The organism is Glacieibacterium frigidum (assembly GCF_007097155.1).
Lineage (GTDB): Bacteria > Pseudomonadota > Alphaproteobacteria > Sphingomonadales > Sphingomonadaceae > Glacieibacterium > Glacieibacterium frigidum.
The window spans coordinates 1008520-1063696 of the sequence record NZ_VJWA01000002.1; the positions used below are offsets into that span (position 1 = coordinate 1008520).

Sequence of the window (55177 nt, forward strand, 5' to 3'; positions counted from 1 at the left end):
GGGTCTTCGCCGCATCCTGGTACGCCTACCGCGACCAGCAATTGCTGATCGACCCGACCGTCCCGGCGCTCGCGGTGCTGAGCGCGTACATGTTCGTCACCGCCTTCACCTTCTACCGCGAGGAGAGCGCGCGGCGCTACATCCACCAGGCGTTCGACCGCTACCTCAGCCCCGAACTCGTCGAGCGCATCGCGCGCGATCCGGGCCAGCTCCAGCTGGGCGGCGAGGAGCGCGACATGACGGTGATGTTCTGCGACGTCCGCAGCTTCAGCCGCATCTCCGAGAGCCTGGGGCCGCAGGAGATCATCAAGTTCCTGATCGAATTCCTGACCCCCATGACCGACATATTGCTCGCGAAGAAGGCGACGATCGACAAATATATCGGCGACGCGGTGCTGGCGTTCTGGAACGCCCCGCTCGACGATCCCGACCATGCCACCAACGCGGCGCGCGGCGCGCTGGCGATGGTCGACGAGCTGGCGCGGCTGAACGCGCTCGACCCGCGTCCGCCGGGCAGCCTGTGGCCGGGCGGCGTCAAGATCGGCATCGGGCTCAACACCGGGCGCTGCTGCGTCGGCAACATGGGGTCGGCACAGCGGCTCAGCTATTCGATCATCGGCGACACCGTGAACCTCGCGAGCCGGATCGAGGGGCTGACCAAATATTACGGCGTCGCGGTCGCGGTCGGCGCCGAGCTCGCCAGCCGCCTCGACGGCTTTGCATTGCTCGAACTCGATGCCGTCCGCGTCGTCGGCCGCGACGCGCCCGAGCGGATCTACGCGCTGCTCGGCACCCCCGAGGCGCCGCCGCCGGGCTTCGCGGCGTTGCGCGAGCGGCACGCCGCGATGCTGGCGGCCTACCGGGCGCAGGACTGGGACGCCGCCCAGGCCGTGCTCGACGAAGCCGTGCTCGCGGCGGCCGGCCTCGAAAAACTGCAGGGCATCTATGCCGAACGCATCGCCGCCTATCGTGTCGCGCCGCCGGGGGCGGACTGGGACGGCGTGTACCAGGCGACCGAAAAATGAACCGCTAATGCAATGAACGGCTTGCTTGCCTGCGTCGTTTTGGCCACCCTGCCCGTATCTTCGGATGGTAGCGGGAAAGGGGGCCGCCTGCCGATGGGCCAGCCACGTCTTTCGCGATGCTGATCGCGCAGATCACCGATATTCACCTGGGTTTCCAGCCCGGTGACCCGAACGAGTTGAACCGCAAGCGGCTCGACAGCGTGCTCGCCGCGCTGACCGCCGACGGCCGCCGCCCCGACCTGTGCATCGCCACCGGCGACCTGACCGAACACGGCACGATCCCGTCGTACCGGACGCTGAAGACGGTGTTCGACGCGCTTCCCTTCCCGGTCTGGCCGATCCTGGGCAACCACGACGTGCGCGAGAATTTCAACAGCGTGTTTTCCAGCCTGCCGCGCACGCAGGACGGTTTCGTCCATTATGCCTTCGATGCCGGGCCGCTGCGCTTCGTCATGCTCGACACGCTCGAGGAGGGTCTGCATGGCGGCAGCTTCGACGCGGGCCGCGCCGCGTGGCTCGACGCGACGCTGGCCGCGTCCGACCGCCCGACGATCATCGCGCTCCACCACCCGCCGCTCGAAAGCGGCAATGCCTGGATGACCGAGGACCCGCGCGCCGACTGGATCGAGGCGTTGCACGGCGTCGTCGCGCGCCATCGCCATGTCGTGCGCCTGCTCAGCGGGCATCTGCATCGCGGCATGACGACGGGGTTTGCGGGCACCACCTTGTGCGTCTGCCCGGCGACCGCGCCGCAGGTCGCGCTCGACTTCCGCGACCTCGACACGACACGCCCCGACGGCCGCGACATGATCGTCGCCGAAAGCCCGGGCTTCGCGCTCCACTACTGGAACGGCCGCGACCTCGTCACCCAGTTCGGCTCGGGCGGCGACCACCCCGTCCTCGCGCGCTTCAACGCGAGGATGCAGGGCGAAGTGGCGAAGATCGTGGGCGAGCGCGAACCCGCCTGAGCCTCACCGCCGCAGCGGCGACCAGTCCTTCATGTCGACGCTGTCGGCGACCTTCCACGGCACCCCGCGCGCGTCGAGGAACAGGCGCTCCATCTCGGCGCGGGTGAAGGGGCGCGAGCCGAGGCGGCCGAAGACCGCCATCTGGTGGCCGCTCTCGTCGACGCCGCGGTCGCGGTCGAGGCCCTTCGACAGCGCCAGCGCGGGAGACGCGGTGCGCGCCCAGGCGATGAGTTCGGGCACCGGCGGCGGCGAGAAGCCGTAGAAATTGGGCTGCGACGACGGCGAGGTCAGCTGCAGCACCTTCATCCCGTTCCGCCCGTCGGCGACGTACGCGAACAGCGAGGCGTTGGTGCTGCCGACGATGACGTCCTCGGCATCGTTCAGCTTCCCGTCGAAGGTGTAGGCGCCGTACGACCTGGGCTTGAGCGGGTTCTTGACGTCGGCGATGACCAGCCCCTCGGCCTTCGCCGCGATGTAGGCGAAGGTGCGCGCGACATAGACGCGGCGCGCGTCCTTGATCGGCAGCACGGTGCCGACGACGACGGGGGACCCGAGGCGCGTGATGTCGAGCGTCTCCAGCCCGCGCGCGGTGGTGACGAAGGCGTAGCGGAACTGCACCGCGATGCCGCGCGGATCGGCCATCGGCACGTTCGCCGCCAGACGGGGCCTGGTCGGCACGTTGAGGTCGACGACCACGACGCCGCGCGGCGTCGCGATATAGGCGAAGTGCCCGGCGAGCGTCACGAAGCGCGCGCCGGTCAGCACGCCGCCCTCGTTCCACGTCACCGCGCGCTTGAAGAAATTGTTGCGCGGCTCGCGGTCGGTCAGCGTGTCGATGTCGACGAGGATCAGCCCGTCGACCGCGTCGGTGATCACCGCGTAGCGATAGATCGGGTGGAAGGGCTGTTCCTGGTTCGACGGCGTGTCGGGGTTCGCCTTCTCGCCCGCCAGCATGTCCTCGTTGCGCTTGACGCTGATCGACTGGTTGGTCGGCAGCGCCATGCAGGTCGCGTCGGGCGTGTCGATGTGGGTGCGGTGGCCGAGGCGCGAGAACGGCGAGGCGACGATCTTCTCGCTGATCCCCTTGTTGCCGATATTGGCGACGTCGTACGCGGTGAAGCCGCCCTTGCCTTCGGCGACGTAGAGATATTCGCCGCGCAGCTGCAGGCATTTGACCGCACCGCCGGTGCGCTGCGTGACGTTGCGGATTTCCTCCATCGCGCGCGTCTCGCCGCGGTACTTTGACTTCGAATCGACGATCAGGCCGCGGTTCCAGTCGATCAGCTCCCGGCCGTTCCGCTCGACATGCGCCTTCCAATAGTCCGGATAGGCGTAGCGCTGCAGGTAAGAGCCGAACACCGCCTGCGGCTCGTCCCACTCGGTGACGCGCACCGCCTCGAGGCCCGCGCCCAGCCCGACGAAGGCGTGCATCCCGACGAAATTGACGAAGTTGGTGCCGTTGAGGACGAGCTGCGCCATGATCGCATTATTGTCGTCGGCGTCCGACAGGTGGCAGTCGCTGCACGTCTTGGTCTCGGTCGTCCGCACGGTGTGCGGGAAATGCGCGCCGAACGCCTGGCTCGAATAGCCCGAGGCCGAGATCGGCGGCTGCTGGACGTAGATCCGCTCGCGATTGATGTTGGTCGACGACAGGATCAGCGCCGAGCTGCTGCGGATCGGCGCGACGATATTGCCCTTCGTCGTCTGGTGCTTGCCGAGCTGGAACATGTCGTCGCGCGCCACCTGCGGGTTGTAGGTCGCGTAGTTGCGCGTCTCCTCGCCGTCGTACTTGTGGCTCGTCGTCTTCCAGTTCGCCTCGATCGGCAGGTGGCAGCCGCCGCAGCTGGTGGTCCAAGACAGATGGCAGGAATAGCAGGCGATCTCCTCGTCCTTGTGCGCGAGGTCGCCGACGCCGGGGCCGAAGTTCAGCTTTCCGTCGGGGCCAGGCCGGCCCATCAGCTTGGCGCGTGCCGCCTTGGGGTTGAAGTCGGGGTGGCCGCGCGTGACCGAGTCTTTGGTCAGGTGGATGCGCCACTCCTGCGTGCCGTCGACCGAGCGCTGGAGCAGCGCGCGCCGCCCGTCCTGCTCGACCCATTCGAAGCGCCGCCGCCCGTCGGGGTTGCGGATCAGCGTCAGGTCGTTGCCCTCTGGCGAGGCCGCGAGATTCGAAGTGCGCAGCGTCGGATAGGTCTTGGCGGTGCCGTGGCAGTCCTTGCAACCGATCTCGACCGCGTTCGCGACCTCGCCGTGGATCAGGCCGTTGCCGTGGCCGTCCTGCGCGAAGTGGCAGTCGACGCACTGCATACCCTTCTCGGCATGGATGTCCATCATATGGACGGTCTTGCCGGGGTTGGTGCCGGGGGGCACGAACTGCCCCTCGCCCTTGCGCCGCCACTTCTCGGGGTCGTCGTTGGCGACGATTGCGCCGTCCTGGTCGAGCAAATTGCCGTCGCGGTCGCGCTTCAGCACGGCGCGGAAATTCCAGCCGTGGCCGTGGTAGTCGGCGAACTGCGTGTCCTTGAGGCTGGGGTTGCGGTCGTTGACGGTGCGCAGGAAGTCGATGTCGGCCCATTTGCCGCGCGGTGCCGCACCCTCGGGATTGCGGTCGAGGACCTCGCGCTGTTCCTTCGCGGTCGGGTATTTCTGCTTCTCCGGCCACATGGCGGGAGCGTCGCTTTCGTAATCCCACATCGTGTAGCCGAGGTAGGAGTTCACGAACATGTTGGGCTGGTGCATGTGGCAGTTCATGCACTGCGCGGTCGGGATGGCGCGCGTGAACATGTGCTTGATCGGGTGGCCGGGCTCGTCCTTGGGGATCGTCGGGTCGCTGCTGAAGCTCTTGCCGTCGCGGCCGAAGGTCGACCAGGGACCCGAATGGCGCGGCTCGCGGTCGTTGGCGTAGACGACGTGGCAGGCCGCGCAGCCCGAGGTGCGATAGTCGCCGGGCTGGTCGTTGGTGCCCATGAACCAAGTGAACGGGTCGTTGAGGCGCGTCTTGTGGATGTTGATGACCGGCACCGAGATGCGCAGGCCCGTCCCGGGACCGCGGTTCGACTGGCGGATGTCGGGGCGGCCGGGCTCCTCGAGCCGCTGCAGCGCGCCGTTGGCGTTGGGCAGGCCGATCTCGGGGAACTGGGTGACGATGTTGCGGCCGCCGCGTTCGAAGACGCGGAAGATGTCGCCCGGCGCCAGCACCTGCCACTTGGGCAGCGGGTACAAAGTGCCGATCGCGCCGCGCTTCTTCTCGTCCTCGGTCAGCAGCCCGGGCTCGATGCCCGCCGACTGCAGCCGCGCGGGCTCGCCTTCGCGCGTGTACGCCTCGCCGATCGCGTAATTCTTGAAGGGCAGGATGCCGTTGTTGTAGCTCGCCCCGCCGAAGAACATCGCGCCGGTCGACATCAGTGAGCGTTCGGCGGCGACGATCGTGTCCATGTGGCAGGCGCCGCAGCTTTCACGCACCACCCGGTAGTCCGACGGATTGACGAAGCGGATGAACTCGGGCGCTTCCTTGTTGAGCAGGGTGTAGCTCTGCTTCGGGTTCGCCGTGTGCGGGAAGTGCCACGCGCCCGGGTAGCGCGGCAGGACGTGCGCCTTGTCGCGCGCCGCGACGTACGCGGAGTCCTTCTTGCCGAGCCCCTTCGCGGCGACGACGGTCGCATCGCCGCCGTGGCAGTCGGTGCAGCCGAGCACGACCGCGCCCGACTTGTGCATCGTCCATTCGTCGGTCGCGGTGTGGCACGACATGCAGCCCCGCGTCTTGCCCGCGGCTTGTTCTGCCGTCTGCGAGCGCGGCGCGTCGGGAGCGCGGACCCAGTTGCGCTCGACGGGCTTCTCGCCCTCCGACGCGATCGCGCCGCCGGCCAGCGCCGCGAGGATGAGGGCGACCCGCCAGCGCATCAGTAGCTCAGGATCGCGTTGAACAGGACGCTGTAGAAGCGCTTGTTGCCGTTCGACGTCGCGAACAGGTCGCGGAAACCCGCGCCGGGGTCAAAGATCGCGCCCGACAGGCGGAACACCAGGTTCTGCGTGAACTTCGGGCGGTAGATCGCCGCCGCCGAGACATCGAGGCCGACATCGTGCGGGATCGACCCCTCGACGCGCAGCGCCTGGAGGATCTCGGTGGTGTCGAACCAGATGTTGTTGACGTTCGCCGACAGGCGCAGCTCGGGCAGCACGTCGAAGTCGGCGCCGATGCCCGCCAGAATGGTACCGGGGTTATTGAAGTTCGACTGGCCCTCTTCCTTCGACGAGCGCAGGTTGTTGAGGACGCCGTTGCGGCTGTTGACCGATACCGCGCGGCCGCCGCCGGCGAAGGGGATCGTCTGGCGGATCCAGTAGCTGGTGTCGGCGCCGGCGAACTGCGGGTTCTCGAAGATCGCGTCGAAGCCGTGCTCGGTATCGTCGTAGGGGTCCTTGTCGCCGCTCGCGTAAAGTCCGGACAACTTGACCCGCACCCAGTCGAAATCGAGGCTCGCCTCGGCAGCCGCGAACAGCGCGCGGACCTTGGCTTCGCGGTTGGTGAAGATCGAATTGCGGTCGGTGCCGAGCGCGCCGTAGACGCTCGCGGTCAGATTGACCCGCCCGATCCGCCCGTCGGCGTTATAGCCGAGATAGACGATGTCATAGTCGCGCGGCCGGATGTTGCCGATCAGCGCGGGGCGCGCCGGAAAGCCGTTGTCGTCGAGGTGCGTCTCGTCGGCCTCTCGGTTGCGGTTGTAGACCGCGGTGATCTGGCTGGTCAGGCCGGGGACGGGCAGGTCCTGGCGGTACAGGTTGGCGATCAGCACGTAGTCGTCGCGCGGCCGCTGGGTGACGTCGTTCAGTCCCGAATTCGTGTCCTTCTCGATCCGCACGAAGGCCGCGAGATTATACTGCCAGCGGTTGTTGTCGCGGTCGCCGAACAGGCGGATGCCGAGCTGGTTGTCTTGGAACAGGAAGCCGCGGAAATCGGTCGAAAAGGGCTGGATGCCGACGCGGATCGAGTCGAAGTCGTAGCGGTCGCTGACGTTGCGCAGGTGATAGTCGAAGAACAGCTCCTGCACGCCGATGAACGCGTCGGTGCGGTCGGAGCCGCGCGACGGCTCGACGAACAGCACGCGCTTTTCAGGCACGTTGACGTAGTTGGCGTTGAAGGCGAGCGCGACGCGCACCTCGTAATCGGGCGGCTTGAACGCCGTCGAGCCCTTGAACAGCGACGCGCCCAGAATGAAGGTCTGGCTCGCGACGATGCTGTAGTCGCGCCCGAACGTGTCGATGCTGCCTGGCTTTTCGGTGGTCTGGACGCCGACGGGGATGGGGAAGCTGCGCGGTTCGAACACCGTGTCGCTGACCGCGTTGAGGCTGAGGAACAGGTCCTCGTGGCCGGGCAGCGGCACGTCGCCCTTCAGCTTGTTCTGGTTGTACGGGTCGAACCAGCGCGGCTTCACGAGGCCGAGCGATTCCGCCAGCCGCCAGCGGTCGGGGACGGGGATGTGATCCTGCGGGAACGCCTCGGGCGGCGGCGCGCGGACCGCGCCCTCGTTGCGCTGCTCGATACGCGGCGGCAGCGGCGGGTCGCGCTCGCGCCCGGGGATGCGGCGGGGGTCTTCGGGCTCGGCCTGCGCGACCGCGAGGGCGGGGGCGAGCACCACCAGATTTGCGGCGGGGACGGCAGCCGCCATGCTCAGGGCGAGCAGCGCGCTCATTTGCCCTGGCAGACATTCTGGTCGGCGGTGTCGACGAACGGCGCGAACGGGCAATTGACGTAGCGCAGGCGCGTGTTCGACGGCGGCGTCGCGATAACGATCTGGTCGCTGCGGATCGCCGCGGGCGGGTTGCCGAGCGCCCCGCCGAGGCGCGACCCGGCGTTGAACAGCCCCAGGAAGCCGATCATGTCATCCTGGTCGATGCCGTCGCCCGACACGCCGATCGCACCGATCAGCACGTTGCCGCGATAGATCGGCTCACCGCCCGGGAAGATCTGCAGGCCGTTCGCCAGCCGGTTGGGGCCGGGCAGGAAGGTGCAGGCCTGCGGCGTGTCGCTCGCCGACAAGGCCAGCGCGAGGTTCTGCGCGATCAGCGCCGACTGCAGCCCGGTCGAGAAGGGCGAGAAATTGGCGATGGGGCGCGACAATGGCCCCGGCCCGCGCGCCACCTCGCCGTCGGGGAAATAGGGCCGCGCGAGGTTGCCGATGGCGCGGTCGGTCACGGCGAATTGTCCGGACAAGAGGCCAGGCACGAGAGCGTTGATGCGCGTCACGTAATCGCGGACGTTGGCGTCGGGGCCGCCCGCCGCGGTGGTGACGCCCGCGAGGTCCGCCCCGGCGCGTGCGCCTGAGAAGAACGCCACCGAGCGCGCCTTTTGCAGGCTGACGTCGGTACCGAAGATCGGCGCATCGGGGGCGCGCACGATGCCGAGCGCCTGCCCGCGCGTGTCGACGATCGAAATGCTGACCTGTGCGCGGCTGTCGAGCGGCCGGCGGATCTGCGCGCGGGCGCGCGTCATGATCTTGAACGCCTCTTCGAGCAACGCGCGCGTTTCGGCCGCGGTCAGCGGCTGCGCGACCTCGGCGGCGTCGGAGCCCCCGCGCGGCGCGTAGCGGTTGCCGCCCGCTCCGTTCGTCAGGATGAAGGCGTCGGGGTTGTCGAATTCTGCCGCAGTCGCCTTGCGCAGCCCCGAGGCCTCGCTGCCGTAGGGCGTTCCCGCCTGGATCGCGGCCGAGTTGTAGTAGCCCGGAATGGCGGTCAGGCTGCCGCGCGTGCCGTTGACGGTCGCGAAGCCGGGCGCGCTGGCGGGCGTCGAACGGAGGCTTTCGGTATCGCGGTCGGTGAAGCGCAGGGTGGTGCCGTCGACGGTGATACGCTCGGCGCGGATTTCGGTCGGGGCCGCGAACCCCGTGCTGCCGGCGACCGCGACGAGCTCCTCGTCATCGGTATCGACGTCCTGGATCTCGGGGTCGAAGCCGTAATCGCCGTCGCTCATCACGCCGATGCCGCCGACGAGCACGCCGTTCTTGTAGAGCGGCAGCCCGCCGGGGTCGGCCGCGAGTCCCAGCGGCGAGCGCTTGGGCCCGATCAGGCCCTGGGCGGCGCGCGCCGACAGGTCGGAGCAAGGCAGCTGGCTGAACTGCACGCCGAACAACGGGCCGCTCTCGAGGCCGCGCGCAGCGGCCGACGGCGGGAAATGCTCCTGGACGATCTGACTCGCGGTGCGCGTCGAGAAGGCATTGCCCCCCGAGCTGAGATACGCGCCGGTGATTGCCTTCGCGAGGGCGGCGAGCTGCGCCGGCACGCTGACCCCCTGCAGGTCGGTGTTGCCGCTGGTGCCCGGCCGCAGCGTCGCGGTGGCGCGCGCGCCGGTCATCGTGAAGATCGCGAGCGGATTGCCGACGCGGTCGACGACCGCGATCACCGCGGGCGCGCTGCGCGCGCTCGCCTCCGCCACGGCCTGCGCGACGATGCGCTCGACCTCCGCGACGGTCAGCGCCTCCTGCGCGGGGACGGGGTAGACACCGGTCGGGGTCGGGGTCGGCGTGGGGCCGGGGGTCGGTGCGGGGACGCCGCCGCTGTCGCTGCCGCCCGTCGAGCCGCCCCCGCAGGCCGCGAGGGTCAGCGACAATGCAGTCAGTGCGGCAATGGCCCTCATCGCCCAACTCCACCGACACGCGCCATCGCGGCGCGGAAATCATTTGCCCGGTACGCATTCGCGTCGCGCACCGCGGCATAGGCGCGGTCGATGTCGGGGCGTGCGGCGCGCGCCTGCGCCTGCCCGACCTGCCCGTCGGCGACCATCGCGGCGAGCAAAGTCTCCGCCGCCATCACCGCCTGGACACCACCCTGATAGTCGGTCGCCGCCGCCGCCGCGGCTCCGCTGGTCACGTCGCGCAGCATCGCCAGCGTCTGGGCCCGCGAGAAGCTGCTCGCCGCGAAGCGCGCCGCCAGCGCGCGGGCCGTCGCCGCCAGCGCGGCGGTCGCCTTAAGTGCGCCCGCCCGGTCCTGACCGAGCGCCGCGTGGAAGGCCTTCGCCTGCACGTCCAGCCGCGCAGCGAGCGCCGGATCGACCGCGCGTGCGGCGGCGCCCAGCATGATCAGGTTCTCGTCATTGAACACGACATTGCCGAGCATGAACGGCCGCGCCGGGTTGTTGCGGATCGCCAGCTTGGCGGCCGGATCGTCGCTGAAAGTGCGGTGGCACGACCGGCAGTCGAAGAAATAGAATTCGGGGAACGACCCCGCCATGCCCCGCCCCTGGAACAGGGTCAGCGCGCGCTCGAGCGCCAGCGCCTGCCCGACCGCCCAGGTCTTGACGCCCCCGGCGCGGCCCTTGCGCTGGACGTAATCGGCATCCTCGTCGTGGTGGCGCTGCAGCGCGGTGAACAGGTCGAGCTCGAACGCGACGCGCGGGTGGCCCGCCGCCATGACGCGGTGGGTGACGAACTGCCCGGGCTTGCTGGAGCCGAAGTGGCAGTCGAGGCAGACCCCGGCACGAGTCCGCACGTCGTTGACCGGCGTCATCCCGGCGCGGACGTTGTCGGCGTGGCTGACCCCGACGCGGATGTGGCTCGCAACCCAGCGCGTCGAGCCGCCGTGGCAGACCTCGCACCCGACCCCGTCGTCCATGCGGAAGCGCGCGCCCCGATGCGGGGTCGCGTCACCGTGGCACGACACGCACTCCGCCGCCGTCTCGGGCGCGCCGATGTTGAGACGCGCGGCGATCGCCTTGGCGCGCGGCTGCAGCAGGACGCGCCACGCGCGCGAGTGGACGCCGGCGATGCTGGTCTCGTCCTGCCAGGTCAGCAGCTCGTTCTGGCGGACGGTCTTGCCGGTGGCGAGCTGGCGGCCGTGGCAGGTCGAGCCGCTGCACGTCGCGACGCCCTCGTGCCGATCGACGGCCGCCGCCGAACCGCTCAACGCGAGGGCGGCGGCGATCAGCCCGATGAAACCTCGTCCCGCCATCGCCCCCGACGCCCGCTCAACTCACGGGGGAGCCTAGCAAAGCCGGACGCGATATGAAACCGTCAACGGGCCGCGTTCGCCGCCTCGTCATGTGCGACCAGAACGGCATAGGCCGCCTGCACCGTCTGGAAGCGCTGCGCCGCGCCCGCGTCGTTGGGGCGTACGTCGGGGTGGTTCGCCTTGGCGAGCCGGCGATATGCGGCCTTGACCGCGACCATGTCGGCATCGTCGTCGAGCTCGAGCGCGGTCAGCGCGTCGCGCTCGGCGCGGCTGCGGCGGCCATCGCCGGGGCCGGCCCAGGCCCAGTGCGAGGCGCGCTTGAACTGCGTCTCACCCTCGGCATCGGCCTCGCGCGCCTTCGCCTCCTCGGCGGTCAGCCCCTCGAAATAATTCCACTGGGCGTTGTATTCAGCGGCGTGCGTCTCGCAGAAATACCAGCGTTCGGGGCGGTTGGGCGCCTTGGGCGCGGGCCGGTCGCCGGGGTTGGTGCAGCCGTCGCGGTCGCACAGGCGCACCGTCGCCGCCGCACTGCCCGACCCATAGTCGCGCCAGCGCGGGAAGCCCCAGTCGTTCGAACGGCGTGCCTTGGTCATCGGATCAACATAGGGGCCGCCTCAGCGTCCGAACAGCTTGCCGGCGAAACCCATGATTTCGTCCAGGGGATTGCCGTCGCCGTCGCGGTCGAGCAGCCCCGCCAGCGTCCCCGCCGCGCCCTGCGGCCCGCTCGCCTTGCCCGCGAGTGTACCGGCCGCAAGCGTCGTCACCATCGGCAGCAGCTGCGCGAGGATGCCGGCATCGAGCCCCGTCGCCTGTGCCGCGTGCGCAGTGACCGCGGGCGCGTTCGACCCGAAGATCTGCCCGACAAGTTCCGACCCCGCACCGACCCCGGCGTCCGACGCGGGCGTAACATCGGCGGCGGGTGCGGCAGCGGCGTCGATCGCCGCCGGGTCGGCCTTGGCGATGCCGCCGGCGACTGCGGGCATCAGCGCGGCCATCGCGGCCTGCGCCTGTTCGGGCGAGATGCCGACACGCGCCGCCATGGCGGACACCGCCTGCGCGCCGCCAAAGCGGTCGATGAGATCGAGAAGCTGCTGCGCCATGACCGTCTCCCTGTTCCAATTCGGACGCGCTACGCTAGCATGGCATAGTGACGCTTCTCACCACCCGCCGCTTCGCGCCGCTGTTCGTCACGCAGTTCCTCAATGCGTTCAACGACAATCTGTTCAAGACCGCGATGCTGTTTCTCGTCACCTACCGGCTGCTTGCCGACGATCCGGCGGGCGCGGCGGGGCTGGTCAGCATCGCCGCGGGCATGCTGATGCTGCCCTTCCTGCTGTTCTCAGGCATCGCGGGCACGCTGGCGGACGCCATCGACAAGGCGAAGATCGCCCGCGTCGTCAAGCTGTGCGAGATCGGCATCATGGCGCTGGGCGCCTTCGCGCTGCACGGCAATTCGATCCCGCTGCTGCTCGCCGTCATCTTTCTTCTGGGGGTACATTCGACCTTCTTCAGCCCGATCAAATACGCGATCCTGCCGCAGCATCTCGATGGGCGCGAGGTACTGACCGGCACCGGGCTGATCGAGGGCGGCACCTTCGTCGCAATCCTCACCGGTCAGGTGCTCGGCGGGCTGATTGCGCCCGATCTCGCGGCGATCGGCATCCTGGTCGTCGCGGTCATCGGCTGGCTCAGCGCGCGCGGCATTCCCCCGGCGCCGCCCGCGGCCGACGCCGGGCCCGTCGACTGGAACCCCTGGACGTCGACGCTGACCATCCTGCGCGGCACCTACGTCAACCCCGCGGTGCGCGACGCGACGATCGCGATCTCATGGTTCTGGGGGTTCGGCACGGTCTACACGACGCAGTTCATCCCGCTCGTCAAAGGCGGCCTCAACGCCAGCGCCGATGTCGCGACGAGCTTCCTCGCGATCTTCTCCGTCGGCGTCGCGGCGGGGAGCATCGGGGTGGCGCGGCTGCTCAAGGGCCAGATTTCGGCACGCGCCGCCCCATGGGCGCTAATCGTGCTGGCGCTGGCGGGTGTGGAGCTGCTGTTCGCCCTGCGCGCCCTGCCCGTTCCAGCCGCCCCGCTCGGCTGGTCGGCGTTCTTCGCAGAACCCCAGGCGTGGCGCATCGTCGTCGACCTGTTCGTGCTCGCGGCGGCGGGCGGTGTCTTCTCGGTGCCGCTCTACGCGATCATGGCGACCGCGAGCGGCGCACACGTTCGCGCCGGGGCGATCGCGGCGAATGCCTTCATCAGCGCCTTCTTCATCGTCGGTGCCGCACTCGCCGCGGGGGCGGCCGCGAGCGGCGGCGTACCGATCCCGGTCATCCTCGTCGTCACCGGGTTCAGCGGCGTCCTGGTACTGCCGCAGCTTCTCCGGCTGGCCGCGGCAAAATGGACACGACCCGCCGCGTTGGGCTAGAGGGCCGCTCCCCCCGCACTGCCCCTTCGGAATTTGCTTTGACCAAAACCGCGCTTATCACCGGCGTCACCGGCCAGGACGGGGCGTACCTGTCGGAGTTGCTGCTCGCCAAGGGCTACATCGTCCACGGCGTCAAGCGTCGCGCCAGCAGCTTCAACACCACCCGGATCGATCATCTGTACCGCGACCCGCACGAGGGCGCGACGAACTTCTTCCTGCACCACGGCGACCTGACCGACAGCACCGGGCTGATCCGCCTGGTCCAGGAAACCCAGCCCGACGAGATCTACAACCTCGCGGCGCAGAGCCATGTCGCGGTCAGCTTCGAGACCCCCGAATATACCGCGAACGCCGATGGCATCGGCACGCTACGCCTGCTCGAGGCGATCCGCATCCTGGGCCGCGAGAAGCTGACGCGCTTCTACCAGGCCTCCACCTCGGAGCTGTACGGCCTGATCCAGGAGCCGCGCCAGTCGGAGACGACGCCCTTCTACCCGCGCAGCCCCTACGCCGCGGCCAAGCTCTATGCCTACTGGATCACGGTCAACTACCGCGAGGCCTATGGCATCCACGCGACCAACGGCATCCTGTTCAACCACGAGTCGCCGCTGCGCGGCGAGACCTTCGTGACGCGCAAGATCACCCGCGCCGTCGCGGCGATCGAGAAGGGTACGCAGGCCATGCTGTACCTCGGCAATCTCGATGCACAGCGCGACTGGGGCCATGCGCGCGACTATGTCGAGGGCATGTGGCGGATCGTCCAGCACGATACGCCCGAGGACTGGGTGCTCGCCACAGGCGTGACGACCAGCGTCCGCCGCTTCGTCGAGCTGGCGTTCGCCGAGGTCGGCACGACGCTGACGTGGAGCGGCGAAGGCGTCGACGAGCAGGGGCATTGCGCCGCGACGGGCAAGCGGCTGGTCGCGATCGACCCGCGCTACTTCCGCCCGACCGAAGTCGACCTGCTGCTCGGCGACGCGACCAAGGCGCGGACGCGGCTGGGCTGGCAGGCGACGACGACGATGGAGCAGCTGGTCGCCGAGATGGTCGCCGCCGACCGCGCGGCGCTGGCGTGAGCCTCGAGCTGAAGGGCAAGCGCGTCTGGGTCGCGGGGCACCGCGGCATGGTCGGCAGTGCGCTGGTGCGGCGGCTGGAAAATGAGGATGTCCATGTCCTGACCGCTCCGCGCGCCGCGCTCGACCTGACGCGCCAGGCGGACGTCGAGTCGTGGGTGACCGAAGCGCGGCCCGACATCGTCGTGCTGGCCGCCGCCCGGGTGGGGGGCATCGCGGCCAATGCGGCGCGGCCGCTGGACTTCCTGCTCGACAATCTGGTCATCGAAACCAATGTGCTGGCGGCGTCGGACAAGGCCGGAGTCGACCGGCTGCTGTTCCTCGGCAGCTCGTGCATCTACCCCAAATTCGCCCCCCAGCCGATCCGCGAGGATGCGCTGCTGACCGGCCCGCTCGAGCCGACCAACGAATGGTATGCGGTCGCCAAGATCGCCGGCATCAAGCTGGCGCAGGCCTACCGCGCGCAGAAGGGCCGCGATTACATCAGCGCGATGCCGACCAACCTCTACGGTCCCGGCGACAATTACGACCTCGAGTCGAGCCACGTCATCCCGGCGCTGATCCGCAAGGCCGTCGAGGCCCGCGACTCCGGTGCCGCGACGATGACCGTCTGGGGCAGCGGCACGCCGCGTCGCGAGTTCATGCACGTCGACGACCTCGCCGATGCCCTCGTCTTCCTGCTCAAGGGCTATTCGGAGCACGAGCATATCAACGTCGGCGTCGGCGACGACGTGACGATCGCCGAACTGGCGCAGACCGTCTGCGACGTCGTCGGCTTCAAGGGGCAGGTAGTCTTCGACACCTCGCGCCCCGACGGCACGCCGCGCAAGCTTATGGACTCGTCGCGCCTCACCGCGCTCGGCTGGTCGCCGCGCATCGGGCTGCGCGAAGGGCTGGCGGACGCGCTCAAGGCGTTCGAGGCCGCCGCTTGAAGATCAGCGTCGTCACCGTTGCGTACAACGCGGCGGCGACCATCGGCGACACGCTGCGCTCGGTCGCGGCCCAGACCGGCGACGTCGAGCATATCGTCATCGACGGCGGTTCGTCGGACGGCACCGCGGCGGTCGTCCGCGAGCACGCCCGCCCCGGCACGATCTTCGTCAGCGAGCCCGACGACGGGTTGTACGACGCGATGAACAAAGGCCGCGCGCGCGCCACCGGCGACGTGATCGGCTTCCTGAACGCCGACGACTTCTTCTGCCGCACCGACGCTTGCGCGCTGATCGCCGCCGCTGCAGGCAACGCCGACGCGGTCTCTGGCGGCGTCGCCATCGTCCGCGCCGCCGATCCGAAGACGCTGGTCCGCGCCTACCCCGCGCAACCGTTCGCGCCGTGGATGCTGCGCTTCGGCCATATGCCGCCGCACCCCGGCTTCTACACGACCCGCGCCGCCTTCGACCGCGTCGGGCCGTTCGACCCGTCGATCCGCAGCGGCGCCGACTTCGACTGGATGCTCCGCGTCTTCACCCGCGCCCGCCTGCGCGTCGCGTCCATCCCCGAAACGCTGGTCACGATGCGCGACGGCGGCGTGTCGAACGACGGCTTCGGCAGCCGGCGCGCGATCAACACCGAGGCGCTGGCCTCGCTGCGCCGCCATGGCATCGCCAGCGCGGCACCGGTGATCTGGTCGAAATACGCGGTCAAAGCGATACAATATGTGGTGCCCGCGGGCCACTGGCCGGCGCCGGAGGACGTGCGCTTCGAGGGCTGACGCCGATCGCCGGTGCGACGCACGGCAGAATTCACGCGATGCAGGTGGCGCACGCCGCGCATTGGCGATATCCGGCGCGGGATGGGCGCGATCATCATCTTCGCCATCCTGCTGTTCGCGGTCGGGCTGGCGGCGACGCGGCCTCGCGCGGCGGTGCTGACCTGCGTATTTCTGGCACCATGGTACGGGCTGGTCGCCGATTTCGGCGTCCAGGTTTACGCGTACCAGCTTTTTCTGCTTGCGCTGCTCGGCGTGACCATCGTTCGGTCGCTGCAGCCAGGGTGGCAACCCCGCAGCGTTGCCTTGAGCGTCTGGTTGGGTACGTTCCTGCTCTACGGTATCTGCTGGTCGATCATAAAAATGGGTTTCCTGCCGGATGCCGATGTGGCGGGCGGCGCGCTGCGCAATTCGACGACGCGGTCGATCATCCAGATCGGCATGCTCCTGTTCAGCGTCTCGCCGGTTGCCCTGCTGTCATGGCTCGCGCTGCGCGGCGACGATCTGGCCGCGTGCGGGCGCATCTATGTCGTCAGCGGTGTTGTGCTGGCGGTCATCGGTTGGATCCAGCTCGCGATATGGTACGCGACCGGCAGCAATCCGATCCAGATCTCGGCGATCAGCACGCTGCTGGGCGGCGCCGAACAGTATAACCGCGCAGGCGCGTTCGGTTTCGCGCAACTCGCTATCTACCGGATGAACTCGCTGGCCGGTGAACCGCGGCAGCTCGGGACCGCGCTCGTGCTGGCAATGCTCGTCATCCAGGCGTACGCGCTGACGGCGGTGCGTCCGCGGACGTTGCGCCTGCTTGGGGTGTGGCTGTTCCTGCTCGTGTCGGCTGCGGCAACCTATTCGACGTCGGCGGTGGCGCTGTGGATCGTCGGCAGCCTGGTGCAGCTGCCGGCTGCCTGGCTTTTGCGCGTGCCCGTGCGCCGTTCGGTCGGGTCGATGGGCGGCGCGGCACTGCTCGTCTTCATTGGTGTCGGGCTGGCTGTCGCGGCGGGCGAGGCGCGCGGCATCCCGATCATCGACCTGCTCGCGGAGCGGACCATCGAGCGTATCGATTCAGACGGCGCAGTCGAGGATTTCGACCTCGCGATCCTCAGCTACCTGACCGAGCATCCCGCCGATGCAATCACTGGACTCGGCATCGGCGATGCGCATCTTTATGCCGCCCCGTATCTCGAGCCGCTGTTTCTCATTTATGCCGAGGGCACGGTCTTTGCCGCCAAGACAGGGTATCTGCGGCTGATCTCCGAGGTCGGCTTTATCGGCTTCGCGCTGTTCCTGGCGTGGTATGGCCGCCTGAACTTCGCAGTGGCGCACGCGGTACGCCGTGATCCGGGACTTGCCGCGCTGATCCCGATGTCCGCGACCTTCCTGACCGTGTATCTGGCCAACAGCGCTATCGGCAACGAGTTCTGGATGGTCGCTGGCATCCTGACCGCGGCCGCGGCGGCGCGCGTCCCGGCGCGGGCGGGCCGCACCCCGGTACCCGCAGGCGCGCCCGCCTGAACGGCTGGATCGTCCTCGACAAGCCGCTCGGCCTGAGCAGCGCGCAGGGTGTCGCGGCGATCAAGCGGTTGCTGCGGACGGCCGGGCTGAAGGTCCCCAGGATCGGGCATGGCGGGACGCTCGATCCGCTCGCGACGGGGGTGCTGCCGATCGCGCTGGGCGAGGCGACCAAGCTTGCGGGGCGGATGCTCGACGCGACCAAGGGTTATGCATTCACGGTTGCGTGGGGGTCGGCGACGACGACCGAGGATGCCGAAGGGGCGGTGACCGCGACGTCCGGCGTGCGCCCGGGCGAGGCCGCGATCCGCGCGGTGCTGCCGCGCTTCACCGGGCCGATCGTCCAGACGCCGCCCGCCTATTCCGCGCTCAAGGTCGACGGCGAGCGGGCCTACAAGCGCGCGCGGGCCGGCGAGACTGTGGTGCTCGCCGAGCGTCACCTGACCATCCACGCGCTCGACCTGGTCGAGGCGGGCCCGGTCTCGGCGACGTTCGAGGTGACGTGCTCAAAGGGCACCTATGTGCGCAGCCTGGGCCGCGACCTCGCGCTGGCGCTCGGCACCGTCGGACATCTGTCGATGCTGCGCCGCACGCGGGCGGGGCCGTTCACGCTGGTGGACGCGATATCGCTGGACAAACTGAACGAAAGCGCCGATGGGGCCGCGCTTGAACAGGCTTTACTGCCGCTGACCGCGGGGCTGGACGACATCCCGGCTTTCGCAGTCTCGCCCGAAGAGGCAGCCGCGCTCCGCAAGGGGCAGGCGCTCCCCGGGCACCCCGCTCTCCACGGGCTGTATCTGGCGACCGACGGACCTGTTCCGGTCGCCTTGGTGGATTTATCGTCCACCGCGATACGGGTCGTGCGCGGGTTTAACCTTTAGTTCTAGGAGATTCCCGATGTCGATCACCGCCGGCCGCAAGGCCGAAGTCATCGCCGACAATGCCCGCGCCGCAGGCGACACCGGTTCGCCCGAAGTCCAGGTCTCGATCCTGACCGAGCGCATCGCCAACCTGACCGAGCATTTCAAGACCCACGCCAAGGACAACCACTCGCGCCGCGGGTTGCTCGTCCTGGTCAACAAGCGCCGCTCGCTGCTCGACTATCTGAAGAGCCGCGACGCCACGCGCTACACCGATCTCATCACGAAGCTCGGGCTTCGCAAGTAGGCCAACGGCCCCCTCACCGGGGCCGTTCGCTTTTCTGGACGCCACGCGAATGGTCGCTTGGCGTCCCAATTCCCGCAGGCCGCACACGGCGATAGGGCCGGGTGCATATGAAAGACGAAACGATGTTCACGATCCACAAGCAGGAAATCGAATTCGGCGGTCGCACGCTGACGCTCGAGACCGGGCGCGTCGCGCGTCAGGCTGACGGCGCGGTGCTCGCCACCTACGGCGAGACCGTCGTGCTGTGCGCCGTCACCGCCGCCAAGAACGTCAAGGAAGGCCAGGATTTCTTCCCGCTGACCGTCCACTACCAGGAGAAGTTCTCCGCCGCCGGCCGCATCCCGGGCGGCTTCTTCAAGCGCGAGCGCGGTGCCACCGAGCACGAGACGCTGACCAGCCGCCTGATCGACCGTCCGATCCGCCCGCTGTTCCCGGAAGGCTTCTACAACGAGGTCCTGATCATCGCGCAGGTGCTCAGCTACGACGGTGAGAACGAGGCCGACATCGTCGCCCTGATCGCCGCGTCGGCCGCGCTGACCCTGTCGGGCGTGCCGTTCATGGGCCCGCTGGCCGCTGCGCGCGTCGGCTATGTCGACGGCCAGTACCTGCTCAACCCGACAAAGGACCAGATCAAGGCGGGCGAGCTCGAACTGATCGCCGCCGGCACCCGCGACGCCATCCTGATGGTCGAGTCGGAAGCCAAGGAGCTGAGCGAAGAGGTCATGCTCGGCGCGGTGATGTTCGCGCACAACGCGTGCAAGCCCGTCGTCGACGGCATCATCCGCCTCGCCGAAGCCGCCGCCAAGGAGCCCTGGGACCTCCACATCGAGGACAGCTCGTCGACGCTCGGCAAGATCAAGGACGCGATCGGCGACCAGGTGGCCGACGCCTACAAGATTATCGCCAAGGCCGACCGCCAGTCGGCACTCGGCAAGGCGCGCAACACGATCAAGGAACTGTTCGCCGGCTCCGCCCCCGCCGAGGCGCTGAAGGCGTCGAAGTTGGTCAAGAAGGTCGAGGGCGCGATCGTCCGCGGCGCGATCCTGAAGGACGGCATCCGCATCGACGGCCGCGACACCAAGACCGTCCGCCCGATCGAGGCGATGGTCGGCTTCCTGCCGCGCACCCACGGCTCGGCGCTGTTCACACGCGGCGAGACGCAGGCGATCGTTTCGACGACGCTCGGCACCTCGGACGCCGAGCAGATGATCGATGGCCTCGACGGCCTGCGCTACGAGCGCTTCATGCTGCACTACAACTTTCCGCCCTACTCGGTCGGTGAAGTCGGCCGCTTCGGTGCGCCGAGCCGCCGAGACATCGGTCACGGCAAGCTGGCGTGGCGCGCGGTCAACCCGCTGCTCCCCACCAAGGAAGCCTTCCCGTACACAATCCGCGTCCTGTCGGACATCACCGAGTCGAACGGCTCGTCGTCGATGGCGACCGTCTGCGGTGCCTCGCTGGCGCTGATGGACGCGGGCGTGCCGCTGCTCCGCCCCGTCGCGGGCATCGCGATGGGCTTGATCCTCGAAGGCAAGGACTTTGCGGTCCTGTCGGACATCCTGGGTGACGAGGATCACCTCGGCGACATGGACTTCAAGGTCGCCGGGACCACCGAGGGCGTCACCGCGCTCCAGATGGACATCAAGGTCGCCGGGATCACCGAGGAGATCATGAAGGTCGCCCTCGATCAGGCGAAGACTGGCCGCGAGCACATCCTGAACGAGATGGCGAAGGCGCTCGACACCACCCGCACTGAAATGTCGGCCCACGCGCCGCGCATCGAGACGCTGCAGATCGACAAGTCGAAGATCCGCGACGTCATCGGCACGGGCGGCAAGATCATCCGCGAGATCGTCGCCACCACGGGCGCCAAGGTCAACATCGAGGACGACGGCACGGTCAAGATCGCGTCGAGCGACCCCGCGCAGATCGAGGCCGCGAAGAAGTGGATCCTCGGCATCACGCAGGAAGCCGAAGTCGGCAAGATCTACGACGGCAAAGTCGTCTCGATGGTCGATTTCGGTGCGTTCGTGAACTTCATGGGCGCCAAGGACGGGCTGGTTCACATCAGCGAGATCAAGAACGAGCGCGTTTCCAACGTCAAGGAAGTCCTGACCGAGGGCCAGGCCGTCAAGGTCAAGGTCCTCGCCATGGACGAGCGCGGCAAGGTTCGCCTGTCGATGCGCCTGGTCGACCAGGAGACCGGCGAGGAGATCGCCGACACCCGCCCGCCGCGTGAAGGCGGCGAGGAGCGCGGTCCGCGCCGCGAAGGCGGCCCGCGTCGCGATGGCGGCGACCGTGGTGACCGCGGCGGCCGTGGCGGCGGCGGCGGTGACCGTGGCCCGCGCCGCGATGACCGTTCCCGCGAAGACCGCGGCCCCCGTCCCGAGCGCGCCGCAGCGCCCGAGGCCGAGCCGACCTTCGCGCCGACCTTCCTGACCGGCGACCGCGACTAAGCGCTCGCTGCCACACTGACGAACGAGGGCCGCCCGGCAACGGGCGGCCCTTTTCGTCTGGGGCGAAGATGGCTATATCGATGGCCATCTGAGAGGATTCGCCATGGCCAGCTACAGCGTCGCCGAAGCCAAGGACCGACTGCCGAGCCTGCTCAACGCCGCGCAGAACGGAGAAGAGGTCGTGATCACGCGTCGCGGCAAGCCGATTGCCAATCTTACGGCCGTGGCAGCGCCGCCGCTAAAGATCGCCGATCCGGCGGTGATGGACCGCATTCTCGCAAGCCTCCCCGACATTCCGTACAGCGATGTCGATTCGGTGACCGTGCTGCGGCAGGTCAGGTATCGCGACCTTTGATCTATCTCGACGCGAGCGCGGCTGTCTCGCAATTTGTCGTTGACGCGAACACGGCCGAAGCGCGCGCTTTCATACGCCGTCCGGGCCTGTCGTTCGGCGTCAGCGATCTCTGTGTTGCGGAATTTACCGCCGCTATCGCTCAGCATGTCCGTGCGCAGCGATACAACGCAGATGTCGCACGCGCGCTTATCAGCGCATTCGAGACATGGAGTGCCGCGAGCGCCGATCCGCTGGCACTGCTACCGACAGATGTTTCGGCGACTATATCCGTCCTGCGCCGCTTCGACATTCGTTTGCGAACGCCTGATGCGCTGCACCTAACTATCTGCCAGCGCGTCGGTGCCCAACTGCTGAGCTTCGACAAGGATCAGATTGCGGCAGCGCTCGAGCTTGGCATCCCGCTCGCGCAGTAGCTTAGTAGAACCAACCCGCTTTGATGACTTGATTTCGTTTCGTTACCGACCCAATATTTCGTTGTGGGGCCGGTTGAGGACATCGTCATGCAGCGGGGGCTGGTCGTCTGCGTCGTCGGGACGCGGCCGGAGGCAGTCAAGCTGGCCCCCATCGTTCTCGCGCTCAAGGACCATCCACGGCTGGCGCCACTGCTGGTGTCGACAGGCCAGCATCGCGAACTCGTCGGCGAGGCGCTGGCCGACTTCGCGCTGGCACCCGACATCGATCTCGAGCTCATGAGGGTGGCGCAACGGCCTGTCGACCTGCTCGCCGCCGCACTGCCGCGCCTCGCCGACCTGTACGCGGCGCGCCGTCCGGCGGCGGTCGTTGTCCAGGGCGACACGATCAGCGCCCTTGCCGCCGCCCAGGCCGCGGCGCTGACCGGCACGCCCCTCGTCCATGTCGAGGCGGGCTTGCGCAGCGGCGACGTGACGGCTCCCTTTCCGGAGGAGCATAATCGCCGCCTGATCGCGCAGCTCGCCGACCGGCATTTCGCACCGACGTCCTCGGCGCGCGATGCGCTCCTGCGCGAAGGAATTGCGGCCGACACCATCGAAGTCACCGGCAACACCGGCATCGACGCACTGCGGATCATCGAGCACTCCCTCGACACGGCGGGGGATAAAACGCGCAGCATGCTGCCACGCCTCGACGCCGCACGCCCGCTGCTCGTCGTCACCGCCCACCGCCGCGAGAACCACGGCGCACCGCTCGTCCGGATCGCCGCCGCGCTGGCCGAGCTTGCGGTAAACGACGGGGTCGAGATCGTCCTGCCCGTCCATCCGCACCCGGCCGTCGAGGCGGCCTTCGCGCCGCTTGCGAGCGTGCCGTACATCCACCTCGTGCCGCCGCTGTCCTACCCGGCGTTCATCGGCCTGCTGCGCCGCGCGACCGCCGTGCTGACCGATTCGGGCGGGGTGCAGGAGGAGGCGCCGGCGCTCGGTGTGCCCGCGCTCGTGCTGCGCGACGTCACCGAGCGCGACGAAGGGCTGGCGACCGGCAACGCCCGGCTCGTCGGTACCGAGACCGCGACGATCGTCGCCGCGACGCGCGCACTGCTCGACGACCGCATCCTGCTGGCACGCATGTCCGAACCCGCGCTGCCCTATGGAGCGGGGCACGCGGCGCCGCGCATCGTCGCGTCGCTCGACCGGCTATTCGGACGGGTTCAGGCGCGCGCCGAGCTGTTCGAATACGCCTGAGAAGTTCGGGAAGCTCGTCGCCACCGGCGCGGCGTCGTCGACCGTCACCGCCGCGCGAACGTGCAGGCCGAGCACGGCGAAACTCATCGCGATCCGGTGGTCGAGCACCGCGGCCACGGTCGCCCCGCCTGCCGCCGCCTCCCCGCCCGAGCCCTCGACGATCAATCCGTCGGGAAGCTCCTCGACCGCCACGCCGCACGCCCGCAGCCCCGTCGCCATCGCCGCGATGCGGTCCGATTCCTTGACGCGCAACTCCTCGATGCCACGCATCGTCGTTCGCCCGTTCGCGAACGACGATGCGACGAACAGCACCGGATATTCGTCGATCATCGACGCAGCCCATTCCGACGGCACGTCGATGCCGGTCAGGGCTGCGTGGCGCACGGTCAGGTCGGCGACCGGCTCGCCGCCGACCTCGCGCTCGCCCGATCGCACGATGTCGGCCCCCATCGCAGTCAGCGCGCGTAGCAGCCCGTCGCGGGTCGGATTGACGCCGACGCCGAGGATCGTCACCGCGCTGCCCGGTACGATCGTCGCCGCGACGATGACGAAGGCCGCCGACGAGATGTCGCCGGGCACCGTCAGCACCTGCGGGCGCAGCTCGGCCTCGCCGGTCACCGCGATGACGCGGCCGTCGGGCGTATCCTCGCTGGTCAGGGTCGCGCCGAAGCCGCGCAGCATGCGCTCGCCATGGTCGCGCGTCGGCACCGCCTCGACGACGCTGGTGATCCCGGGCGTGTTGAGCCCCGCGAGCAGCACCGCCGACTTGACCTGCGCCGAGGCGACGGGGAGCACGTAGCGGATCGGCACCGCGGGACACGCGCCGGTCATTGTCAGCGGCAGCCGGTCGCCGGGCGACGTGGTGAACTGCGCGCCCATCGTCTCGAGCGGCACCGTCACGCGCGCCATCGGGCGGCGCGACAGCGAGGCGTCGCCGGTGAAGGTCGCGACGAGCGGATGCGAGGCGAGCAGGCCCATCAGAAGACGCGTCGAGGTGCCCGAATTGCCCATGTCGAGCGCGGTCTGCGGCTGCAGCAGCCCGCCGACGCCGACCCCGTGGATGTGCCAGACGCCGCCCCGCCGCTCGACCGCCACGCCCATCGCACGCATCGCCGCGGCGGTGGCCAGCACGTCCTCGCCCTCGAGCAGGCCCGTCACCACCGTCTCGCCGACCGCCAGCCCGCCGAGCATCAGCGCGCGGTGCGAGATCGACTTGTCGCCGGGCACGGTGACGCTGCCCGACAAAGGGCCATCAGTGGTCAGGCTGAGCGTTGGCATGAAGCCTGCGCTTTGACAGCCGGGGGTGCCTGTGGCAATGCCCCGCCCCTTGAGCCCCGGTCCAACCGGCGCGAGGAGTCATGCGACAGTGATCAAAGAAGAATGGGGCGCCAAGCGCGCCTGCCCGAAGTGCAACACGCGTTTCTACGACCTGGGCAACGCCGAGCCGGTGACCTGCATCGCCTGCGGCAATGCCTGGATCCCCGAGCCGATCCTGAAGTCGAAGCAGACGCAGCTGTTCGAGCCCGCCAAGGCCGTCGTCAAGACCGATGCCGAGGGCGATACCGACGACGATCTCGACATCGACGCCGCCGAGGATGCCGAGGTGCCTGGCGACGACCTGGGCGATGACGACGAGGACCTGAACACCGTCGTCGCCGGCTCCGATGAGGAGGAGCGTTGACGCGAAGGCGTCGGAGAAGCGTTGACGCGCGCGCGCGGTTGACCTAACAGCCGCGCTCCCGGCCAGCACCGGGATACGATCGAGCGAGAGATTGGGGCGTTAGCTCAGCTGGGAGAGCGCTACGATGGCATTGTAGAGGTCAACGGTTCGATCCCGTTACGCTCCACCATCTCTCGCCGAGTTACTGGCCCAGCAGCGGTCACCCCAGGTTGCCCAGCCCACGATCTTTGTTGTAGCGAGCGCCCGGCAACCAGAAATTGGACATGACAATGCCGACCGCGGCGTGCGGACATCTGGCGTGAAGGCGGTCATCCTCGCCGGCGGCCTTGGGACCCGGATCTCGGAGGAGACCCATCTCCGCCCCAAGCCGATGATCGAGATCGGCGGCAAGCCCATCCTGTGGCACATCATGAAGATGTACAGCGTCCATGGCGTCAGCGATTTCGTGATCTGCTGCGGCTACAAGGGCTATGTCATCAAGGAATATTTCCAGAATTATTTCCTGCATATGTCCGACGTGACGTTCGACATGGCGAGCGGCGGCATGACGGTCCACCAGCGCAACGCCGAGCCCTGGAAGGTAACGCTGGTCGATACGGGCGACGAGACGATGACCGGCGGGCGGCTGCGCCGCGTCGCGAGCCATGTCGCTGACGAGGACGCGTTCTGCTTCACCTACGGTGACGGCGTCGCCGACATCGACATCGGGGCCGAGATCGAATTTCACCGGGGTCACGGCGCGCTGGCGACGGTCGCAGCGGTGCAGCCGCCGGGCCGCTACGGCGCGCTCGACATCGTCGGCACGACGGTCAACGGCTTCGTCGAGAAGCCCGCGGGCGACGGCGGCACGATCAACGGCGGCTTCTTTGTCGTGAACCCCAAGGTCATCGACCGGATCGACGGCGACGCGACGAGCTGGGAGTCGGGTCCGCTAGAGGGACTGGCGCGCGACGGCCAGCTGCGCGCCTTCGTCCATCGCGGCTTCTGGCAGCCGATGGATACGCTGCGCGACAAGAACCACCTCGAGGAGCTGTGGGCGTCCGGCCGCGCACCGTGGAAGAAATGGGCCTGAACCCCGCTTTCTGGTCGCGCCAGCGTGTCCTGCTGACCGGCCATACCGGGTTCAAGGGATCGTGGGCGGCGCTGTGGCTGGAGCGGCTGGGGGCCGAGGTGTACGGCCTCGCACTGGCCCCCGATCAGACTCCCGACCTCTATTCACAAATCGGCCCGATTGCGCGGCATCGCTCGACGATCGCCGACATTGCCGACGCGCAATCGGTCCGCCGCGCAATCGATGCCGCCGCGCCGACGCTGGTGCTGCACATGGCGGCGCAGCCGCTCGTCCGCCGTTCCTATGCCGAGCCGCGGCTGACCTTTGCGACCAATGTCATGGGCACGGTCGAACTGCTCGATGCGCTGGCCGGGCGCGCGGGCCTTGCGGCGGTGCTGATCGTCACCACCGACAAAGTCTATCGCAACGACGGCAGGGGCCGCGCATTCGTCGAGAGCGATGCGCTGGGCGGCCACGACCCCTACTCGGCGTCGAAGGCGGCCGCCGAGCTCGTCACCGCTGCGTACGCCGCGAGCACGCTGGCCGGTGTGCCGGTTGCTAGTGCGCGCGCCGGGAATGTCATCGGCGGCGGCGATTGGTCGACCGACCGGCTGGTGCCCGACGCATGGCGTGCCGCACATGCGGGAACGCGGCTGGCACTTCGCTATCCGCGCGCGACGCGGCCGTGGCAGCACGTCCTCGATTCCCTTGCCGGCTATTTCGCCTATCTGGAGCGGCTTGCGACCAAGCCTGCGGAGCTGCCGCGCGCGCTCAACTTCGGGCCCGTTGAAACCGGTGTCAGCGTCGCCGAACTCGTCAATGTCCTCGGCGCGGCGGGGCTGGGGGGCGGCTGGGAGCAGGACCCCGGCGACCATCCACAGGAAGCGCCCATGCTCGCGCTCGATCCCTCGGCGGCAGCCGCCGCGCTCGGCTGGCGCACCCGGCTGAGCCCGCAGGAAACCGCGCGCTGGACCGCCGAGTGGTACCGCGGCTACGACTCCGGCGACGCGCCGCGTGCGCTGTGCGATGCCCAGATCACTGCCTATGAGGCTCTATGACAATGCCTGCCTGCCTCGGTTGCGGTGCGCCGCTGACGCGCACCTGGGTCGACCTCGGGGTCCAGCCGCTCGCCAATTCGAACATCGTTCCCGGGGCCGACGCCGGGCCGGAGAAGACCTATCCGTTGCACGCGCGTGTCTGCGACGTGTGCCTGCTGGTGCAGGTCGAATCGGTGGTGCCGCCCGACGAGATCTTCAATGACGACTATGCCTATTTCAGCTCCTTCTCCGACAGCTGGCTGGCGCATTGCCGGGCCTATAGCGAGGCGATGACCGAGCGCCTGCGGCTCGGTCCCGACAGCCGCGTCGTCGAGATCGCTAGCAACGACGGCTATCTGCTGCAGTATTTTGCCGCCGCCGGTATCCCCGTGCTGGGCGTCGAGCCCAGCGCCAACACCGCGCGTGCCGCGATCGCCAAGGGCATTCCGACCGACATTTCCTTCTTCGGCCGCGCCACCGCCGAGCGCCTGGTCGGCGAGGGCCACGCCGCCGACCTGATCGCCGCCAAGAACGTGCTGGCGCACGTCCCCGACATCAACGACTTCGTCGCCGGGGTCGCGATGCTGCTCAAGCCCGAAGGCGTTTTCACGGTCGAGTTCCCGCACCTGCTGCGCACCATCGAGGGCGTGCAGTTCGACACCATCTACCACGAGCACTTCACCTACCTGTCGCTGCTTGCGGTCGAGACGGTGTTCGCACGCGCGGACTTGCGCGTCTTCGAGGTCGAGGAGCATGCCACCCACGGCGGATCGCTGCGCGTCTTCGCCTGCCGCGCCGGCGCCACCCATGCCGAAGGCCCCGGCGTCGCGCGTGTCCGTGCGGCGGAAGTCGCGGCGCAGCTCGACCGTCCCGAAGGCTATGCGGGTTTCGACGAACGCTGCCGCGCCGTTCGCGCCGGGCTGCTGGCCTTCTTGGAGACGGCACGCGCCGAAGGGCGCAGCGTCGCGGGCTACGGGGCCGCGGCGAAGGGCAACACGCTGCTCAATTATTGCGGCGCGGATGCGACGACGCTCGACTTCATCGCCGACCGCAGCCCGGCCAAGCAGGGCCGGCTCGCACCCGGCAGCCATATCCCGATCGTCGCGCCGGAGGCGATCTTCGAGCGCCGGCCCGACTATGTGCTGATCCTGCCGTGGAACCTGCGTCGCGAGGTGACCGGGCAGCTGGCAGCGATACGCGATTGGGGCGGGCGCTTCGTGACGGCGATCCCGGCGCTCGCGGTCGACTGATGCGCTTCGTCGCGACCGCCGTCGAAGGCGTCTTCGTCGTCGAACGCGAGGTCCATGCCGACGCGCGCGGCAGCTTCGAACGGACCTTCTGCGACGCGGAGTTCGCGGACGCAGGCCTGGACTTCCGCGCCATGCAGCTCAACCTGTCGCGTAACCCCCACGCCGGCACGCTGCGCGGCATGCATTACCACCCCGCGCCGCATGCCGAGGCCAAGCTGGTGCAGTGCGTGCGCGGCCGGATTCTCGACGTCGCGATCGACCTGCGGCGGGGGTCGCCGACCTACCTCGAGCATGCCGCGGTCGAGCTCGACGCGCGGGGCTCGCAGTCGTTATTCATCCCCGAGGGCTGCGCGCACGGCTTCCTGACGCTCGAGGACGACAGCGACGTGCTGTACCACATGGGCTCGGCCTTTGTTGCGGGTGTGGGAGCGGGCGTGCGCTGGGACGATCCCGCCTTCGGCATCGCCTGGCCCGCAGCGCCGCGCCTGATCTCCGACCGCGACGCCGCCTATCCCGACTTCGCACCGTGAAGCGCGTTCTCGTCACCGGCGGCGGCGGCTTCATCGGGCGCGAGACGCTCGGCCCCCTGCGCGCGCTGGGGTTCGAGGTCGACGCGCCGGGCCGCGCCGAACTCGACTTGCTGAACGGCGACCCCGCTGCCTGGTTCGCGGCACATCCCGCCTCGCATCTGCTCCACCTGGCGTGGGACGCGACACCGGGGAAATTCTGGACCGCGCCGTCGAACCTCGACTGGGTCGCCGCATCGCTGCGCCTCGTGCGGGCCTTTGCGGTGTCGGGCGGCACGCGCGCCGTCGTCGCGGGCAGCTGCGCCGAATACGACTGGGGCCATGCGACGCTCGACGAGACGCGCACGCCGCTGCGTCCCGCGACGCTGTACGGCACTGCCAAGGCGAACCTGTTCGAGCTGCTCGACAAGGCTGCGCCCGGTCTCGACCTGTCGTTCGCCTGGGGCCGGGTGTTCTTCCCCTACGGCCCCGACGAGGCAGCGGGGCGGCTGCTGCCCGACGTGATCGACGGCATCGCTCAGGGACGTCGCGTCGCGGTCAGCGACGGCACCCAGTCGCGCGACTTCATGCATGTCGAGGATGTCGGCGCAGCCTTCGCCACGCTGCTGGCGGGCGACGTTACAGGCGCAGTCAATATCGCCAGCGGCACCACGACCCCGGTACGCGAGGTTATCCTGACGGCAGCTGCCCATGCCGGCGACGCGAGCCTGCTCGACTGGGGGGCGCGGGCGCGTCAGGCGAGCGAGCCGCAATACATGGCAGCCGCGACCGCCCGGCTGCATGCCACCGGCTTCGTGCCACGTTGGCCGTTGGCCGACGGGCTCGCCGACACCGTCGCCCGGCGGCTGGCGCGATAGTAGGCCGATCCGGCGACCAGCGGTTGCCGACACGCGGCGCTTCGCCTAACGCCTCGCACCATGAAAATCGAAATCGATACCGACGCTCACAGCCTGACCGTCGATGGTGCCGCGCACGACCTGTTTTCCAAGGAAGCCTTCGACGTCGTCGCCGACCTGTGGGTCAAGACCGGCTGGGTCCGCAAATACAGCTATGGCTTCTCCTGGCTCGGCCGCCCGATCATCCAGCTGCCCGACGACATGCTGCGCATCCAGGAGGCGATCTGGCAGGTCCAGCCCGACGTCATCGTCGAGACCGGCATCGCGCACGGCGGTTCGCTGATCTTCTATGCCAGCCTGATGGAGATGATCGGCAAGGGCCGCGTCATCGGCCTCGACATCGACATCCGCGCGCACAACCGCGCGGCGATCGAGGCGCACCCGATGGTCAAGCGCATCACGATGATCGAGGGCAGCTCGACCGCGCCCGAGACCGTCGCGGCGGTCAGGCAGCACATCGGCCCGAACGATACGGTGATGCTGATCCTCGATTCGAACCACAGCCGCGACCACGTCGCCGACGAACTCGCCGCTTATGCCGACCTCGTCACGCCGGGATCGTATATCCTGTCGCAGGACGGGGTGATGAAGCTGGTTGCGGGCTCCCCCCGCGCCCCCGCCGAATGGGCGACCGACAATCCGATCACCGCCGTCGAGGCGTTCCTCGCCGGCCGCGACGATTTCGAGCTGTCGCACCCGCCGCGCCCGTTCGACGAGACGCTCGACACCCCCGAGTGCTCGCACCACCCGGTCGGCTGGCTGCGCCGCAAGGGCTAGGCGCGGCGGCTGAGCAGACGGCGGGCATTGAGCAGATTGGCGTAGGCCGAGCGGGCCGCCGGATAGGGCGAGTTCGGCATCGACGCCGCGCACATCAGCATGATGTCGCGGAACAGGCGGCGGCGCAGCGGCGGTGGCAGCATTTTCATCATCGCCCGCGCCAGGCGCAGGTTGGGCAGGACACGCCCGATCGGGTTGGGCTCAAGCCTGAGAACCCAGTCGCGGTAGCGCTCGATCGGCGTCGCGTCGCGGTGCATCAACACCTCGGGTACCTCGATATGCGTTCCTGCCATCAGGCCGGGGATCAGCGTCAGCCAGTCGAAGGCGGGCATCGGCGTCAGCGCGGCGAACCCCTGCTGGAACAGCGCGGTGCGGTGGATGCCGTAGAAGCGCGAGCCGTCCCCCGGGCGACGCAGATACTGGCGCAGGCGGGTCTCAGCATCGCCGTCCAACGTGTTCGTGCCGTTCGACACGGTCTGGGTGCCGTCCGCCGCGATCATGGCGATGCGTGAGCAGGCGAGGCTCGCCGACGGTGCCGCGATCAAGGCAGCGAGGACGGTCTCCACGAACCGCGGCGCCCACCAGTCGTCGGCGGGGGCAAACATGAAGAAGGGCGTGTCGGCCGTCTCGATCAGCAGCCGGAAATTGTCGATCGCCGACACCAGCGCCGGTCGCCGCACGATGGTGATGCGCGGGTCGCGGTCGGCAAACTCCCGGGCGATCAGCGGCGTGTCGTCGGTCGAGGCATTGTCGCCGATGACCAGCCGGAAATCGCCGCGCGTCTGGGTGGTGAGCGCGGTCAGCGCGGCGCGCAGCGTGGTACCGCCATTGTACACCGGCAGTCCGATCGTCAGCAGCGGCGCGTTTGAGGTCATGAGGCCTTCGGGGTCGACGGTCGGATGCCAGCTCCCTAAAGCCAGCGCGAGGCCGCCGCAATCGGGGCCCCTGTCGGGACACTGCCAGCGATGAATCCACAGCCTGTTGCTCCCGCACGCCGCGCCGCGCTGCTGCGCATGACGCCGTGGGGCGAGCAGCGGCATGGCGGTGCGCTGCGCAGCGAGCAGATCGCCGCGCTGGTCACGCACGCGCTGCCCGACGCCCTGCATGTCGCGGCACCCTATCCGCGCAGCCTGCCACCCCGGCGCAAGGCGGCGATGGCGCTGCGCGGCAGTCTCGCGGCGCTGGCCAGCCCGACCGCACCGCTCGAAGCCGTGTTCGGAGCCTGGCTGGAGCGCGCGCTAGCGCCCGCCGGGCTGCGCCGGGGCGACCTGCTGATCTACGATGCCGATCCACGCTACGGCCCGGCGCTGATGCGGCTCGCGGCGCGGCGCGGCTTCCGGACCGTGGTGCTGCCGCACAATATCGAGGCGCTGATCCCCAAGACCTGGCCGATCGCCGTCGAACCGCGCGCCACTGCCGAGGTGCTGACGACCGAAGTCGCGTGGATGGCGCGCGCGGACGCGGTGTGGACGATCGGCGTCTTCGACCGCGACCTGCTTGCGTTGTTCGGCATCGCCGCCGTCCAGCTGCCCTACACGCCCCCGCCAGCGCGGCGGGCGGAGCTGCTGGAGGTCCGCGCCGCGCGCATGCCGGCGCCCGGGGCGCCGCTGCTGATCGTCGGCACGGTGCATAATCCGCCGACGCGGGCGGGCATGATCGAGCAGATCGCGCTGGCGCAGGCTCTCGACCTGCCCGTCATCGTCGCGGGCTTCGGGACCGAGGTGCTGCGCGGCGAAACCGGCGGCGGCGCCACGATTTTGGGGGGCCAGTCGTGGCCCGAGCTGGCCGCCCTGATGGCGTCGGCACACGCGCTTTGGGTGCACCAGACGCCGATGTCGGGCGCGCTGACCCGCATTCCGGAGGCGCTGATCGCAGGGCTGCCGGTGCTGGCCAACGCCTGGGCGGCGCACGGCCATGGGCCGCTGACGGGGATACAGGTCTATGCCGAGGCGAGCGAGCTGCCCGCGCTGATCGCCGGCCTGCCCGCCACCGTGCCGCCGCCCGACAACGCGGCGGCGGACGCGGCGTTCATTTCGGCGCTGCGCCAGGCGGCAGGCGTGACGGACTGAGGCGTCGCCGCCGCGCGACCTCGGCAAAGGCTGCGAACAGGCGTTGGCGCAACGCACTCGCCGCCAGGACCGCAGCAACCAGCGCGAGGCCTGCGACGACGGGCAGAAAGACGAGCCACGCCAGCCGGTCGAGCACCAGCTGGTCAGCGAGCCAGCTCCCCGCCCCGAATACCAGCGCGGCGGCAGCGAGCGGCAGCGCGACGTCGGCGAGGTACCAGCGCGCCTGCTCGCCCCGCAGCAGGCGGCGATGCATGATCGGGATTGTCGTCACGACATAGCCGGCGTTGAGCACTGCCCAGATCACCGCCGCCGCGACCGGCCCGTAGCGCGGTACTCCCCAGAGCAGCGCCGGGACCAGAAGCACCACCGCGACGACGTTCGTGTACAGCGCCAGGCTGGTCCAGCCGGCGGCGAGCTGAAGATGGTGCGGCACCTGCATCAGCGCGTTGAGGAAGGTACCGACGGCGAGCGCCGCAAGGATCGGCGCGGTATGGACGACGAGCTTGGCATCGCCCGACCAGGCGAGAATGACACCATCGGCAAAAAAGATCAGCGTCAGCGCGGCGGGCCCGAGCAGCACCGTCATGACCTGCGACGCGGTGTGGTAATTGCTCGCCAGCCGGGCGTCGTCACCACCCGCGACGAGCCGGACGAGCGCCGGGTAGACCGCCTGCAGGACTGGTCCGATGATGATCAGGATGCCGCCCGTGACGGTCGAGGCGATCATGTAGTAGCCGAAATCGGCCAGGCTTAGCAGCCGCGACAGCAGCAGCTTGTCGACCTGGGTCAGCAGCACCGCCAGGATCGTCGTTGCGAAGATGCCGCCGGCGAAACCGCGCACCGTGCGCAGCGCGTCGAGCGAGAAGCGCGGCCGCCGCGCCGCGCGCGGCAGCCCGAAATGCAGCTTGGCGGCGTAGGCGAGCAGGGTGACGAGCGAGATGACGCCCTGCCAGATGAAGAAGGCATCGATCGTCGGCAGCTGCGTCAGCAACGCCACCGCGCCACCGCTGCGCAGCAGGGCAAGCGTGACGCCCGCGACGTTGAGCCAGACCTGCTGCTGCAGGCCGATGATGGCGCTGCGGTAGATGCCCTCGCAAAAACGCAGGGCGATGACGACGCCGACAAGGGCCAGCGCCCGCGCCACTTCGCCGACCCCCAGTGCGCCGGGGTCGAGCCAGTCGCGCGCGATCCAGTCCGACGCCAGGTACAGCGCGACCGCGATGATGGCGGCAAGGCCGAAGACGAGGATCTCGAGGCTGCGCAGCAGGTCGCGGATGAACTGGATCGACGCACGGCCGGCGGTATAGCGCGCCATTTCCCGCCCGAGCGTCGGCGTCATGCCGAGGTCGAGCAGCGTCATCCAGACCTGCAGCGTCGCGAACAGGCCGACGAGGCCGTAAGCCTCGATCCCCAGATAGCGGATGTAGATGGGTACCACGGCCAGCGAGACGACCGCCGCGACGCCCTGCCCGATATAGTTCGCGACGATGTTGCGGCGCGTCGACACCGATGTCAGGCGTTGAGGTCGGCGGAGACCATCTCGCGGCGGCGCCGCGTGCCGAGCAGCACCGCAAGCACCACGCCCAGGACCAGCCCGATCAGCGGGCCGCCGACGAGCAGCGGAAGCTGCCGCGGTTTCGTCGGGTTCAGCGACGCCGTCGGCACGCCGAAGGCTTCGGCAGCGAAGGGCGCACGGCTGTTCGCCAGCATGGCGGCGCGCTCCTCGTCGTTCAGCGCGGCGAACAGTGCGGCGCGCTGCTCGGCAAAGGTCACGCCGCGCAGCTTGTCGGACAGATAGGCAATATTGCTGCGCGACCGCTCCTGCTGCTTCTCTCGCAGATGGGCGTCGGTCACAGCATCGAGGCGCGACAGGAAGCGCATGCCGAACTTAGGATCGGGCGTGTCGAGGGCGAGAACCACCAGCGGGCTCTTGGTGCTCTGCAGGACAGCGACCTCGCTCGCGACGAACAGCTGCAGCCGAGCCGCGTCGGGCCGCTGCCATGCCGGCAGCGGCAGGCCGAGCAGCGACCAGACGGCGTCCTTCGCACCGCCCGGGGGCCTTTCCCAGCTGCGGCGCGCCGTATTCCATTCCGAGGCGAACAGGGTGCGCATCAGCACCGGGTCGCGGGCCAGACGCTCGGCGACCTCACGCGACTTGAGCCCTTCGAGATACAGGCGGAACGCCGATGGCGGTGCCGAATCCGCGCCCAGCCCGGCGAGCTGCGCCAGGCTGCTGAGCCCGCCGCCCGACTGGCCGCGCCCCGACAGCGACTCGGCCGGACTGACGCGCAGCTCGACGGTGTAGGTATACTGCGCGGTGCGCAGGTAGACGATCGCCGCGATGAAGCCGACGAGGGTGAAGGCCAGCACAAGCCACCAGCGGCGGCGCACCTTGTCCCACACGGCGCCCAGCCAGTTCGCGCCCTGGTCGCCATCGGCGGAGCTATCGTAAGTCGCGTCGGTCATTCAGTCGCCTGTTGGCCCCCATGATCGCCCGCCGCATCGCATACCCTGACGCACGCGTCCACGTTCAGCCGCGAAAGCGCGCCAGCAGGGGGCGCTCGACGAGGCGATGGAAGACGTAGCCGGTGACCAGCGTCGCGGCGATGACGACGACGAAAGCGATGCCCGGCGGGACGCGCCCGATCAGCCCGGTCGCCACCGCCAGCTTCCCGAACAGTGACAGCAGCGGATAATGCGTCAGATAGATCGAATAGGACGCCGCGCCGAGCGCCATCAACAGGCGCGGCACCACGACCGGGCGGCGCCGTTCGAGCGACACCAGCCCGGCGACGGCGACTGCCGCCGCAGCACCCGCGGCGAGTTCGCGCCACACCTCGGGAATGACACGCGCGGTGGAGGTATCGACGGCGATACCGGCGAAGACGAGCATAGCCGCCGGCCCGACCCACGCCGACAGGACGCGGCGCGACGCCCACCACGCCGCGACGCCGAAGCCAAACACCAGATTGACCGATGCACTCAGATAGGCAGCGGTCGGGAGCGGCCAGAAAGCGGCGACGACAATCAGCGCGAGCCACGCCAGCGTGACCGCCTGCCCCAACCGGACATTGACGACCCAAGCCGCGAACACCGCGTAGAAGACGATCTCGTGATACAGCGTCCACGCCACTGCGACTGCGGTCGCCCGGTTGTCGGGCCCGACCAGCGCGATCGACGATGCCAGCACGTCCGGCGTGACGCGCGCGCCGACACCCGCCAGCCCGAGCAGCACGATGCCGGCCAGCACGATCCAGTAGACCGGATAGATGCGGACCAGCCGCCGCTTGACGTAGCGTCCCAAGCTCGCCGGCACGCCGACATCGCGGGCATGCACCTCGGCGATGATGAAGCCGCTGAGCGCGAAGAAGAAGAAGACTCCGGCATCGCCCCAGGCGAAGGCGGACCCGAAGGGCGACACCTGCCAGTATTTGGGCGACGCGAACAGCAACGAGGCGTGGAACAGCACGACCGCCAGCGCCGCGAGGCCGCGCCCCGCCTCGATCGTCGCGAACTGGCGCGGCCTTGGCGGCGTCAAATCCGGTGTCCGTATTCGTCGGCGACGACCTGCGCGAGCGACGCGCCGCGCGCCCGCATTAACCCACGGATCTCGGCGATCTTGGCGTCAACCAGGAAGCGGTACCAGCCGCCCTGCAGCGCGTGGAAAACCAGCCCCGGCCAGCCATCAAGGAAGCCGAGGCGAAGGACATAGCGATAGATGAAATAGGCGAGCGCGCGGCTGCCGAGCGGCAGGCGGTGGTAAACCTTGTGCTTGATCCAGCGCTTCACGCCCGCTTGGCCGCCGACTTCGGCATCGACCGGCGCCCGCAGCAGTTCGTCGATCGCCTCGCGCGTCGCATAGCCGTTGTGCTTGGCGGTCCACCAGCCAAGGTTGTTGAGGTTGACGTCGGCAAGGTCGCCGCCGCTGAGATGCGCGATCGGACCATCGACGGTGATATGCTCGTCCATCCAGCGGCTCTCGCAGCGACCGCGCCCCGAGCGCCAGAGGCGCAGCTGGCGCACCGGATAGACGCCGCCCCAGCGAATCGCGCGACCGAGGAAATCGATGCGCCGGTCGACGGTCGCGCCAGCCGCGTCGCCGGGCGCGCCGAGGAAGGTGCGCAATGCCGCGGCAAGTCCGGGCTCGATGATCTCGTCGGCGTCGAGGCGCAGGGTCCAGTCAGTGTCGATGCCGGCGTTGTCGAGCGCCCAGTTGAACTGCGTCGCGTAATTGATCCAGGGATTGACCAGCACCTCGGCACCGTTGGCGGCAGCGATCGCCACGGTATCGTCGGTCGAGTCGCTATCGACGACGACGATGCGTGTCGCGAGGCCCTGCACGCTGGCGATGGCGCGGGCGATGTGCCGCGCTTCGTTGAACGTCAGGATGACGACGGTCAGGCCGGGGCTCACAGGCCGCGCATCCGGATGAAACGCGGCGGCGATCCCGCGACGATCTCGCCCGCGCCGACGTCGCGGGTCACGGTCGAGCGCGCGCCGACCACCGCCTCGTCGCCGATCGTCACGCCGGGACCGACGAAGACGTCGGCCGCCACCCAGGCACGCGCGCCGATGGTAATCGGCGCCGCGACCAGCGGCATGTGCCCGCCGTCGAGCCGACCGGTGTCGTGGCCGGCGCTGCACAGGAAGCTGTACTGGCTGACCGTTGCGAACGCGCCAAGCGTAATGCGCGCGACGCAGTAGCAGTAGACATCGTCGGCAAGCGCGCTGCCAGGTCCCATCGTCAGCTGCCATGGTGCCCAGATCCGCGCGCGCGGATAGGGATGCGCGCCCGGGCCGATCGTGGCACCGAAACAGCGCAGCAGGAAGCGCCGCCAGCCATGCAGCGGCCGCGGACTGGGGCGGTAGAGCAGCGCGTAGAGGACGGCCCACAGGGCGCGCCCGGCCTTGTTGCGCGCCGACAGAATCACTGGCGCGGGCCTAGGCATCGACGAAGTCCGGGCGGGTCCCGCCGTGCAGCGTCCATTCGTAGAATGCCGCCGTCTGCGCAGCGATTGCCGGCCAGCCGAAGGCAGCAGCAACCCACGCCCGGCCGCGCGCACCCATGTCGGCGCGCGCCGCGGCGGGCAGCGCCAGCGCCTCCCGCAGCGTCGCGGTCAGCGCGTCGGTATCGGGCGTCGGCCACCAGCCGCAACCGCGCACCGGCAGTTCCGACCATGGCGTCCCGACAGTCGCGACGACGGGCACGCCGTGCGCCAGCGCCTCAGCGACGACGATGCCGAAATTCTCTGAAAACGACGGCAGCACGAACAGGTCGGCGGCCGCGAAAGCCGCTGCCTTGTCGGCGTCGGCGATCGGTCCCGATAGCACGACCCGCGCCGCCAGCCCGAGCCGTGCGACCCGCGCCGCGATGACGGCGGCATGGCCGCCCTCGTCGGGTCCGGCGATGCGCAGCGTCCAGTCGTCGAAGGCCCGATCGGCGGCGATCCGCGCCCAGGCATCGACGAGGCCGGCAAGGTTCTTCTTGGGGTGGAGCCGCGACATGAACAGCAGGGTGCGCGCGGTGCGCGGCGGTGCCTCGACCAGCGTCACCGGCATGTCGACGCCGTTGGCGATGACCGCGATGGGCGTGCGGGGGAACAGCGCGCGGATCGCCACCCGCTCCTGCTCGGCAGTGGCGAGCAGCCCCGCACTGCGCACCAGGAGGCGGTGCTGGTACAGCAGCCAGGCGACGCGCTTGCGGTTGCGATGCCACGCCATCGCCCAGGGTTCGAGCATGCCGTGCGGGCTGACGACGTAGCGCAGGCCGAGCCGCCGCGCGGCGCCGCACGCCGCCATGTTCGCCGGCGACCAGATGCCGTTGTCGTGGAGCAGCGCGGGCTCACCCGGCCGGCCGCCGAGCGCGGCGCGCACCGCGGGCGTAAAATCATAGCCGGTCAGGCCGAAGCGTCGCCGCCCGGCGACCTTACACGTCGTGACGAGCGCCGCGTCGGGCAGGATCAGCGCATCGTCGGAGGCGCTGGTCCCGGCGGCCAGGGTGACCGCGACCCCCTCGCGCGACAGTGCCTCGCTGAGCGACGTCACCGTGCGCGCCGGCCCGCCGCTGCGCTCGGCGAGACTGCCGATGGTCTGGACGACGTGCATGGTCAGCGTCGGACCAGACGTGCGCGAACGCCCTCGAAAGTCGCCTCCGGGTTTTGCACCTGCCGCAGCAGCCGGTGCAGCGGGCGCAACACCGCATCGTGCGCCGCCGGCGGACGGCCCAGCGCCTTTTCGGCGATGCGCGCGAGATCGCGCCGTGTCGCCTCGGCCAGTCGCCCGCTGCCGGTGATCGTCTCGGCATAGAGGCGGAAGGCGCCGAGCTGGTCGGGCACGTTGACGATACGGCTGCCCGACAACGCCAGGTCAACGAGCAGCTCGGCGTCCCAGCAGGTACGGTTCGCGGTATTGAAGCCGCCAGCGCGTTCGAAGGCCTTGGCGGTAAAGAAGTTCGCCTGCTGGACAAAGGTCATCGCGCCATGCGCGAACGCCGCCAGGCTGAACCGGCTGGTGTAGATCGGCCGCGTCACGCGCCCGTCGCCGTCGAGCATCACGCCGTTGCCGCAGATCACGTCGGTCGCGGGATCGGCGAAATGGGCGGCGACCTTCGCCAGCGCGCCGGGCAGCAGGCGGTCGTCGGCGTTGATGAAGCCGAAGATTTCGCCGGTGGCGCGCGCGAAACCGCGGTTGAGGCCGTCGGCGGGGCCGGCGTCGGGCTCGAAGACCGCGGTCAACCGGTCGCCGAAACTCTCGACGATGGCGCGGCTGCCGTCGGTCGAGCCGGGATCGACGACGATATAGTCGAGGTTATCGTAGCCCTGGTCGAGCACCGAGGCGATCGCCTCGCCGAGGTAGCGTGCCTGGTTGAACGATATCGTGACGATGCTGATGCGTGGGCCGGACATTGCGGCGCGCCATGCCATAGCCTCGGCCAAGCGTCCATCGCGGGGCTTATGCCGCGACAAGCCCTTCGCAGAGCGTACGGACGAGGTCGCGGCCGTGCGTGAAGGCGCGCCAGCCGGGAACGCGCGATACCGTCGGCGCCGTGGCGGGCGGGGCGGATGCGCGGGCGGCGGCGCCCAGGCCGAGATACTCGGCGACGTGCGCGGCGAACTCGGCTTCCGTCATCGGCACACCCGTCGCGATCGCATGGTCGGCGGGCGTGCGCGCGGCGAGCATCAGCGCCAGCGCGTCGACATATTCGGGCGCCCAGCCCCAGTCATGCACGCGGTCCAGCGCGGCGAGGCGGGTTTCGGCCCGCTCCGCGACGACCTGTGCGATCAGCCGTGCCGCGACCGTGTTCGGCGACAGGCGCGACGCATGCTCGGACAGATGCGCGGTCACCGCGAAGGCGCCGCCGGCACGTGCCTCGGCGACCAGCGCCGCAACAGCCGCCTTGGCCGCCGCGAAGTCGGGGTCGAACGCCGGGTCCTCGCCTGCGCCTGCAACGAGCAGCCGCGCGCCGCCCTGTGCCGCCAGCAGCGCGCGCGTCCGGTCGAGCAGGGGCTGCACGTCGACCGCCTCCCTCGGCGCGGGGCCGCGCAGATCATAGATCGTGGCGGGCTGCGTCGCGGCGATCGTCGCGGCGATGTCGTCGTCGGCGTGGACCGCTACCTCGGTGCCGACCTGCAGTTCGGCCAAGCGCCACGACACCCCGCCGCCGCGCGTCGTGCCCGCGACGGTCTGGCCGCGCGCCACCAGCAGCCGCGCCAGATAGGCGCCGTCCTGCCCGCCGATGCCGAGGATCAGCGCGTCCGTCATCGTGTCCTGAGCCTTGGCAAGGGGGGCTGCATCTGCAACGCGGGTACGGGCACGGCGCTCAAGCGTCAACGCTCAGGCCCTCAACAGGAGGATGATCCGATGACCGTCGAATGGCGCGGCAAGTATCTGGAAGTGCACCGCGACGGCACGTGGGAATATGCGGCGCGGACGCGCGGCATCGGCGCCGCGGTGATCCTGGCACTGACCGAGGCGCGCGAGATCGTGCTGGTCGAGCAGTTCCGCGTGCCGCTGGGCAGGCCAACCATCGAGCTGCCCGCCGGCCTGATCGGCGACGACACCGAAGGCGAGGCGGCGGCTGTATCGGCGGCACGCGAACTGCACGAGGAGACGGGCTTCGTCGCGGCGCGCTTCGACGACCTGGGTGACTATGCGACCTCGCCGGGGATGACGTCGGAGACATTTCGCCTGTTCCGCGCGCACGGGCTGACCCGCGACGGCGCGGGCGGCGGCGTCGACGGCGAGGACATCGCGGTGCACGTCGTGCCGGTGAAGGATCTCGGCGCCTGGCTCGACGCGCGCCGCGCCGAGGGGCGGATGATCGATTCGCGGCTGCTGGTCGCGCTCGCCCTCGTCTGATCGCTGTCACCGTCGCGTAATTTGCGCTAGGGGACCGGCCAATCGCGGAGGGGCGAGGGCACGAACGAAACCATGGGCTGGACACTCGACGATATCGACTGGAGAGCGTTCGATGCCGCGCGCGTCGATCCCGACCTGCTGGCTCTGGTCAAGGCGGCCGCCCTCGTCGAGGCCAATGCCGACGATTATGTCGCCTATCTGCGTGGGGTTTTCGCGGGCGACGCGGCCTTCCTGGCGCAGGTCGAACGCTGGGGCATCGAGGAGGCGCGACACGGCGCGGCGCTGGGTCGCTGGGCGATGCACGCCGACCCGGACTGGGACTTCGACCGCGCGCTGAACGACTTCCGCGCCGGCTATCACATCGACACCCAGGCGACCGCGTCGATCCGCGGCTGCCTCGGCGGCGAGCTGCTGGCGCGCCAGGTCGTCGAGACGGGCACCTCCAGCTTCTACACCGCACTCCGCGACGCGAGCACCGAGCCCGTGCTGCGCGGCATCGCCCAGCGCATCGCGGCGGACGAGTTCGCGCACTACCGCCTGTTCGCGCGCGCTGCTGCCACCCGTGCGCGGCTGCCGCTGAGGACTCGCCTGCGCGTCGCCGCGACGCGCTTTGCCGAGGCCGGCGACGACGAGCTGGGCTGGGCGTGGTTCGCCGCCAACGTCCTGTCGCGCGACCCGCGCGCCACTTACGCACCCGGCATCCACACGCGTGCCTATGCGGCGCGCGCGCTGCGCCTGTACCGCCGCACGCACATCGACAGCGGCGTCGCGATGCTGCTGCGCGCGGTCAGCCTGGCGCCGGGCGGGATGCTGCACCGTGCGGTGTCGGGCATGCTCTGGGCGGTCGTGCGGACGCGCGTCGCCTTCGCGAACTAGCGCCGCCGCAGGATCACGTACCACGCGCCGCCGCCGCCGTGGCGCGGGTGGGCGGGGCGGAGCGCCGCGATCCACGGACGCAGGTCGCCGTGCTCGAGCCAGCCGCGCAACGCCGCGCGGATCACGCCGCGGGGCCGGTCGCTGTCGTCATCCTCTCGCGCGCCCTTGCCGGTGATGACCAGCAGCACGCGCGCGCCCGAAATCGCCGCATCCTCGATGCACCGCTTGAGCAGCGCGTGCGCGCGGTCGCGGGTATAGCCGTGGAGGTCGACCGTCATGTCGGGGCGCAGTCGCCCCTTCATGATCGTCCGGTCCCAGCCGCCGTCGAGGGTCGCCGCAGCGGGCGACACGCGGTCGGCGGCCTTGGCGCGCTTGGGCGGCGGCGGCAGGCTGGGCGGCTTTTCGGCGATACGCGGCGGCAAAGGCGCGAGCGGCGGGCGGGTGTTGCCCTTCAGCGGCCGGATGCTCGCGGCGACGTGCGACCACAGGGCCGTCTCGTCCGCCCCGAGCCGCCGCGTCACAGCCCCAGCCGCGCCGCGCTGGCGGGCGGCAGCAGCAGGATCGCCGTGCCCGTCGCCGACATGCCGCCGGCGATGCGGCGCGCATCGGCGCCCGCTCCCCAGAACACGTCGAGCCGGTTGGCGCCCTTGATCGCGCCGCCGGTATCCTGCGCGACCATGACGCGGGTGAACGGCGCCTCGCCCTTCGACGACAGCCACAGCGGCGCGCCGAGCGGCACGAAGCGCGGATCGGCGGCGACGCTGACCTGCGGGGTCAATGCTATGCCGATCGCGCCGGGGGGCCCCAGCGCCGGATCGCCGGGCGGCAGCTCGCGGAAGAAGATCTTCGACCGGTTCTCGTGCATCAGCGCGACGCCCTTGTCGGGGCTGCGCTTCATCCAGCCGATGATGCCGTCCATCGTCGCCTGCCCGGGGCCGAGCAGCCCGCGGTCGCGGAGCAGTTTGCCGATTCCGGTGTAGTCGCGGCCGTTCTGCCCGTCGTAGCCGACGCGCATCACCGTGCCGTCGGGCAGGCGCAGCCGCCCGGAGCCCTGGATTTCGAGGAAGAACGCCTCGTACGGATCGGCCGCCCAAGCGAGTTCGAGCCCGCGCCCGTTGAGCGCGCCGGCGTCGATCGCGGCGCGGTCGTAATAGGGGACGAAGCCTTGGCCCGCGACGCGGCCGCGGATCTTCTTGCCGGTAAGGGCACTGCCGAACGCGCCCAAGTCGACCTCGATCAGGTCGGGCGGCCGGCGATAGAGCGGCGTGCCACCGGCCAGCGACGTGCGCGAACCCGCCAGCTCAGGCTCGTAATAGCCGGTGTTGAGGCCCGTCCCCGGCCCGACCTGCACGGGCACGAGGGTAGCGAAGAACGCCTTCGCATCGGTCGCTGTCGCCGCGGCGGCGCAGGGTCCCGCCCAGTCGCCGGCCTCGGTCAGTCCGCTGAGATCGGTCCGCTTGACCAATACGCCGCACGAGCGCCGGAACGCCGCCAGCGCCGCGGTCGCGTCGCCCAAATCGGGCATCGCGACGCGAACGGCGCCGAGGCTGCGCGCGGTTTCGGGAGCGGGGTTCGCGGCGGCCGTGGTCGCTGCCGCAGTAGTGGCGGGCGGTGGCGGCGGCGCGGACGGAGACGTCGCGACGCGCGGCGTCGACGAGCAGGCCGCCAGGATCAGCAGCGCAGCGACGCTCCCTCCCCGCAGGGAGGGGGTAAGCCTCACGGAAACGCCGCGTCGTCGGTGGCGATCAGCAGCCAGTTCGGATCGGTCGACCCGGCGAGATGGCTGAACGTCCAGACATCGCTGGTCGGCACCGCGTCGCTCTCCGACCCGGACAGGAGGGCGCCGTCGGCATCGCGCGTCACGGCGACGATGTCGGCGTCGAACTGCACGGTGATCTCGGCCATCTGGCCGATCATCTGGGCATTGACGATGCGCGCGCGGTTGATGCGCACGAGCTTGTTGTCGAGCCGCTGGCCGTCGCGCGCGGTGACCGCACCGGCGAACTGCGCGTGCACCTCGTCGGACATCAGGCCGCTGAGCGCCGCCATGTCGCCCTGCCAGAAATTCTCCAGGATCATGCCGTACGCTGCCTTGGCACCGCCGACGAAGCGCGACGGGTCGAAGCCTGGGTCGGCATCGGCGATCGCCTCGAGCGCGGGGACGAGCTTCGCATCGGTGTCGGCGGGCAGTTCGAGCGCACCGCGGGCGCGCGTCTCACCGCTGCGCGCGGCGGGCGGGACCAGCTCGGCCAGTGGCCCGCGCGGACGCTCGCCGACCGGGCGTTCGTTGCCCGTGCGGCGGCCCAGCACGCTGACCAGCCGCAGGCCGATAAAGCCGGCGAGCATCGCCAGCAAAATGATTTCAATCCACGATCCGCCGTCGGACATATCAACACCCTTGTGCACCACTGGTGCGCGAACGCCCGACGATAGCAATTCGACGCGCGGCGGTCCATGCCCGCGCCAGACTTGCGACACCGCGCACCCCCTGCTAGCCGTCCGGCCCGAAATCCCCCCGAGTCATCCGAGAGACGCGCACCATGTCCGACGACAACATCGACAGCGGCGAACTCGCCCCCAACGGCTTCGACGAGGCCACCGCCCAGGCGCCGCAGGTCGGCATCCTGACCCAGTTTACCAAGGACCTGAGCTTCGAGAATCCGGGCGCGCCGCAGTCGCTACAGGCCGAGGGCGCCCCGCGCATCGAGATCAACGTCAACGTCAACGCTCGCCGCGCCGGCGAGGACGTCTACGAGGTCGAGCTGAAGATCGACGCCCGCGCGATGAACGAAGAGAACGTCGCCTTCGTCGTCGAGCTGCTCTACGCCGGGCTGTTCGCGCTGCGGAACATCCCCGAGGAGGCGCTCGAGCCCTTCCTGGTCGTCGAGGCCCCGCGCATCCTGTTCCCGTTTGCCCGCCGCATCATCGCCGACGCCACCCGCGACGGCGGCTTCCCGCCGCTGCTGCTCGAGCCGATCGACTTCGGGTCGCTGTACATGGCGCAGCAGAATGCGGCGCGGAACGGTGCTGCGGGGCAGGTTGGCAACGCATAGTCGCAGCGCGGCCGAGCGCAGGGAGGCAGACGCGCAGCGCTTGCCGAGTAGCGCGCGGACTCGCGCAAGACCGGACGGCGGGGCGGTGCCAAAAGGCACCGAGCCCGACCGACGGCGCGGCTTTGCCGCGACGCCCACTTCCTACGCGCAGCGTCGCGGCAAAGCCGCGCCGTCGGTCGGGTCGAGCGGACGAATTCCGCTCACCCGCCGGCCGTGCTTGCGCGTGTCCGCGCGCTACTCGACGAACGCGAAGACGCGTTCCTCTCCCTGCGCTCGGCCGCGCCGCGCATGAACCTCGTCCGCGCCACCGGCACGATCGGCGGGCTGACGCTGATCAGCCGCGTTCTCGGCTTCGTCCGCGACGTGCTGTTCGCGCGCTACGCGGGCGCCGGCCTCGCGTCCGACGCCTTCCTGATCGCCTTCCGCCTGCCCAACCTGTTCCGCGCGCTGTTTGCCGAGGGGGCGTTCAGCGCGGCGTTCGTGCCGATGTTCGCGCGGACCATCGGCGAGAGCGGCGGCGACCTGTCGGCGGGCAAGCGCTTTGCCGAGGAAGCGCTGAGCGTTCTGCTGCCCGTGCTGATCGTCTTCACTGGCATCATGGTGATCGCCGCGGGCCCGGTCGTCTGGGCGCTGACCGGCGGGTTCGACGATGCGAGCCCTGGCAAGTTCGAGCTCGCGGTCGAGCTGACGCGCATCACCTTTCCCTATCTGCTGCTGATCTCGCTGGTCTCGCTGCTCGGCGGCATCCTCAATTCGATGCAGCGCTTCTGGGTCAACGCGGCGGCGCCCATCCTGCTCAACCTGTCGCTGATCGGCGGGCTGGTGCTGTTCCACTCGACGACCGAGATCGGCACGGCGCGCGTCCAGGCGGCGGCGGTGACGGTGGCGGGCATCGCGCAGTTCGTCTGGCTGCTATGGGCGTGCCTGCGCGCCGACGTGAAGCTGCGCCTGCGCGCGCCCCGCCTGACGCCGCAGGTCAAGCGCCTGCTCAGCGTCATCGGCCCCGCCGCGCTGGGTGCGGGCGCGGTGCAGTTCAACCTGCTGATCTCGACCGCGCTCGCGGCGCGCTTCCTGCCCGAGGGCGCGGTGTCGTACCTCTACTACGCCGACCGGCTGAACCAGCTGCCGCTCGGCATCGTCGGTATCGGCATCGGCACCGCGCTGCTGCCGACGCTGGCGCGCCAATTGGGCGCCAAGGACGACGGGCAGGCGATGCACACGCAGAACCGCGCGATCGAGCTTGTCCTGCTGCTGACCCTGCCAGCGGCATGCGCGCTGGTCGTCAGCGCCTATCCGATCATCGTTGCGCTGCTCCAGTACGGGCGTTTCAGCGCGGCCGACTCGGTCGCCACCGCGCAGGCGCTCGCCGCCTTCTCGCTCGGGCTGCCGGCGTACGTGCTGATCAAGGTACTGACGCCGGGCTTTCACGCACGCTCCGACACGCGGACGCCGGTGCGGATCGCGGTGGCGTCGATGCTGGTCAACCTCGCGGGCAATTTGACCCTGATCTGGTGGCTCGGCGTCGTCGGTATCGCGTTGTCGACCGCGCTCGCGGCGTGGGTCAACGCGATCGCGCTGTGGTGGGTGCTGCGCAGGAACGGGCACTTCACCATCGATGCGCGGCTGCGGCGCAGCGTGCCGCGCCTGATCGCGGCGAGCCTTGCGATGGCCGCCGTGCTGTACGGTATGAACCTTCTGACCGCCGATGCACTCGACGACGGCTTGCCGGTGCGCGTCGGTGCGCTGACCTTGCTGGTCGGCACCGGCTTCGTCGCCTATGTCGCGGGTGTCGCGCTGTTCCGCGCGGTCTCGCTTTCCGACGTGCGGTCGCAGCTGACGCGCCGCCGCTGACAGGACGAACTATGCCCCGCGTACTCTCCGGCATCCAGCCGACCGGCAACCTCCACCTCGGCAACTATCTCGGCGCGATCGCCAACTGGGCGGCGATGCAGGACAGCCACGAGTGCCTGTTCTGCGTCGTCGACCTGCACGCCATCACCCTGTTCCAGGACCCGGCCAGCCTGCGCTCGGCGACGCGCGACATGACTGCGGCGCTGCTCGCCTCGGGAATCGATCCGGCGCGGTCGGTGCTGTTCAACCAGAGCGCGGTGCCGCAGCACGCCGAGCTCGGCTGGGTGCTGGGCTGCGTCGCGCGCGTCGGCTGGCTCAACCGCATGACGCAGTTCAAGGACAAGGCGGGCAAGGATCGCGAGGGCTCGTCGGTCGGCCTGTACGTCTATCCGGTGCTCCAGGCCGCCGACATACTGGTCTACAAGGCGACGCACGTGCCGGTCGGCGACGACCAGAAGCAGCATCTCGAACTGGCGCGCGACATCGCGGTCAAGTTCAACACGGACTATGGCGTCGAGCTGTTCCCGCTGCCCGAACCCGTGATCGGGCTGGGCGGCGGCGCGACGCGGATCATGTCGCTGCGAGACGGCACCGCCAAGATGTCGAAGTCGGACCCGTCGGCGAACAGCCGCATCGACCTGACCGACGACGCCGAGACGATCGCCGCCAAGATCCGCAAGGCGAAGAGCGACGCCGACGCCCTGCCGTCCGAGGTCGCGGGCCTCGCCGACCGGCCCGAAGCGCGCAACCTGGTGGGCATTTACGCCGCCCTCGCCAAGACGAGTCCGGACGCGGTGCTGCGCCAGTTCGGCGGCCAGGGCTTCGGCGTGTTCAAGCCCGCACTCGCCGATCTGACCGTCGCGACGCTCGCGCCGATTACTGCCGCCTATCGTGAACGGCGCGCCGACGAGGCCGCACTCGACTCGGTGCTGGCGGAAGGTGCTGCAAAGGCGCGCGCCATTGCCGCGCCGGTGCTGGCGGAAGTTTATGAAACGATTGGATTTCTGACACGTTGTTGAGGTTCAGTCGCGGTTAACGCGTCATACGGTAGCGAAGTCTTCGCTTCGTCTTGCTTCAGGATAACGCCATGCGCATCGTCGCTCTCACATTATTGCTCGCCACTGCGGCCTGCACGACGCCGTTCGAGGCGCGCGTCAACCGCTTCTCGGCACTGCCTGCGCCGCAGGGCCAGACCTTCGCGATCCAGGCGCGCGACCAGGCCAAGGCCGGCAGCCTCGAATTCGCAACCTACGCCAATCTCGTCGGCCAGCGGCTGACCGCGCAGGGCTATTCGGCCGCGGCGACGCCCGGTGCCGCCAGCCTGATCGTGCAACTCGACTATGCCGTCAGCCCGCCGCGCGAGAAGATCGAGACGCGCCAGGGTCTGGGCTATTACGGCGGCTTCGGCGGCTATCGCGGCGGGTTCGGCGGCTGGGGCGGCTACGGCGGCTTCGGCGCGCGCGGCCGCTTCGGCGGCTTCTACGGCGGCGGCTTCTACGGCCCGGGCTTCTGGGACCCGTTCTGGGGCCCAACCGAGGTCTACAGCACCACGCAGTACAACAGCTTCGTCGCGCTGCGCATCGACCGCACCGCCGACAAGGAGAGCGTCTTCGAAGGCCGTGCCGAGACGGTCAGCCGTTCGGGCGACCTCACGCGCCTCGTGCCGCCGCTGGTCGACGCGCTGTTCACCGGCTTCCCGGGCAATTCGGGCGAGACGATCCGCGTCCGCCTGCCCGAGCAGCGCCAGAAGGTCATGACCTACGCGCCGGGCTGACGCTTGCACGCCCTCACGAAGGGCGTAGCATGACCCGGTGCCTGCACCGACCTATCTCGTCGTCGTCGACGACACCCCGGAGAGCCGTGTAGCCCTGCGCTACGCGGCTCTTCGCGCGTCGCATGTCGGCGCACAGCTGACGCTGCTCCACGTCCTGTCGCCGACCGAGTTCATGGCCTTCGGCGGCGTCCAGGCGGCGATGGAGGCCGAAGCCGACGCTGCGGCGCAGGCGTTGCTCGCCGAGGTCGCGGTGCAGTGCGAGACCTGGGCGGGCAGCCGCCCCAGCACGATCGTGCGGCGCGGCGAGGCGCGCGAGGCGGTGCTTGCCGAGATTGCCGGCGACACCTCGATCCGCGCGCTGGTGCTCGGCGCAGCGGTCAAGGGCGCGCCGGGACCGCTCGTCACCTTCTTCGCGGGCGAGCGCGCCGGCACTTTGCCGTGCATCGTGATGATCGTCCCCGGCGGCCTCGACGAAGACCGGCTGATCGACCTGACTTGATTCGCTGTCCCGCGCGGGCCACATGCCTCGGCGACGGAGACAGTAGATGTTTATCGAGACCGAACGCACGCCGAACCCGGCGACGCTCAAGTTCCTGCCCGGGCGGAGCGTCATGCCGGACGGCACCGCCGACTTCGCCAGTCCCGAGGATGCCGAGGCCTCGCCGCTCGCGGCCGCGCTGTTCGCACTGGGCGACGTCACCCGCGTGTTCTTCGGCGGCGATTTCGTCGCGGTGACCAAGGCCGAGGGCTCGGCCGACTGGTCGAGCCTCAAGGTCGACGTGCTCGGCCTGCTGGTCGACCATTTCAGCAGCGGCGCGCCGCTGTTCACCGGTGCCGAGACCGCCGCGACGATGGCGGTCACCGACGACCCCGAGGACGCCGACATCGTCGCGCAGATTCACGAACTGCTTGACGAGCGCGTCAGGCCGCAGGTTGCGAACGACGGCGGCGACATCGTTTATCGCGGTTTCCAGAAGGGCATCGTCTACCTGCAGATGCAGGGCGCCTGCGCCGGCTGCCCGTCGTCGTCGGCGACGCTGAAGCAGGGCATCGAATCGCTGCTCAAATATTACGTGCCCGAAGTCGTCGAAGTCCGCGCCGTCTGATGACGGCGCCGCTCGACGCCGCCGCGACCGCCGCGCTCTTCGGCGACGCGCACACGGCCTATGGCTGGACCGACCGGCCGGTCGAGGCGGCGCTGATCCAAACGCTCTACGACCTCGTCAAGGTCGGGCCGACGTCGGCCAATTCCTCGCCCGCGCGCTTCGCCTTCTGCACCAGTCCCGAGGCGCGCGAGCGGCTGGCGGCGTGCGTGTCGGCGAACAACGCCCCGCGCGTCCGCGCCGCGCCGGTCACGGTCGTCATCGGCATGGACATGGCATTCTACGACCGGTTGCCCGAACTATTTCCCTATGCCGACGCGCGCAGCTGGTTCGCGCACGACCCCGTCGTCGCCGATGCCACCGCGCTGCGCAATTCGTCGCTGCAGGGCGGTTATCTGATCCTCGCGGCGCGCGCTCTCGGCCTCGACGCCGGGCCAATGTCGGGGTTCGACAAGGACGCGGTCGATGCGGCGTTCTGGGCCGGCACGACGGTCGCGACCAACTTCATCTGTTCGCTGGGTTACGCGGACCATGCGTTCGACAATCCGCGGCCGCCCAAGTTGAGCTTTGAGGACGCCGCGCAGATCCTGTGACCCTGGCTTTGGTGATCGATACGGCGCTCGCCGCGCAGTCGCTGGCGCTGCTGGACGGTGCGACCGTCGTCGCAGCGCGGCACGGCGTCATCGGGCGCGGCCATGCGGAGGCGCTGATGCCGGCGCTGGCCGCGCTGCTCGACGAGGCGGGCGCGACGCCCGACCGCATCCTGGTCGACGTCGGCCCCGGCAGCTTCACCGGCCTGCGGATTGGAATCGCGGCGGCGCGCGCACTGGGCCTGGCGTGGGACGTGCCGGTGACGGGCTATGCCAGCCTTACGCTGATCGCTGCGCCGGTGTTCGCCGCACACCCCGACACGCGGCTCGCCGTGGTCGCGGAGGCCGGGCGCGGACTATTGTACGTGCAGCTTATGGACCGCGATCTGGTCGCCGAGGGCGAGCCGCTGGCGCTCGATGCCGCGGGCGTCGCAGCGTGGCTGCCAGCCGGTGTGGCGCTTGCCGGGCCGGGGGCGGCGCGGGTGCCCGGAGCGCGGGTCCTCGCCGACGCGTGGCCCGATGCGCGCGATGCGCATCTGCTGGTCGGGGCGGCCGCGCTGCCGCCGGTGCCGCTCTACATCAGTGCGCCCGACGCGGTGGCGGCATGACCCCGCTCGCGGTCGGGGCCGCCGACATCGACGCGATGCTGGCGGTGATGGCCGACGCCTTCGATCCGCGCTTCGGCGAGGCGTGGAGCGCGGTGCAGCTCGGCGGCTCGCTGGCGCAGATCGACACCTGGGCGCGACTGGTGCGCGAGACCGCCGCCGACGGGCGCGGCGCCCCGCTGGGGTTCAGCCTGTGCCGCCGCATCGTCGACGAGTCCGAACTGCTGCTTGTCGCGGTGGTACCTGCCGCCCGGCGGCGCGGCATCGGTGGTGCCTTACTGGAGACCGCGCAACGCGACGCCAGACTGCGCGGCAGCCGGACGATGTTCCTGGAAATGCGCGACGGCAATGCTGCGGCATCGCAGCTTTATCGGGCACAAGGGTTCGTCGAGATCGGGCGCCGTCGCGACTATTACCGCGGTATTGACGGCAATCGTCACGACGCCGTGACCATGCGGCGACCGCTCGACGATTGAGTCGTCCAAGTCGTTCATCAATGCTGGACTTGCATTTCGCCGACTTCGACGGCATAGCCGCGCCCTTGAGCAGTGATGCTCAAGTCTTGTTCAAGGATTTTCAGTATGGCTGAAGCCACCGCCGCCCACAACGAATTGCTCTCGCTGACCGCTGACATCGTTTCGTCGCACGTCGCCAACAACACCGTCGCGGTGTCCGACCTGCCGCATGTCATCGAGAACGTCTATTCGACGCTCGCGCGCCTGGGCGGCGAAGCGCCCGTGCCCGAGGTCAAGCAGGAGCCGGCGGTTTCGATCCGCACGTCGATCAAGCCCGACTTCATCGTCTGCCTCGAAGACGGCAAGAAGCTGAAGATGCTGAAGCGCCACCTGATGACGCACTATAAGATGACGCCCGACGCCTATCGCACCAAGTGGGGCCTGCCCGCCGACTATCCGATGGTCGCCCCCAACTATGCGGCGCAGCGTCGCATGCTGGCGAAGAAGATCGGCCTCGGCACCAAGCGCGGCGCCGCTGCTCCCGCTGCCGGCAAGCGCGGCAGCTAAGTATCGGCACATGCCGTCACGCGAGCAGGGCGGCGACTTCGTCGTAGCTCGCGGCGACGGCGTGCGCACCCGCGGCGCGCAGCGTCTCGGCATGGCCGTCGCGAATGTGGCTGCCCGCCGCCAGCCCGATCACCCGCATCCCCGCCGCGACGCCGCCGGTCACGCCGGCCACCGAATCCTCGATGACGACGCAGTCGGCGGGCGCCGTGCCCATGCTGCGCGCGGCATGCAGGAACAGGTCGGGGGCCGGCTTGCCGTTGGCGACGTCGCTCGCGCCGCTGAAGCGGTGCGGGAACAGGTCGGCGAGCCCGATGATGTCGAGCGCCAGCGCCAGCCATTCGTGACTGCTCGACGAGGCGATGCAGCGCGGCCAGTCGGCGTGCGCCGCGATAAAGGCGCTCAGCCCGTCGATCTCGACCAGTTCGTCGGCGAGGCGGGCGCGCACCTCGGCCCGTCGCGCATCGTTGAACTCGGGCGGCAGCGGTCGCCCGAGCGCCACCTCGATGTCCGCGGCGCAGTCGATCCAGCGGCGGCCCATATAGCGCGCCAGCGACTCGTCGGTCGTCGTCGGCAGGCCGATATCGGTCAGCGCGCGCGCCAGCTCCGAATTGGCGATGAGTTCTGAATCGGCGACAACGCCGTCGAAATCGAAGATCAGCAGGGTCATGCGCGGCTTCCGAACAGGGCACTGCCGACCCGAACATGCGTCGCGCCGAGTTGTGCCGCGGTTTCGAAATCGGCCGACATGCCCATGCTGAGCCCCGTCAGCTCGTGGACGCGCGCCAGCTTCGCCAGCAGCGCGAAAAAGGGTGCGGGCTCGATTCCCGCCGGCGGCACCGCCATCAGCCCGACGACGGGCAACCCTGCGGCGCGCGCAGTGTCCAGCAGCGCGGCGAGGTCGCCAGGCGCTACGCCGCCCTTCTGCGGCTCGTCGCCGACATCGACCTGGACGAAACAGTCGGGCCGCCGGCCGCTGCTCTGCATCGCCTTGGCGAGCGCGGCGATCAGCGACGGGCGGTCGACGCTGTGGATGGTGTCGAACAGCGCGACTGCATCGGCAGCCTTGTTCGACTGCAGCTGGCCGATCAGGTGGAGGTGCACGTCGGGCCAGCGAGCGCGCAGGCCGGCCCATTTGCCCTGCGCTTCCTGTACCCGGTTCTCGCCGAAGTCGGTGACGCCGGCCGCGAGCAGCGGCTCGATCGCGTCGGGGCCGTACGTCTTGGAGACCGCAATCAGCGTCGGCGTCGCGTGGCCGCCGAGTTTCGCGGCGGCGGCGAGGCGCGTGCGGATGTCGGTGAGCGGCGTGGTGTCGGGCATGGCGCTGCTATAGGCGGCGACGATGCGCACGCGCCACCTTCCCGTTGACTGGCCCGTCGCCTGGCTGTTCGCCGAGCCGCGCCTGGGCGAGGCGCTGTGGATCGCGCTCGACCGCCTGCCGCGCGGCGCGGGGGTGGTGTTCGGGCACGTCGACCTGGCGCCCGCAGCGCGGCGGCGGTTGTTCGCGCGCGTCGCGCTGGTCGCAGCGCGGCGGCGGCTGGTGCTGGTCGACAGCCGCGACCCGCGCATCGCCAAGGCGCATGACCGTGCCGAGATCGTCGCCGCACGCCGCCGGGGTGCGTGCCTCGTCTTCGTCTCGCCGGTGTTCGCGACCGCCAGCCACCCGGGCGCACCGGTGCTGGGCCGCGTCCGCTACGGCCTGATGGTGCGCGGCGCAGGGGTGCCGGTCGCGGCGCTCGGCGGGATGACGGCGCGACGCTTCGAAACGCTACGCCCGCTCGGTGCGGTCGCGTGGGGCGCGATCGACGCGTGGACCGGTTAGAAGCTGAACGCCGTGCCCAGATAGACCGACTGGTCGTCGCGGTCGGGGTCGAGCAGGCTCGGCGCGACGGGGGCGAGCTTGTAGCGCACGCCGCCCGACAGCGAGAGGCGCGGCCCGAGGGCATAGGCGCCGCCGACATCGACCGAGTAACGCCGCTCTAGCGGGGTCAGCAGAAGCGGCGAACCCGTCTCGGCCGCCAGCTGGACCGCGGTCTTCCAGTTGCGCGCGCGGTAGCCGAAGCTCAGGTCGACGCCCTCGCGGCGGTTCGGGCCGACGCCGGTCAGGCCGGTATCGACGCGGGTGAAGCCGCCCGCCACCGCAAAGCCACGCCAGCCGACCGACAGCCCGACGTTGTACGCCGTCGGCGCGCCTGCATCGGGAGCAATCCGCGACGTGTCGGCAGCAGCGGTGACGACGCGCGACGTGACGCCGATCGACAGCGCCTTGCGGCCCGACTGGCCCGATGGCGTGAAGCGGAAGGCCCGCTCGACCGTGTCGAGGCGCGCGTTGGCGGCGGTGCGGCCGGGTGCGGTGAAGGTGAAGCGCGCGCTGTCGAGCAGCTGCGGCGCGAACGGGGTCAGCGTCGTGCCGCGCAACCGGTCGGCCGCCTCGGTCGTGACACGCGCCTTGGCGGTGCGCTTGGCCGGGGCCTTGGCGGCGATCGCGGCGCACGGCAGCGCCGCGGCGAAAATCGCCGCTACGCCGGCCACGCCGACAAACCGATGCAGACCCCTGATCATTCCAATTCGCCGCCTATCAGCCGACTCATCACTCGCCCATAGAGTAACGTCGCAACATGAACATTTCCCACGCCGCCTGCGCGATTAAATCATACCTGTGGTCGCGCGCACACACTCCCCGGCGAGGGCGTGGGGCCCCCACGGGGCTATGCGCCCCGCTGCCTGCGTCCTATAAGCCCGCGCGGACAAGGTTTCAAAGGGCGTGACGATGGGTGCGATGCGGGCGACGGTGCTGATCGCGATGGTCTGCGGGCTGGCGGTTGCCAGTTGCGGCAAGAAGGACCGCGCCAAGTCGGCGGGGGCGCTCGCCCCGGCGCGCATCGCGACGATCGGCGTCAATTCCTACCTCTGGTCGGCGGCGCTCGAGACGATCGCCTTCATGCCGATCGCCACGGTCGATTCGAACGGCGGCGTCATCGTCACCGACTGGTACGCCTCGCCGACGGTGCCCAACGAGCGCGTCAAGGTGACGATCGCCATCCTCGACACGCAGCTGCGCGCCGATGCGATCCGCGTTTCCGCGTCGCGCCAGACGCTAGCCGCGAGCGGCTGGGTCGAGGCGACGGTGCGCGCCGGCACGGTGCAGAAGCTGGAAGAGGCGATCCTGGGCAAGGCGCGCGACCTGCGCCGTGCGCAGATGGGCAGCTGACCCCGCCGCCCATGCAGACGCGGTTCGATTTCAAGGCGGCCGAGGCGCGCTGGCAGGCGGCGTGGGCCGATGGCGGCACCTTCCGCGCCGACGACGCATCGCCACGCCCCAAGACCTTCATCCTGGAGATGTTCCCCTATCCCTCGGGGCGCATCCACATGGGGCATGTCCGCA

The 55177-nt window shown here is 69.7% G+C and carries 58 protein-coding genes and 1 tRNA gene (2 of these 59 running past the window's edge); 37 read left to right on the plus strand and 22 right to left on the minus strand.

Annotated elements, in window-relative coordinates:
• Both FMM06_RS14340 and FMM06_RS14345 read left to right on the plus strand, forming a co-directional pair.
• A protein-coding gene (locus FMM06_RS14340) for a CHASE2 domain-containing protein (RefSeq protein WP_144335020.1) crosses the window boundary here: on the plus strand, nt 1-1025 show its 3' end. 1222 nt of this gene lie to the left of the window's left edge; the window shows 1025 of its 2247 coding nt (coding positions 1223-2247); the start codon falls outside the window, past its left edge; its stop codon occupies nt 1023-1025.
• 116 nt (nt 1026-1141) lie between these two features.
• Complete coding sequence (locus tag FMM06_RS14345; protein WP_144335021.1) at nt 1142-1993, plus strand: phosphodiesterase; 852 nt, start codon at nt 1142-1144, stop codon at nt 1991-1993.
• 3 nt (nt 1994-1996) lie between these two features.
• Here FMM06_RS14345 and FMM06_RS14350 read toward each other — a convergent pair whose 3' ends face one another.
• From FMM06_RS14350 to FMM06_RS14375, 6 genes are all read right to left on the minus strand, one after another.
• Nucleotides 1997-5890, minus strand: a complete 3894-nt coding sequence (locus FMM06_RS14350) for an LVIVD repeat-containing protein (protein WP_144335022.1) — start codon at nt 5888-5890, stop codon at nt 1997-1999.
• The gene (locus tag FMM06_RS14355; RefSeq protein ID WP_144335023.1) at nt 5890-7677 is read right to left on the minus strand and encodes a hypothetical protein; all 1788 of its coding nucleotides are present in this window, start codon (nt 7675-7677) and stop codon (nt 5890-5892) included. The genes FMM06_RS14350 and FMM06_RS14355 overlap by 1 nt, the downstream gene beginning before the upstream one ends.
• Entirely contained in the window at nt 7674-9617 is a 1944-nt protein-coding gene (locus FMM06_RS14360; RefSeq protein ID WP_144335024.1) for a heme-binding protein, read from the minus strand. The genes FMM06_RS14355 and FMM06_RS14360 overlap by 4 nt, the downstream gene beginning before the upstream one ends.
• Nucleotides 9614-10927, minus strand: coding sequence for a multiheme c-type cytochrome (locus FMM06_RS14365; RefSeq protein WP_144335025.1), 1314 nt, complete (start codon nt 10925-10927; stop codon nt 9614-9616). Before FMM06_RS14365 ends, FMM06_RS14360 begins: the two co-directional genes overlap by 4 nt.
• 62 nt (nt 10928-10989) lie before the next feature.
• Complete coding sequence (locus FMM06_RS14370; protein ID WP_144335026.1) at nt 10990-11520, minus strand: J domain-containing protein; 531 nt, start codon at nt 11518-11520, stop codon at nt 10990-10992.
• A gap of 21 nt (nt 11521-11541) precedes the next feature.
• Nucleotides 11542-12027: a DUF937 domain-containing protein gene (locus FMM06_RS14375; protein ID WP_144335027.1), complete on the minus strand. Its 486-nt coding sequence runs from the start codon at nt 12025-12027 to the stop codon at nt 11542-11544.
• 47 nt (nt 12028-12074) lie between these two features.
• Between FMM06_RS14375 and FMM06_RS14380 the strand changes: the two genes are divergently transcribed.
• The 11 genes from FMM06_RS14380 (at nt 12075) to wecB (ending at nt 23275) form a co-directional block, all read left to right on the plus strand.
• On the plus strand, nt 12075-13349 hold the full coding sequence (locus tag FMM06_RS14380; protein WP_235889328.1) for an MFS transporter: 1275 nt from the start codon (nt 12075-12077) through the stop codon (nt 13347-13349).
• A 38-nt stretch (nt 13350-13387) separates the two neighbouring features.
• Complete coding sequence (gene gmd / locus FMM06_RS14385) at nt 13388-14425, plus strand: GDP-mannose 4,6-dehydratase (RefSeq protein ID WP_235889329.1); 1038 nt, start codon at nt 13388-13390, stop codon at nt 14423-14425.
• A complete protein-coding gene (locus tag FMM06_RS14390) occupies nt 14422-15354 on the plus strand; it encodes a GDP-L-fucose synthase family protein (protein ID WP_268900730.1) in 933 nt (310 codons plus the stop codon). Before gmd ends, FMM06_RS14390 begins: the two co-directional genes overlap by 4 nt.
• A complete protein-coding gene (locus FMM06_RS16870) occupies nt 15351-16133 on the plus strand; it encodes a glycosyltransferase family 2 protein (protein WP_185965199.1) in 783 nt (260 codons plus the stop codon). Before FMM06_RS14390 ends, FMM06_RS16870 begins: the two co-directional genes overlap by 4 nt.
• Before the next feature lie 81 nt (nt 16134-16214).
• Complete coding sequence (locus FMM06_RS14400) at nt 16215-17645, plus strand: hypothetical protein (protein ID WP_144335031.1); 1431 nt, start codon at nt 16215-16217, stop codon at nt 17643-17645.
• On the plus strand, nt 17642-18523 hold the full coding sequence (gene truB / locus FMM06_RS14405; protein ID WP_144335032.1) for a tRNA pseudouridine(55) synthase TruB: 882 nt from the start codon (nt 17642-17644) through the stop codon (nt 18521-18523). Before FMM06_RS14400 ends, truB begins: the two co-directional genes overlap by 4 nt.
• A gap of 16 nt (nt 18524-18539) precedes the next feature.
• Nucleotides 18540-18809, plus strand: a complete 270-nt coding sequence (rpsO, locus tag FMM06_RS14410) for a 30S ribosomal protein S15 (RefSeq protein WP_144335033.1) — start codon at nt 18540-18542, stop codon at nt 18807-18809.
• A gap of 122 nt (nt 18810-18931) precedes the next feature.
• Complete coding sequence (gene pnp / locus FMM06_RS14415) at nt 18932-21265, plus strand: polyribonucleotide nucleotidyltransferase (protein WP_144335493.1); 2334 nt, start codon at nt 18932-18934, stop codon at nt 21263-21265.
• 103 nt (nt 21266-21368) lie between these two features.
• Nucleotides 21369-21620 carry a type II toxin-antitoxin system Phd/YefM family antitoxin gene (locus tag FMM06_RS14420; RefSeq protein ID WP_144335034.1) on the plus strand — a complete coding sequence of 84 codons (252 nt, stop codon included), beginning with the start codon at nt 21369-21371 and terminating at the stop codon, nt 21618-21620.
• Nucleotides 21617-22033 (plus strand): type II toxin-antitoxin system VapC family toxin, encoded by a 417-nt coding sequence (locus FMM06_RS14425; RefSeq protein ID WP_144335035.1) that lies wholly within the window; start codon nt 21617-21619, stop codon nt 22031-22033. Before FMM06_RS14420 ends, FMM06_RS14425 begins: the two co-directional genes overlap by 4 nt.
• Before the next feature lie 87 nt (nt 22034-22120).
• A complete protein-coding gene (gene wecB / locus FMM06_RS14430) occupies nt 22121-23275 on the plus strand; it encodes a non-hydrolyzing UDP-N-acetylglucosamine 2-epimerase (RefSeq protein ID WP_144335036.1) in 1155 nt (384 codons plus the stop codon).
• Here the strand turns inward: wecB and aroA are convergent.
• Nucleotides 23228-24553 carry a 3-phosphoshikimate 1-carboxyvinyltransferase gene (aroA, locus tag FMM06_RS14435; protein WP_144335037.1) on the minus strand — a complete coding sequence of 442 codons (1326 nt, stop codon included), beginning with the start codon at nt 24551-24553 and terminating at the stop codon, nt 23228-23230. The two genes, wecB and aroA, sit on opposite strands and share 48 nt — an antisense overlap.
• A gap of 88 nt (nt 24554-24641) precedes the next feature.
• Between aroA and FMM06_RS14440 the strand changes: the two genes are divergently transcribed.
• From FMM06_RS14440 to FMM06_RS14475, 8 genes are all read left to right on the plus strand, one after another.
• Nucleotides 24642-24956 (plus strand): TIGR02300 family protein, encoded by a 315-nt coding sequence (locus tag FMM06_RS14440; RefSeq protein ID WP_144335038.1) that lies wholly within the window; start codon nt 24642-24644, stop codon nt 24954-24956.
• A 93-nt stretch (nt 24957-25049) separates the two neighbouring features.
• Nucleotides 25050-25125 (plus strand) — tRNA-Ala (locus tag FMM06_RS14445).
• 129 nt (nt 25126-25254) lie between these two features.
• Complete coding sequence (rfbF, locus tag FMM06_RS14450) at nt 25255-26028, plus strand: glucose-1-phosphate cytidylyltransferase (RefSeq protein ID WP_144335039.1); 774 nt, start codon at nt 25255-25257, stop codon at nt 26026-26028.
• Nucleotides 26019-27065 (plus strand): CDP-glucose 4,6-dehydratase, encoded by a 1047-nt coding sequence (gene rfbG, locus FMM06_RS14455; RefSeq protein ID WP_144335494.1) that lies wholly within the window; start codon nt 26019-26021, stop codon nt 27063-27065. The genes rfbF and rfbG overlap by 10 nt, the downstream gene beginning before the upstream one ends.
• Nucleotides 27066-27067: 2 nt before the next feature.
• Nucleotides 27068-28294, plus strand: a complete 1227-nt coding sequence (locus FMM06_RS14460) for a class I SAM-dependent methyltransferase (protein ID WP_207790293.1) — start codon at nt 27068-27070, stop codon at nt 28292-28294.
• A complete protein-coding gene (locus FMM06_RS14465) occupies nt 28294-28824 on the plus strand; it encodes a dTDP-4-dehydrorhamnose 3,5-epimerase family protein (protein ID WP_144335041.1) in 531 nt (176 codons plus the stop codon). Before FMM06_RS14460 ends, FMM06_RS14465 begins: the two co-directional genes overlap by 1 nt.
• Nucleotides 28821-29678 carry an NAD-dependent epimerase/dehydratase family protein gene (locus FMM06_RS14470; RefSeq protein ID WP_144335042.1) on the plus strand — a complete coding sequence of 286 codons (858 nt, stop codon included), beginning with the start codon at nt 28821-28823 and terminating at the stop codon, nt 29676-29678. The genes FMM06_RS14465 and FMM06_RS14470 overlap by 4 nt, the downstream gene beginning before the upstream one ends.
• A 60-nt stretch (nt 29679-29738) precedes the next feature.
• Entirely contained in the window at nt 29739-30494 is a 756-nt protein-coding gene (locus FMM06_RS14475) for a cephalosporin hydroxylase family protein (protein WP_144335043.1), read from the plus strand.
• Here FMM06_RS14475 and FMM06_RS14480 read toward each other — a convergent pair.
• Nucleotides 30491-31369, minus strand: a complete 879-nt coding sequence (locus tag FMM06_RS14480; RefSeq protein ID WP_185965200.1) for a glycosyltransferase family 2 protein — start codon at nt 31367-31369, stop codon at nt 30491-30493. The two genes, FMM06_RS14475 and FMM06_RS14480, sit on opposite strands and share 4 nt — an antisense overlap.
• 90 nt (nt 31370-31459) lie before the next feature.
• On the opposite strand from FMM06_RS14480, the gene FMM06_RS14485 reads away from it, so the two are divergent.
• Nucleotides 31460-32563 carry a glycosyltransferase family protein gene (locus tag FMM06_RS14485; RefSeq protein WP_185965201.1) on the plus strand — a complete coding sequence of 368 codons (1104 nt, stop codon included), beginning with the start codon at nt 31460-31462 and terminating at the stop codon, nt 32561-32563.
• Here the strand turns inward: FMM06_RS14485 and FMM06_RS14490 are convergent.
• The 8 genes from FMM06_RS14490 to FMM06_RS14525 all read right to left on the minus strand — a co-directional run bounded on the left by FMM06_RS14490 (nt 32523) and on the right by FMM06_RS14525 (nt 40324).
• A complete protein-coding gene (locus FMM06_RS14490) occupies nt 32523-34070 on the minus strand; it encodes a lipopolysaccharide biosynthesis protein (RefSeq protein WP_144335046.1) in 1548 nt (515 codons plus the stop codon). The two genes, FMM06_RS14485 and FMM06_RS14490, sit on opposite strands and share 41 nt — an antisense overlap.
• Before the next feature lie 5 nt (nt 34071-34075).
• Nucleotides 34076-35029, minus strand: a complete 954-nt coding sequence (locus tag FMM06_RS14495) for a Wzz/FepE/Etk N-terminal domain-containing protein (RefSeq protein WP_144335047.1) — start codon at nt 35027-35029, stop codon at nt 34076-34078.
• A 64-nt stretch (nt 35030-35093) separates the two neighbouring features.
• Nucleotides 35094-36101 carry an acyltransferase family protein gene (locus tag FMM06_RS14500; RefSeq protein WP_185965202.1) on the minus strand — a complete coding sequence of 336 codons (1008 nt, stop codon included), beginning with the start codon at nt 36099-36101 and terminating at the stop codon, nt 35094-35096.
• Nucleotides 36098-36976 carry a glycosyltransferase family 2 protein gene (locus FMM06_RS14505; protein WP_207790294.1) on the minus strand — a complete coding sequence of 293 codons (879 nt, stop codon included), beginning with the start codon at nt 36974-36976 and terminating at the stop codon, nt 36098-36100. Before FMM06_RS14505 ends, FMM06_RS14500 begins: the two co-directional genes overlap by 4 nt.
• A complete protein-coding gene (locus tag FMM06_RS14510; protein ID WP_207790295.1) occupies nt 36973-37494 on the minus strand; it encodes an LbetaH domain-containing protein in 522 nt (173 codons plus the stop codon). Before FMM06_RS14510 ends, FMM06_RS14505 begins: the two co-directional genes overlap by 4 nt.
• Nucleotides 37495-37504: 10 nt before the next feature.
• Nucleotides 37505-38668 (minus strand): glycosyltransferase, encoded by a 1164-nt coding sequence (locus FMM06_RS14515; RefSeq protein WP_144335050.1) that lies wholly within the window; start codon nt 38666-38668, stop codon nt 37505-37507.
• Between the two features lie 2 nt (nt 38669-38670).
• The gene (locus FMM06_RS14520; RefSeq protein ID WP_144335051.1) at nt 38671-39468 is read right to left on the minus strand and encodes a glycosyltransferase family 2 protein; all 798 of its coding nucleotides are present in this window, start codon (nt 39466-39468) and stop codon (nt 38671-38673) included.
• 46 nt (nt 39469-39514) lie between these two features.
• Complete coding sequence (locus tag FMM06_RS14525) at nt 39515-40324, minus strand: GDP-mannose 4,6-dehydratase (RefSeq protein WP_144335052.1); 810 nt, start codon at nt 40322-40324, stop codon at nt 39515-39517.
• Between the two features lie 99 nt (nt 40325-40423).
• Between FMM06_RS14525 and FMM06_RS14530 the strand changes: the two genes are divergently transcribed.
• Both FMM06_RS14530 and FMM06_RS14535 read left to right on the plus strand, forming a co-directional pair.
• Nucleotides 40424-40921 carry an NUDIX hydrolase gene (locus tag FMM06_RS14530; protein WP_144335053.1) on the plus strand — a complete coding sequence of 166 codons (498 nt, stop codon included), beginning with the start codon at nt 40424-40426 and terminating at the stop codon, nt 40919-40921.
• A gap of 72 nt (nt 40922-40993) precedes the next feature.
• Nucleotides 40994-41797, plus strand: a complete 804-nt coding sequence (locus tag FMM06_RS14535) for a ferritin-like domain-containing protein (RefSeq protein WP_144335054.1) — start codon at nt 40994-40996, stop codon at nt 41795-41797.
• Here FMM06_RS14535 and FMM06_RS14540 read toward each other — a convergent pair.
• Genes FMM06_RS14540 through FMM06_RS14550 form a run of 3 tightly spaced genes read right to left on the minus strand, consistent with a single transcriptional unit; the run spans nt 41794 to nt 44185 of the window.
• Entirely contained in the window at nt 41794-42318 is a 525-nt protein-coding gene (locus FMM06_RS14540; protein ID WP_144335055.1) for a Smr/MutS family protein, read from the minus strand. The two genes, FMM06_RS14535 and FMM06_RS14540, sit on opposite strands and share 4 nt — an antisense overlap.
• Complete coding sequence (gene mltA, locus FMM06_RS14545; RefSeq protein WP_235889330.1) at nt 42315-43517, minus strand: murein transglycosylase A; 1203 nt, start codon at nt 43515-43517, stop codon at nt 42315-42317. Before mltA ends, FMM06_RS14540 begins: the two co-directional genes overlap by 4 nt.
• Nucleotides 43514-44185: a Tim44/TimA family putative adaptor protein gene (locus FMM06_RS14550; protein WP_144335056.1), complete on the minus strand. Its 672-nt coding sequence runs from the start codon at nt 44183-44185 to the stop codon at nt 43514-43516. The genes mltA and FMM06_RS14550 overlap by 4 nt, the downstream gene beginning before the upstream one ends.
• Nucleotides 44186-44337: 152 nt before the next feature.
• Here FMM06_RS14550 and secB point away from each other — a divergent pair, with 152 nt between their 5' ends.
• The 10 genes from secB (at nt 44338) to FMM06_RS14600 (ending at nt 51795) form a co-directional block, all read left to right on the plus strand.
• A complete protein-coding gene (secB, locus tag FMM06_RS14555) occupies nt 44338-44850 on the plus strand; it encodes a protein-export chaperone SecB (RefSeq protein ID WP_144335057.1) in 513 nt (170 codons plus the stop codon).
• Between the two features lie 288 nt (nt 44851-45138).
• Nucleotides 45139-46701, plus strand: a complete 1563-nt coding sequence (gene murJ / locus FMM06_RS14560) for a murein biosynthesis integral membrane protein MurJ (RefSeq protein ID WP_144335497.1) — start codon at nt 45139-45141, stop codon at nt 46699-46701.
• An 11-nt stretch (nt 46702-46712) separates the two neighbouring features.
• Nucleotides 46713-47720: a tryptophan--tRNA ligase gene (gene trpS / locus FMM06_RS14565; RefSeq protein ID WP_144335058.1), complete on the plus strand. Its 1008-nt coding sequence runs from the start codon at nt 46713-46715 to the stop codon at nt 47718-47720.
• A gap of 68 nt (nt 47721-47788) precedes the next feature.
• Nucleotides 47789-48475 (plus strand): DUF4136 domain-containing protein, encoded by a 687-nt coding sequence (locus FMM06_RS14570; RefSeq protein ID WP_144335059.1) that lies wholly within the window; start codon nt 47789-47791, stop codon nt 48473-48475.
• Between the two features lie 37 nt (nt 48476-48512).
• Nucleotides 48513-48974, plus strand: a complete 462-nt coding sequence (locus FMM06_RS14575; RefSeq protein WP_144335060.1) for a universal stress protein — start codon at nt 48513-48515, stop codon at nt 48972-48974.
• A gap of 46 nt (nt 48975-49020) precedes the next feature.
• A complete protein-coding gene (locus FMM06_RS14580) occupies nt 49021-49581 on the plus strand; it encodes a NifU family protein (RefSeq protein WP_144335061.1) in 561 nt (186 codons plus the stop codon).
• Nucleotides 49581-50171 (plus strand): malonic semialdehyde reductase, encoded by a 591-nt coding sequence (locus FMM06_RS14585; RefSeq protein WP_144335062.1) that lies wholly within the window; start codon nt 49581-49583, stop codon nt 50169-50171. The genes FMM06_RS14580 and FMM06_RS14585 overlap by 1 nt, the downstream gene beginning before the upstream one ends.
• Before the next feature lie 11 nt (nt 50172-50182).
• On the plus strand, nt 50183-50776 hold the full coding sequence (tsaB, locus tag FMM06_RS14590; protein WP_235889331.1) for a tRNA (adenosine(37)-N6)-threonylcarbamoyltransferase complex dimerization subunit type 1 TsaB: 594 nt from the start codon (nt 50183-50185) through the stop codon (nt 50774-50776).
• Nucleotides 50773-51249 (plus strand): GNAT family N-acetyltransferase, encoded by a 477-nt coding sequence (locus tag FMM06_RS14595; RefSeq protein ID WP_144335063.1) that lies wholly within the window; start codon nt 50773-50775, stop codon nt 51247-51249. Before tsaB ends, FMM06_RS14595 begins: the two co-directional genes overlap by 4 nt.
• A 105-nt stretch (nt 51250-51354) precedes the next feature.
• A complete protein-coding gene (locus tag FMM06_RS14600; RefSeq protein ID WP_144335064.1) occupies nt 51355-51795 on the plus strand; it encodes a MucR family transcriptional regulator in 441 nt (146 codons plus the stop codon).
• A 16-nt stretch (nt 51796-51811) separates the two neighbouring features.
• On the opposite strand, the gene FMM06_RS14605 is transcribed toward FMM06_RS14600, so the two are convergent.
• Together FMM06_RS14605 and FMM06_RS14610 are read right to left on the minus strand one after the other, a co-directional pair.
• Entirely contained in the window at nt 51812-52462 is a 651-nt protein-coding gene (locus tag FMM06_RS14605; RefSeq protein WP_144335065.1) for an HAD family hydrolase, read from the minus strand.
• Nucleotides 52459-53112, minus strand: a complete 654-nt coding sequence (locus FMM06_RS14610; protein WP_144335499.1) for a YggS family pyridoxal phosphate-dependent enzyme — start codon at nt 53110-53112, stop codon at nt 52459-52461. The genes FMM06_RS14605 and FMM06_RS14610 overlap by 4 nt, the downstream gene beginning before the upstream one ends.
• Nucleotides 53113-53134: 22 nt before the next feature.
• Here FMM06_RS14610 and FMM06_RS14615 point away from each other — a divergent pair, with 22 nt between their 5' ends.
• On the plus strand, nt 53135-53614 hold the full coding sequence (locus tag FMM06_RS14615; protein WP_144335066.1) for a thiamine phosphate synthase: 480 nt from the start codon (nt 53135-53137) through the stop codon (nt 53612-53614).
• Here the strand turns inward: FMM06_RS14615 and FMM06_RS14620 are convergent.
• Complete coding sequence (locus FMM06_RS14620; protein WP_144335067.1) at nt 53611-54324, minus strand: porin; 714 nt, start codon at nt 54322-54324, stop codon at nt 53611-53613. The genes FMM06_RS14615 and FMM06_RS14620 overlap by 4 nt on opposite strands.
• 238 nt (nt 54325-54562) lie before the next feature.
• Here FMM06_RS14620 and FMM06_RS14625 point away from each other — a divergent pair, with 238 nt between their 5' ends.
• Nucleotides 54563-55003, plus strand: a complete 441-nt coding sequence (locus tag FMM06_RS14625; RefSeq protein WP_144335068.1) for a DUF3576 domain-containing protein — start codon at nt 54563-54565, stop codon at nt 55001-55003.
• Between the two features lie 11 nt (nt 55004-55014).
• Nucleotides 55015-55177: the start of a leucine--tRNA ligase gene (gene leuS, locus FMM06_RS14630; RefSeq protein ID WP_144335069.1), read on the plus strand. Its footprint extends 2387 nt past the window's final position; 163 of the gene's 2550 nt are visible here — the first part of the coding sequence; the start codon lies at nt 55015-55017; its stop codon lies beyond the right edge, outside the window.

Excerpts from the sequence above, each read along its gene's own strand:
- FMM06_RS14585 (WP_144335062.1), top strand. The coding sequence starts at position 49,581 with ATGACGGCGCCGCTCGACGCCGCCGCGACCGCCGCGCTCTTCGGCGAC.
- rpsO (WP_144335033.1), top strand. The coding sequence starts at position 18,540 with ATGTCGATCACCGCCGGCCGCAAGGCCGAAGTCATCGCCGACAATGCC.
- FMM06_RS14345 (WP_144335021.1), top strand. The coding sequence starts at position 1,142 with ATGCTGATCGCGCAGATCACCGATATTCACCTGGGTTTCCAGCCCGGT.
- pnp (WP_144335493.1), top strand. The coding sequence starts at position 18,932 with ATGTTCACGATCCACAAGCAGGAAATCGAATTCGGCGGTCGCACGCTG.
- FMM06_RS14595 (WP_144335063.1), top strand. The coding sequence starts at position 50,773 with ATGACCCCGCTCGCGGTCGGGGCCGCCGACATCGACGCGATGCTGGCG.
- FMM06_RS14530 (WP_144335053.1), top strand. The coding sequence starts at position 40,424 with ATGACCGTCGAATGGCGCGGCAAGTATCTGGAAGTGCACCGCGACGGC.
- secB (WP_144335057.1), top strand. The coding sequence starts at position 44,338 with ATGTCCGACGACAACATCGACAGCGGCGAACTCGCCCCCAACGGCTTC.
- FMM06_RS14615 (WP_144335066.1), top strand. The coding sequence starts at position 53,135 with ATGCGCACGCGCCACCTTCCCGTTGACTGGCCCGTCGCCTGGCTGTTC.
- FMM06_RS14550 (WP_144335056.1), bottom strand. The coding sequence starts at position 44,185 with ATGTCCGACGGCGGATCGTGGATTGAAATCATTTTGCTGGCGATGCTC.
- aroA (WP_144335037.1), bottom strand. The coding sequence starts at position 24,553 with ATGCCAACGCTCAGCCTGACCACTGATGGCCCTTTGTCGGGCAGCGTC.
- FMM06_RS14465 (WP_144335041.1), top strand. The coding sequence starts at position 28,294 with ATGCGCTTCGTCGCGACCGCCGTCGAAGGCGTCTTCGTCGTCGAACGC.
- FMM06_RS14360 (WP_144335024.1), bottom strand. The coding sequence starts at position 9,617 with ATGAGGGCCATTGCCGCACTGACTGCATTGTCGCTGACCCTCGCGGCC.
- FMM06_RS14570 (WP_144335059.1), top strand. The coding sequence starts at position 47,789 with ATGCGCATCGTCGCTCTCACATTATTGCTCGCCACTGCGGCCTGCACG.
- FMM06_RS14420 (WP_144335034.1), top strand. The coding sequence starts at position 21,369 with ATGGCCAGCTACAGCGTCGCCGAAGCCAAGGACCGACTGCCGAGCCTG.
- FMM06_RS14610 (WP_144335499.1), bottom strand. The coding sequence starts at position 53,112 with ATGCCCGACACCACGCCGCTCACCGACATCCGCACGCGCCTCGCCGCC.
- FMM06_RS14400 (WP_144335031.1), top strand. The coding sequence starts at position 16,215 with ATGGGCGCGATCATCATCTTCGCCATCCTGCTGTTCGCGGTCGGGCTG.
- FMM06_RS14480 (WP_185965200.1), bottom strand. The coding sequence starts at position 31,369 with ATGACCTCAAACGCGCCGCTGCTGACGATCGGACTGCCGGTGTACAAT.
- FMM06_RS14605 (WP_144335065.1), bottom strand. The coding sequence starts at position 52,462 with ATGACCCTGCTGATCTTCGATTTCGACGGCGTTGTCGCCGATTCAGAA.
- FMM06_RS14475 (WP_144335043.1), top strand. The coding sequence starts at position 29,739 with ATGAAAATCGAAATCGATACCGACGCTCACAGCCTGACCGTCGATGGT.
- murJ (WP_144335497.1), top strand. The coding sequence starts at position 45,139 with ATGAACCTCGTCCGCGCCACCGGCACGATCGGCGGGCTGACGCTGATC.
- rfbG (WP_144335494.1), top strand. The coding sequence starts at position 26,019 with ATGGGCCTGAACCCCGCTTTCTGGTCGCGCCAGCGTGTCCTGCTGACC.
- trpS (WP_144335058.1), top strand. The coding sequence starts at position 46,713 with ATGCCCCGCGTACTCTCCGGCATCCAGCCGACCGGCAACCTCCACCTC.
- FMM06_RS14375 (WP_144335027.1), bottom strand. The coding sequence starts at position 12,027 with ATGGCGCAGCAGCTTCTCGATCTCATCGACCGCTTTGGCGGCGCGCAG.
- FMM06_RS14625 (WP_144335068.1), top strand. The coding sequence starts at position 54,563 with ATGGGTGCGATGCGGGCGACGGTGCTGATCGCGATGGTCTGCGGGCTG.
- FMM06_RS14350 (WP_144335022.1), bottom strand. The coding sequence starts at position 5,890 with ATGCGCTGGCGGGTCGCCCTCATCCTCGCGGCGCTGGCCGGCGGCGCG.
- FMM06_RS14520 (WP_144335051.1), bottom strand. The coding sequence starts at position 39,468 with ATGTCCGGCCCACGCATCAGCATCGTCACGATATCGTTCAACCAGGCA.
- FMM06_RS14535 (WP_144335054.1), top strand. The coding sequence starts at position 40,994 with ATGGGCTGGACACTCGACGATATCGACTGGAGAGCGTTCGATGCCGCG.
- wecB (WP_144335036.1), top strand. The coding sequence starts at position 22,121 with ATGCAGCGGGGGCTGGTCGTCTGCGTCGTCGGGACGCGGCCGGAGGCA.
- FMM06_RS14365 (WP_144335025.1), bottom strand. The coding sequence starts at position 10,927 with ATGGCGGGACGAGGTTTCATCGGGCTGATCGCCGCCGCCCTCGCGTTG.
- FMM06_RS14370 (WP_144335026.1), bottom strand. The coding sequence starts at position 11,520 with ATGACCAAGGCACGCCGTTCGAACGACTGGGGCTTCCCGCGCTGGCGC.
- FMM06_RS14580 (WP_144335061.1), top strand. The coding sequence starts at position 49,021 with ATGTTTATCGAGACCGAACGCACGCCGAACCCGGCGACGCTCAAGTTC.
- FMM06_RS14355 (WP_144335023.1), bottom strand. The coding sequence starts at position 7,677 with ATGAGCGCGCTGCTCGCCCTGAGCATGGCGGCTGCCGTCCCCGCCGCA.
- FMM06_RS14485 (WP_185965201.1), top strand. The coding sequence starts at position 31,460 with ATGAATCCACAGCCTGTTGCTCCCGCACGCCGCGCCGCGCTGCTGCGC.
- FMM06_RS14600 (WP_144335064.1), top strand. The coding sequence starts at position 51,355 with ATGGCTGAAGCCACCGCCGCCCACAACGAATTGCTCTCGCTGACCGCT.
- FMM06_RS14495 (WP_144335047.1), bottom strand. The coding sequence starts at position 35,029 with ATGACCGACGCGACTTACGATAGCTCCGCCGATGGCGACCAGGGCGCG.
- FMM06_RS14460 (WP_207790293.1), top strand. The coding sequence starts at position 27,068 with ATGCCTGCCTGCCTCGGTTGCGGTGCGCCGCTGACGCGCACCTGGGTC.
- FMM06_RS14525 (WP_144335052.1), bottom strand. The coding sequence starts at position 40,324 with ATGACGGACGCGCTGATCCTCGGCATCGGCGGGCAGGACGGCGCCTAT.
- FMM06_RS14515 (WP_144335050.1), bottom strand. The coding sequence starts at position 38,668 with ATGCACGTCGTCCAGACCATCGGCAGTCTCGCCGAGCGCAGCGGCGGG.